The organism is Pseudomonas sp. UTLPPB19802 (assembly GCF_059730225.1).
The window spans coordinates 7,305,001-7,359,674 of record NZ_AP048545.1 but is presented as its reverse complement, the minus strand read 5'-3'; the positions used below and the strand labels follow the sequence as shown (position 1 = coordinate 7,359,674).

Genomic DNA, 54,674 nt, shown 5'->3' with positions numbered 1-54,674 from the left:
TGGGGTCTTCTGGCTCGCTCATATCCTGGCTACTGGTTAGACGAACGGCGGAGGGTGGGTGGTGGCTCCATGCTATCACTTCTGCGCCCCGATAGACGCGCCGTGCGTCAACTTCTCGGATTCATTTGGTGACCATTGGGTCAGCCTTTCTCGTGACGGAGATGGTCAATTGTGCGGCGCTTGCATGAAGCGTCCTACGGCTGCTTGATTTATAGTGGGGTGATGGATGGCAACGCTGCCGTGCCTTGATCGATGAACCCGGGTCCTGATTCGAATTCAGGCAGGCAGGGCACGATGGGCCAGGGTTGTGGTCAACCGATGAACTCATGTGATCGAAAGGATAGAGCCATGCTGGACTGGAAAAAACGCGCAGGCAGCGCTCCGGAACGTGCTGCAGAACCTTCGCCGGCACGCCGCGGCTACTTCGCCGGCCTGCTGTTCAGTCGTGCCCTGGCAACCCTGGTGGGGTTGTACCTGGTGGTGACGATTCTGCTCGGCTGGTACTGGAGCCAGGAACCGGCGCTGTTTCCCGTCCAGCAGAATGCGCAGATGGCCGCCGAGAAGCAGGGGCGCAAGATGGTCGTCGGCTACACCACGGTGGAAACCCTCAAGACCGTCGTCGACACCCTGCTGACCAAGCCGGGCGGCTACCTGTCCAACGACCGCTTCCCACCGGGCGTCTGGCTCGACAACATTCCCAGCTGGGAATACGGCGTGCTGGTCCAGGTGCGCGACCTGACCCGCGCCCTGCGCAAGGATTTCGCCCGCTCGCAGTCGCAGTCGGCCGAAGACGCCGACCTGGCCAAGGCCGAGCCGCGCTTCAACTTCGACAACAAGAGCTGGATGCTGCCGTCCAGTGAGGCGGAGTACCAGGAAGGCATCAACTCGCTGGACCGCTATGAGGCCCGGTTGTCCGATCCGAACCAGAACAACGCGCTGTTCTACGCCCGCGCCGACAACCTGAACAACTGGCTGGGTGATGTCGCCACGCGCCTGGGTTCGTTGTCCCAGCGCCTCTCGGCCAGCGTCGGCCGGGTCAAGCTGAACTCAGCCCTGAAAACCGAAAGCGTGGCGCCGGGCCAAGTGCCACAGGTTGACGAGGAAGTGGTCGAGACCCCATGGCTGCAGATCGATAACGTGTTCTACGAAGCTCGTGGCCAGGCCTGGGCGCTGTCGCACCTGTTGCGGGCGATCGAGGTCGACTTCGCCGACGTGCTGGCGAAGAAGAACGCCACGGTCAGCGTGCGGCAGATCATCCGCGAGCTGGAAGCCTCGCAGGAGCCGGTCTGGAGTCCGATGATCCTCAACGGCAGCGGCTTCGGCGTGCTGGCCAACCACTCGCTGGTCATGGCCAACTACATTTCGCGCGCCAACGCCGCGGTGATCGACTTGCGTCAACTGCTCAACCAGGGTTGATCGATGGATGTCTCCCCGAACGAGGCCGCGCACCGCGCCGCCTCCGACGCCGAACTGATCGCCTGGGTCGACGACCAGGATCGCCTGCAGGGTAGCCTCGCCCGTGCCGACCTGCGTGAGCGAGGCCTGGTTGGGCGTGGGACCTACATCCTGCTGTTCAACTCGAAGGGTGAGTTGTGCGTGCATCGGCGGACCTTGAGCAAGGCCATCTACCCCGGTTACTGGGACGTGGCGGCCGGCGGCATGGTCCAGGCCGATGAAAGCTACGCCGAGTCGGCTGCCCGCGAGCTGGAAGAGGAACTGGGTGTCAGTGGCGTGCCATTGACTGCCCATGAGCATTTCTTCTTTGACCAGCCGGGCAACCGGCTCTGGTGTGCGGTGTTCAGTGCGGTCTGGGACGGGCCGTTGCGGCTGCAGCCGGAAGAGGTGCTGGAGGCCCGCTTCATTGCGGTGGAGGCAGCCGTTGCGGAAAGCACCCACAAACCCTACTGCCCGGACTCCCTGGCGGCCTTGAAGCGCTATTTGCAGGGCGTCGCAAAACCTTCATGAAATGGCGCCGATTGACTCTTGGGTCATCGGCCTTTTGCCGTTACACTGCGCGACTTTTCAAGCTCAAGCGGCTTCGCCTGCCTGAGTAGCGCTGCCCCTGCCTGAGTGGGGCTTCGCGGTCGTGGATGCCCAGAGGGGCCTTCGACCAGTCTTTGTCCTCCCAAGAGGATTGCCGGTGGCCAAAAAAGCCGCATCCTTCGCCGCTCTCGGCGGCCTGGTGTTTTCCACCGACGCAGGTCGACATTGTCCGGACTGTAGCCAGCCGGTGGCTGCCTGTACCTGCAAACAAACCCTGATTCCCGAAGGCGACGGCATTGCCCGCGTGCGCCGTGAGAGCAAGGGCCGAGGTGGCAAGACGGTGACGACCATCACCGGCGTGCCCCTGGCCGAAGACGCCCTCAAGGAACTGGCCAGTACCTTGAAGAAACGCTGCGGGACCGGTGGCGCCCTGAAAGACGGCGTCATCGAAATCCAGGGTGACCATGTCGAGCTGTTGCTGGGCGAGCTGGTCAAGCAGGGTTTCAAGGCGAAGAAGTCCGGCGGCTAGCAGCCTCTGTGAAAACCACCGTGAAGTCGACCCGCCAGCCCGGATGAACGCGGCCTGGCAGTCCTGCCCATGGTTTTCACAGAGCCTGTTCCCGCACAGCCTCTAAACTCGAAGCGGCATCCGTGGTCATAGACGGATGCAGGCGAATCGTCATTTTCATTCTTTAGACTGCGCGCAGCCTGGGTCCAGGCGGCGTTACCTGACTTCTTTATAGGGGACTTCGATGTCCGTACGACGCACACGCAAAGACGATGGCAGCCAATGGACAGTTGCGGACAGCCGCAGTGTTTACGGGATTCGCCATTGGGGGGCCGGATATTTCGCGATCAATGAAGCCGGTCGCGTAGAGGTTCGTCCGAACGGCCCGAACAGTTCGCCCATCGATCTCTTCGAGCAGGTCGACGAGCTGCGCAAGAGCGGCCTGTCCCTGCCGCTGCTGGTGCGCTTCCCGGATATCCTGCAGGACCGCGTCCGCCAGCTCACCGGTGCATTCGACGCGAACATCGCGCGCCTGGAATACCAGAGCAAGTACACCGCGCTGTATCCGATCAAGGTCAACCAGCAGGAAGCGGTGATCGAGAACATCATCGCCACCCAGAACGTCTCCATCGGTCTGGAAGCCGGCTCCAAACCGGAGCTGCTGGCCGTGTTGGCACTGGCACCGAAAGGCGGCACCATCGTCTGCAACGGCTACAAGGACCGCGAGTTCATTCGCCTGGCGCTGATGGGCCAGAAACTCGGCCACAATGTGTTCATCGTGATCGAGAAAGAGTCCGAAGTGGAGCTGGTGATCGAGGAGGCGGCTTCGCTCAAGGTCAAGCCCCAGGTCGGCCTGCGGGTGCGCCTGTCGTCCCTGGCATCGAGCAAGTGGGCCGATACTGGCGGCGAGAAATCCAAGTTCGGCCTGTCGGCGGCGCAACTGCTGTCGGTGGTCGAGCGCTTCCGCGCGGCCGGCCTCGACCAGGGCATTCGCCTGCTGCACTTCCACATGGGCTCGCAGATCGCCAACCTGGCGGACTACCAGTACGGCTTCAAGGAAGCGATCCGTTACTACGGCGAGCTACGCAACCTTGGCCTGCCGGTGGATCATATCGACGTCGGTGGCGGCCTGGGTGTCGACTACGACGGTACCCACTCGCGCAACGCCAGTTCGATCAACTACGACATGGATGACTACGCCGGTGTCGTGGTCGGGATGCTCAAGGAATTCTGCGATGCGCAGAACCTGCCGCATCCGCACATCTTCTCCGAAAGCGGCCGTTCGCTGACGGCTCACCACGCGATGTTGGTGGTGCAGGTGACCGATGTCGAGAAACACAACGACGATGTGCCACACATCGAGAACCCGCAGGACCTGCCGGAAACCGTGCAATGGTTGGTGGAACTGCTGGGGCCGACCGACATCGAGATGGTCACCGAGACCTACTGGCGCGCCACCCACTACATGAGTGACGTGGCCACCCAGTACGCCGATGGCAAGCTGACCCTGGCCGAGAAAGCCCTGGCCGAGCAGTGCTACTTCGCCGTCTGCCGGCGCCTGCACAACTCGCTGAAGGCCCGCCAGCGCTCGCATCGCCAGGTGCTCGACGAACTCAATGACAAGCTGGCCGACAAGTACATCTGCAACTTCTCGGTGTTCCAGAGCCTGCCCGACACCTGGGCCATCGGCCAGGTCCTGCCGATCCTGCCGTTGCATCGCCTGAACGAGGAGCCGCTGCGCCGGGCGGTGCTGCAGGACCTGACCTGCGACTCCGACGGCAAGATCAAGCAGTACGTCGACGAGCAGAGCATCGAGACCAGCCTGCCGGTGCACGCGGTCAACGAGGGTGAGGACTACCTGCTGGGGATCTTCCTGGTGGGCGCCTACCAGGAAATCCTCGGTGACATGCACAACCTGTTCGGTGACACCGACTCGGTGAACATCTACCAGAACGCCGACGGCAGTGTGTACCACGCCGGTATCGAGACCCACGACACCATCGAGGACATGTTGCGCTACGTGCACCTGTCGCCAGAGGAACTGATGACTCACTACCGCGACAAGGTTGCCAGTGCCAGCATCAGCGTCAAGGAACGAACCCAGTTCCTCGATGCATTGCGCCTGGGTCTGACCCGTTCTTCCTACTTGTCGTCGTGAGACCTGCTGGATGGTTCCTCGGAAAGAGCCTTTTCAGTGAAGTGTTTTTTCCGTTAAGCATGTAAGTAGCGTCTGATTGTTGAAAAAGCCCACTCCCTGTAGTGGGTTTTTTTATGCAAAAGCAAAGTGGCGGCTTCATCGTTTCTGCGTTTTGCGTAGGTTATTTCTCTAACGCCTGCTCGGCCCTCTACTCGTTCTTGTCTCTCGGCGAAAATCCCGGATCAAAGTCGGGCCCATGTAGAGGAATCCCCATGTTCGATCCAGCCAGCGAGCCGTTTTTCCGCCTGGAGGTTGCCGGCTTGTCCAGTCCCCTGGCGGTCACCTGCTTCAGCGGCCAGGAGGCGGTCAGCCAACTGTTTGCCTTCGAGCTGGACGTGTCCGGCGAGACGATCGGGATCGATCCGGGGGCGCTGATGTACCGCAGCTGTTTTTTGCAACTGGGAGCGGACGGCCAGGGCATCCACGCGCAGATACAAGGGGTCAACCTGCACGGCGGCGACCTGCCACCAGGACATTGCCGGCTGTCCCTGGGGCCGCGTATCGGTGCCCTGGCCCTGCGTTCGCGGCGACGGCTGTTCCAGCAGCGCACGGTCCCCGGCATCATTGCCCAGGTACTCGCGGAGCATGGCCTGCGCAAGGGCGCGTTTCGTTTCGCCCTCAAGGGGCGCCGCACCCTGCGGCCGTATTGCATGCAGTTCGACGAGTCCGACCTGCGCTTCGTCCAGCGACTCTGTGCCGAGGAAGGCATTCACTTTCACTTCGAGCATTCCCGTAACAGTCATTGCCTGGTTTTCGCCAACCGGCTGGGAGCCCTGCGTCGTGGCGGGGAAGCCCGCTTCTGTCCGGACGGTGGGGGTGGGGTGGAAGAATTTTGCGTCAGCCTGTCGGGGCCGGTCGGTCGGCGTGGCGGACGTGGCGCAGAGCTGGCGCATGGCGAAAGCGACCTGCCAGGGCTGCATTGCGCAACCTTTCTCCCACTGGCCGGCCATCCACACGCGCCCTGGAATCGCCTGTGGCTGGTCACGGCGCTCGAGCATCGTGGCGACAGCAGCATGGAGCCGCAGGCAGTGTTCTATCGCAACCTGTTCAGTGCGACGTCCTGGGAAGTCACCTTGCGCCCGCTCCATTATCCGAAACCGCGGTTGCCGGGACTGTTCCGGGCCTGGGTAGCCGCCGGCGAGGGCGGCGCAGCCTGCGACGGGGCCGGCCGGTTGGCGGTGCAACTGCGGGTGTTCTACCAGGGCGAAGGCGCCCGGCAGGGAGCCTGCCGGCTGCCGCTGGACCGTTCGGCGGTGGCTGACGTCGAGGCGTTCATGGCAGGTCTGAAGCCGGGCTCGCCGATATGGGTGCGCTTTGTTGGTGGCGATCCTGACCGGCCGCAGATTGTCGGGCGTGCCGATATCCAGCCAGTGCCAGCGGCGGTTACGGATGGGCCGCGGCCGTCGGTTGTTCCGGCCTTCGAGCTGCTGCGCGCGGGGCATCCACTGGTGCAACTGTGCTTGCCCGCGCCAGTTGGCTGGCCAACCCCCTGCTGCCGGGGGACTGCGGCTGATGGCCAGGGCTGCGTGCCGTGAGCGCGGGGGGGTTATGGCTGTTGCTGGATATCCCGGCGGCTCCCGGACTGGTTGCGGCGTTGCACGAACGCTACGGGCACTACGAGAGTCATCTGCTGTTTGAGGGCACGTCGTTCCATGGGGTGCGCGACTGGGGGCCGCGCCTGCTCCGGTTGGCGAACGATTGCCCATTGGCGAGGGTGAGCCAGAGCCGGCCCACGGCCTGGAGTGGCCTGTTCCTGCGCAGCCGCGCTCCGGCCTCGGTCTTGCTGGCCCACCTGCGGCAGATGCTGGTGGTGCGTTTCGACGGCGAGCGTCAGGGTGCGCTCAGCTACTACAACGCGCAAACCGCCAGCTACTTTTTCGATGGCACCGACAGCCGGGAATTGAGCCGCTGGCTCGGGCCGATCAGCTTGCTCTATTGGTATGGCGGCAGTTGGGCCGACAAGGCTGCCGGCAGCCTCGGCTGGCTGCAACTGATCAACCCGCAGTTGGCCGGCCCGGCGCTCGGCGTTCTTGAAACGCTCAGCGGCGGACAGCAACGACGGTTGCAGGACTGCCTGCTGGAGCGGCATGCCTACCAGTGGAGCCAGGCCAGTGGCCACGATTACGACAAGACCTGGAGCCATCTGCAGGAAGGCGTTGCCCAGGGCTTTCGCGACAGTGGCATGCTCGATGACTGGTTGTGGTTGCGGGCCAGGTACCCGGCGGCGTCACTTCCCGGTGGCCTGCCGGGCGAAACGCCCGCGCAGCGCCTGGAGAATCTACGCCTGGCCTGGATGCGCGCGCATGGTTGAGCCCTGTGGCGCGCTATTGCATCGGGTTGCCGAGCCAGCGATCCTGGCGGTGCAACTTCCAGGCACAGGCGGCCAGGGTCAGGCTGCGCAATGCCATGAACAGCAGGAACGCGATCCACAGTCCATGATTGCCGTAGCCACTCAGGGCCCAGGCGATGGGCAGGGAGACCAGTACGCTTGCCAACATCGCATCGCGCATCTCCCGGGCCCGTGTGGCTCCGATGAACAGGCCGTCGAGCAAGTAGCTCCAGACCGCGACCAGGGGCAGCACCGCCAGGTAGGGCAGATAGCCGAAGGCGGTTTCGCGCACGCTGGGGATGTCGGTCTGCGCAGTGATGAACAGATGGCCGCCGAGCAGGAACAGCCCGGCGAACGCGATGCTGGCCAACAGTGACCAGCCGGTTGCGACCACCAGGGCGCGGCGCAGGGTCTGGCGCTGCCCGGCGCCAATGGCATGCCCGCACAGGGCTTCCACCGCATGGGCCAGGCCATCGAGGGCGTGGGCGGTCAGCAACAGGCCGTTGAGCAACAGGGCGTTGGCGGCGACGGTGGCGTCGCCCAGGCGGGCACCTTGTACCGTGATCAGGAAAAACACCGATTGCAGCGCCATGCTGCGGATGAAGATGTCGCGATTGACCGTCAGCAGCGGTCGCCAGTTCTGCCATAGGGTCAGCGTCGCCCAGGCCAGCTTGCCGGGGTACCGGCGCAGGGCGTTGCCGGTCAGTGCCAGGCCGAGCAGGGCTCCGCTCCATTCGGCGATGACCGACGCGCGTGCTGCGCCGACCACGCCCCAGTCGAGGCCGAGCACGAACCACAGGTTCAGGGCGATGTTGATCAGGTTGGTGCCCAGCAGGATGAGCAGTGGCGCCCGTGCGTTCTGGGTGCCGAGAAACCAGCCGACCAGTGCATAGCTGGCCAGGGCTGCGGGCAGTCCGAACAGGCGCGCGTGGAAAAAATCCAGGGTCAGTTGCTGCAACTCGACCGAGGGCTGCATGGCTTCCAGGGCGAGATGGCTGAACGGCAGCGCGATCGCCCCAAGCAACAGGGCGAGCACCAGGCTCAGCAGCAGCCCCTGCAGCAGGATTTGCCGCAACGCTGTGCCGTCCCCCCGCCCGGCCGCTTGCGCGGCAAAGCCGGTGGAGCCCATCCGCAGGAAGCCCATGGCCGAGGCGAGGAAGATGTACAGGCTCGCGCCCACGGCCACGGCACCCAGTTGATGGGCATGGGGCAGGTGGCCGATCACCGTGCTATCGACCAGGGCCACGAGCGGAACGGAAATATTCGACAGGATCATCGGTGCGGCAAGCGCCCAGACCCGGCGGTGGGTTGGGCGGTCGCGCCAGTCAGCGATCAGGGTGGACATGCAGGCTCCTCGCAAGAGCGCGCATTGTAGCCGTGGGTTGCCTGGCGGTCGTCAGTGAATGATCCAGCTCAGCAGCCAGAGCCCAAGCAGCAGCCAGATGATGCCGATGATGACCGAGGCACGCATGAAGGCGCGGATTGCCGAGTAAAGGAACAGCAGCCCGACGATCAGGGCCAGGATGCTGATCAGTGAAGTGTCCATGCCCAAGGCATGGGCGAGGCCATCGACGAAGTTGCCGCCGGCATGGGTCAGCAGGTTGAACAACCCGCTCAGGCCGTCGACGATGAAACGTATCGCCGATCCCAGTACCTGGCCCAGCCACCCGAAAAAGCTTTCTACCTGCATGTGCCTACCCTGATGAGCAATGTGGCGATGGATTGTAGCCTTTGGCCATGAAACTGGCAGCCAAGTTCCCGAAGGCCAGGAGCTCTGCGAGGGGAAAGCGTCGTGGCCGCAAAGACCCTGAAACGCGGGCAGTGGATGAGAGGCCGACGCCGGTGTTCGCTTACTTGTCTGCGCTCGTTAAAGCAAGTGCCGGGCAAGGATTTTTTGGTCGTAAATTGTATATATATAACTTAGGTTTAACGGCGCCAGCGAATTGCTGTGGGGTTTTGTAAACCTATGACAGATAAGGCTTTTATTGGTTGATGTTAGAAGGCTTTGATTTAATTCGTGTTAGCTGGTTGGTCAATGTCCTCGGGGCTGTAGTTAGTCATTAATACCAAATCGAGTGTTGTCGAACGAGGGGTTCAGGACTGTCATGTCCATGCGGTTGGAAGTATTTCTCAGGCATGCAGCCGAGTCTCTTCCAGACAATAACAGGCAGTTCGCAGGTGCAAGGAATCTCTATCATGAACACTCAACTATGGTGGAAAACAGGTACCGCCTTGATCTTGGCGGTGACAGTAGGGCTCTCGGGATGTAGCAGCGGTGGAGGCGGCAGTCATAGCCAGACCAGCGCCTCGGATGGCAGCTCGGGGTCTGGCGGCAGCGGCGGCGGTTCGGGGGGCGAGGACGGCAGCGGCGGTGGCACGGTCAGCCCCTTCGTCACCAGCAGGGTCGCCAGCGGTACGGGCTCGACTACCGATGTGGTCGGTGGACTGGTCAGTACCTTGGGGATCAACCGCGCTGCGCTGCCGATTCCGGGGGTTACAGCCCTGACCGACGGTGGACTCGACCGGTGACGCGGTGAGCAGTTTGAGTTCCGGGTTGAGCACGGGCCTTGGGCAACTCGGAACCGATGGCAATGCCCTCAGTACGGCCGCGACGAGCGGGCCGTTGGCCAACCTGACCCAGGGTGTCGGCGACCGGCTGGTGCCGGTGATTGCCCTGGCGGAAAGTACCACCGGCAAGGTCGGCAGTGCGACGGGCCTGGGTACGCCGGTCAGTGGCCTGCTCAACGGCGTTGCCACGACACTCGACAATACCGGCGCCAAGGTTGCCGATGCCGGCGGCAATGTGCCCTGGCCAGCACCATAGGCGGGCTGCTCGTCAACGGTGGGAATGTGGTGGGCACAGCGAGCGGTTATCTCGGCAACGGTAACACGGGTGAACATTGGCAAGCTGCAGATCAAGGGTGGGACGATCTATCCATGACAGGCGCTGGCGGCCTACTTCCAACCGTTGATGGGGCGCGAGGCGACCCGCAGTATCACCCGGCGTTACCAGGAGGACGGCTACCTGTTGTCCTACGCGTTCCTGCCCCAGCAGAATTTCGAGCAGGGACTGGTTCGCGTGGTCTTGGTGGAGGGTTACATTCGCGACTACCAACTGCAGGGGGATATCGGCGCGGTTTCCGGCTTGCTGGACGAACTGGTGGCCAGGCTCAAGGCCGAGCGGCCGCTGACCCGCACGACCTTCGAACGCTACACCAGCCTGATGAGCCGCAACCACTTCACTGAACACCGTCGACAGTAGCCGCGACAGCCTGCAGGCACTGCTTGGTTGGCGCCAACAGCAATGCCTGGACCTCCATGGGCGAGCAATTGAGCGTGAGCGGCCTGTTCCCGCCCGGCAAGGACAAGGAGCGTTACTACCGGATCGACTACAGCCAGTTCCTGAATGCCGAAGGCACCCAGTTGAGTCTGTCGGGGTCACGCTATCGCAGTGACCCCGACAGCAACCTGAGGCTGGCCAACAACCTGGAGCTGCAGCCCCATCGCGAGAACGATCGTTTTTCCGTGGGGGTCAGCCATCCATTGATCGCGGCTTCCGACCAGTGGCTGAGCCTGGGCGGGCGCTTGTATGGGGTGAACGACAAGACCCGCTACCAGGTCGTCGGGCAGCCGCTGAAAATCGAGGAAAAGACTGACCTGCGTGCCTTGGCCTTCGAGGGCGAGTGGCGCAAGTCGGATGCCCAGCGCCTGCGCATTCTCAGTGCCGGTGTCTATCAGGGTATCGACGGCATGGGCGCCAGCACCAGCAACACGCTGTATGACCTGGATTTCTTCCGGCTACGGTTATCGGGCGTGCAGAGCGACAGGTTTTTCGAGCATTGGCAGGGCGTGGTTTCCGCAGCGCTGTACTGGAGCCGGGACAATCTGCCGGACAGCGAGCGGGCGGTATTCGGCGGGCAGAACTTCGGTCGAGGTTATCCGAATGACCAAGGCAATGGCGACAAGGGCTGGGGCCTGGCCTATGAGCTGAACTACAGCTTCAGCCGTGACGGGGACTGGGTGAAAGTACTGCAGCCCTACGTGGTGCTGGACCGGGCGCGGGCCTGGTTCAACGACGCCCCTATCAAGACCTCGGACATGTCCTCGGCGGCCGTGGGTTTTCGCTTCGGTGACGGGCGCTACTACAACATCGCTCTGGAGGCGGCCAAGCCGATGTCCGACAGGGCCCTGGACACCTTCAACCGGCGGCCGCGCTATACCCTCAGCTTCAGTTACCAGCTGTAGGCCGTCAGGCTTGGCCACTTCGGTGTTATAGCCAGCAGGAAATCGATGAGGACTCAAGAACCCACGATGTGGATCCGTGGCTGCGGGAACAGGTTGTTGAGGGTTTCCAGCAGGCGTACGTGATAGATGGGTTTGCGGAACAGGTCCAGTACCTGCAGGCGCAGCATGTCGCTGACGTCATCCATGTCGGCATGGCCGGACGTCACGATCACCGGCAGGTGCTGGCGTGCGGTGTGTTCGCGCAGGCGCTTGATCAGCGACATGCCGCTTTCCTCCGGCATGCGCAGGTCGGTGATGACCAGGGCGATGTCGGGGTGCTTGGTCAGGTGGAACAGGGCCTGCTTGACCGAGGTCGCCGTGAAGCAGGAAAAACCTTCTCCCTCCAGCAGCTCGGCCAATTCCAGAAGTGCATCCTCCTCGTCATCCACTAGAAGGAGCTGTTGGCGTGGGGGAAGAGAGGAAGTCATGGGGGATTCCTGTTACTGGGTTCGTATTCCAGTTTAGCGCCTCTTTGAAGGGGAAGGGAGTGGTGTCAGGTCCCCAGGCCATCTTTGATACCTTTGAACAGATTACTTATCTTCGAGGAAATATCGGTGCTGAAGCCAAGGATAATCACTGCAACCATGGCCGCCACAATCGCGTACTCGATACCGGAAGCACCCTCTTTGCGTTGCATGAAAAGCTGAACCTGCACATACAGCCTGGTAATGAAATCAAGGATCATCTGACAACTCCTTACGCTTTTAAACGCTCTATCAGCCGCCTTGCGACATGGTTTCCCTATGCCATCACAGCATCGTCAACAAAATGCTGGGCAACAACTGTAAGAAAGGATTAATCACAAAGTATTAATCCAAAGGTTGACGCCAATGAATGTCGGTTTTCTTTTTCATTTCTCCGGATATTTTCCCTTGGGTAATGGCATTTCGTCCTAGCTGGACTACCTTCAAATAGCGAAAAAGTTGATGTTCATAGCTGCCTGAATGCAATGGTTTCACGGTTGCGCAGCAGGAAAGGGAGAGCCGTCATGAACAGTCGTGTCACCATGGGGCTGGCGGTCATCCTGTTGATCGCGGCCCTTATTGCCGGTTACTGGGGGTTGATGCTCAGTCGCCAGCCGGTACCCGTCGCCCCGGTCGAAGCCCCTGCCGACCAGCCTGCGGACGCTACGGCCGTATCCAGCGCCGACGATCAGACGCGCCAGCCCGTGGTGGTGCTGGCTCACGATGTTCCCCCGTTCGTTCCCCTGACAGCCGCCGACCTGGTGATCGAGCGTCTGCGCAATGCACCGCCCGGCAGCTTCAGCTCGTTGCCGGAGGCGGTGGAGCGCATCCCATGGCGGCCCCTGAAGGCCGGGACCTGGCTCAGTGAGGACAGTTTCGCGGCCGGCGGCCCGTTGGCGCGCATGATCCATTCCGACGAGCGCGCGCTGGCGGTGGCGGTGGATGAAGTGATCGGTGTCGGTGGGCAATTGGCCCCCGGTGACTATGTCGATGTGCTGCTGTACCTGCGCCAGGACGCCAGCAACCTGCAGCAGTCGGCCCAGGTGGTGATTCCGGCGATGCGCCTGCTCGGTGTTGGCGAGCAACTGGGCCTGACCAGTGACGGCAAGCCCGCTACGCCGGGGCAAAGTGCCGATGAGCGGGCCAGGCAGGAACTGCGTCGCGCCGCCCGGACCGTAGTGCTGGCAGTCCCCGAACAGCTGTTGAGCCGGCTGATGCTGGCGACCCAGGTCGGCACCTTGCGCCTGGCCGTGCGCAGCGCCGACGAGCAACTGCTGCCGCGCTACTGGGCCGGGGAGAAAGTCGGTGCGGCCAATCTCGATACGGCCAGCCACCAGTTGTTCCAGTTCACCCAACTGGCCTTGGGCGGGGCGCCCAAGGTGCAGGCCCCGGCGGCCACGGGAGGAGAACGTGGCCACGGTATCGAGGTGATTCGTGGCAACCAAGTCAGTCAACAAACGCCCTGATCTGCAAGGAAGTTCTGGATGAGTGGAACTCTGTCGAGTGTCAAACGCGTGGTCTGGGCCTTGTTCCTCGCAAGCCTGTCGGTGCCGATAGCCCACGCGGCTCCGGCCGCCTGTAGCGGCCTTGGGCAACTGCCTCCGGTAATCGAGGTAGGGGAAGGGCTGCAACAGGTGTTGCAGTCGCCGGTGGAAATCACCCGGCTGGCAGTGGGTGATCCGAAAATTGCCGATGTGCACCCCAATGGCAACAAGGCGTTCCTGCTCACCGGCATGGCCCCCGGAGCCACCAGCCTGATGGTCTGGACCGCCTGTGCCAGCGCGCCGCGCCAGAGCATGGTGTTCGTCCAGGGCAAGGCCACGGCGGGGTTGACCACTGCCTCGGTGCTACCCTCGGCGGACCCGTCGCTGCCCAGCCAGGTGCAGACCGATATCCGCTTCGTCGAGGTCAGCCGCACCAAGCTCAAGGAGGCCGGTACGGCGATCTTCGGCCAGGGTGGCAATTTTCTGTTCGGCGCCCCGGGCACATTGGTGACCAACGCCTCGACGGGCGTCGTCACCAATACGTTGCCCTACGATAACGGCAGCTTCAACATTGGCTTCGGTGGTGGCCGCGTGAGGGCGTTGATCAATGCCCTTGAAGGCAGTGGCTTCGCCTACACCCTCGCCCGTCCCAGCCTGGTGGCCTTGAGCGGGCAGAGCGCGAGTTTCCTCGCCGGTGGCGAGATTCCGATCCCGGTGCCCAGCAGCGGCAGCGACACGGTCACCATCGAATACAAGGAGTTCGGTATTCGCCTGACGCTGACGCCGACGGTGGTCGCCAGGAATCGCATCACCCTCAAGGTGGCACCCGAAGTCAGCGAGTTGGACTACAGCAACGCGGTGACCATCTCCGGCACTCCAGTGCCGGCGCTGACGATCCGTCGCACCGACACCAGCATCTCCCTGGCCGACGGCGAGAGCTTCGTCATCAGTGGCCTGATCAGCACGCGCAACAGTTCCCAGGTCAACAAGCTGCCCGGCCTTGGCGAGATCCCGGTGCTGGGTGCGTTCTTTCGCAACTCGAACCTGCAGCGCGAAGAGCGCGAACTGCTGATGATCGTCACTCCGCACCTGGTCCAGCCGCTGGCGGCGGATGCCCAGCTCCCCGGCCTGCCCGGCGAGAAGCTGCGGCAGTACGACCCGAACTGGTTCCGGCTGTTCTTCCTCGACAACGGCAACTATGACCGCCGTACTGGACTATCGAAATGAGCCAGAGTCTGAGCCAGACCTTCCTGGCAATCACCCGCAACGAAACCGACCTGGAATGGCTGCAGGGCGCCCTGGCGCCGCTGGGTCAGGTGGTCAGCGCCGGCGGCAGCCTCGACGAGTTGCTGTCGCTGGTGGATGTCACCTTTGCCGGGCTGATCTTCGTTGGCCTCGACCGGGAAAACCTGGTGGCCCAGAGCGCCCTGATCGAGGGTTTGCTGGAGGCCAAGCCGATGCTGGCGATCGTTGCCCTTGGCGATGGCATGGACAACCAGTTGGTGCTCAACGCGATGCGTGCAGGCGCCCGTGACTTCGTCGCCTATGGCTCGCGTTCCAGCGAAGTGGCCGGGCTGGTCCGGCGTCTGAGCAAGCGCCTGCCAACGGTGGCTCCGAGTGCGCAATTGGGCGGTTTCACCGTGCTCTATGGCGTCCAGGGCAATGCCGACGGAGCGCTGCTGGCCAGCCATCTCGCGCTGGTGGTGCAGAAGAGCGGGCAGCAGACCCTGCTGCTCGACCTCGGCCTGCCCAGGGGCGACAGTCTGGCGCTGCTCGGCCTGGAAAGCTCGTTCCACTTTGGCGATGCCCTGCGTCACCTGCGCCGCCTGGACGCGACGATGATCGACAGTGCCTTCACCCGTGCCGAAGCGGGCCTGCGCATCCTCGCCTACGCCAGCGCCGATGAGCCGCTCAAGCGCACCAGTGCCGCCGAGCTGTACATGCTGCTCAGCGCCTTGCGCCAGCATTTCCAGCACATCATCGTCAACCTCACCGGGCAGTCCGACAGCGAAGCGCTGCGCACTTTCGTCAGTCATTGCGACAAGCTGCTCTGGTACACCGACCAGAGTGTGCTCGATTGCCGGCGCAACCTGGCGATACTCAATCTGTGGCGCGAAAAAGGCATGAAACTCGACCATGCGCGCCTGCTGGTCGACCGTTATCTCAAGGGGGTTTCACCGGATTCCGAAACCCTCGGCAAGACCTTCGGCTTCCCGGTGGTGTCGGTCCTGCCCCTCAGTGCCGAGCTACGGATGAATGCGAAGAACCAGGGCCAGACGCTGTTCGAACTGGCCTCGCGCGAAGCCCTGACCCAAGGCCTCAAGGCCTTGGGCGACCGCCTGGCCAAGCGCTCCGAAGGGCGGGCGAAGGCCACCGAGGGCTGGCTCAACCGGATCTGGGGAACCAAGTGATGGCGGAGAAACTGTTCGGCGGCCAGAACCGTGCCTCAGCCAGCAACACCGATCACGAAGGGCTCAAGCTGGTCTTGCATCGCTACATCATCGATGCGATCGAGGAGTCGGGGAAAAACCTGCTGGAAGGCTCGCGCCAGTCCCTGGCCCAGTTCGTCATCGACAAGGTCGGCGAGTATGTCTCAAGGTTGCACCTGGCGATCTCCCGCTACGAGATGGAGCGCCTGTCGGAGGAGATCGTCGATGAGCTGACCGGCTTCGGACCGCTGGAGGTGCTGCTGCGCGATACCGCAGTCACGGAAATCCTGGTCAACGGGCCGCACCGGGTGTTCATCGAGCGCGATGGCCTGCTGCATCAGAGTGACCTGCGTTTCATCGACGATCACCACGTCGAACGGGTCATCCAACGGATCCTCGCGCCGCTTGGCCGGCGGCTGGACGAGTCATCGCCGATGGTCGACGCACGGATGCCCGATGGCAGTCGGGTCAATGCGATCATTCCGCCGATTGCCCTGGACGGTCCTTGCCTGTCGATCCGGAAGTTTCGCAAGGACATGCTCAAGAGCAACGACCTGGTGGCGATGCAGACCATCGACCAGGCGATTTTCGAGTTCTTCCAGGACGCCGTGGGCAAACGCTGCAATATCCTCATCAGCGGTGGTACCGGGACCGGCAAGACCACGCTGCTCAACATCCTCAGTCAACTGATCAACCGCCACCAGCGGCTGGTCACCATCGAGGACGTTGCCGAACTGCAGCTCAACCACCCCCATGTGGTGCGCCTGGAAACCCGCCCGCCGAATGCCGAGGGGCATGGCGAGGTGAAGTCCAGCGACCTGATCCGCAACGCCCTGCGGATGCGTCCGGACCGGATCATCCTCGGCGAGATTCGCGGTGTGGAGGTACTGGACGTGCTGACGGCGATGAACACCGGTCACGACGGTTCGATGAGCACGGTGCACGCCAACAACGCCCAGGATGCGCTGCTGCGACTGGAGACCCTGGTGGGCCTGACCGGTCGCCAGATTGCGGAAAGAACCCTGCGCCAGATGATCTGCGCGGCGCTGGACGTGGTGATCCAGCTGAGCCGCCTGCCCGATGGCCGGCGTTGCGTCAGCGAAGTGGTGGAGGTGGTCGGCGTGCGTGATGACATCTATGTCACCAATACCCTGTTCCGTCTCGATCGCCGCAGCGGCCTCTTCCAGCGCGAAGCCGTCAACCCGGCGGGCGACAAGTTGCGGCGCGAGTCGCACCTGGCCTTCGACGATTGAGGAGAACTGGCCATGCTTGCTGCGTTGTTGCTCGGTCTCATGTGCCTGCTGCTGCTTGGCTTCTCGTTGCGGCTGTTCTACCTGGGCATGCGCAAGACCGGCAACGAGCGGGTGCTCAGCCGCCTGACCGAGGGACAGCCGGAATTGGTGGGGGCCACCACGGTCAGCAGCCCCGCGAGAAACCATCTGGATCGCCTGTTCCTGCGCGCCGGCCTGGACCGTCCGGGAGAGCGGTTGATGTTGTGGCTGATCGTCTGGGCGCTGCTGGTATTCATGGGAGGGGTGGTGGCCGGGTTGGTCGGCCTGCTGGCCATGTGGCTGCTGCCGCCGCTCGGCCTGCGGATATTCCTCGGCTGGCGCTACCAGCGCCGGGTGCGGCGAATGGTCGAGCAATTGCCGCAACTGCTCGACTATGCGGTGCGTAGCCTGAAATCCGGCAAGACCCTGGCCGACGCGATCCTCGGCGGTATCGAGACCTCGGCCGACCCATTGCGCGAGGCCATGGCGCGCATACGGCGCAACGTCGACCTCGGCGTCAGCCTGCCGGAGGCGACCAATGATTTCGCGGAGTTCTACGAACGCGAGGAATTTCGCTTCCTGGCCCTCGGCCTGAAGGTCAATCATCGTTATGGCGGCAACGCCAGCGAGCTGCTGGAAAACCTGATGAAGCTGATTCGCGAGCGCGAGCAGGGGGCACGGCAACTGCGGGCGATGACCGGCGAGACGCGCATGACGGCGGTGGTCCTGGCGCTTCTGCCGGTCAGTGTGGCGGGGTATTTCATGCTGACCAATCCGGGTTATCTGTTGAACATGTGGCGGGACCCGAGCGGGCAGCAGATGTTGCTGTTGGCCTTTGGCCTGCAGGTCTTCGGTTGCCTGGCGCTGTGGCGCATGTTGCGGAGCGTGTGACATGGTCCTGTTGATGAGTGCCCTGCTGTTTCTCGCTGCCCTGGTGCTGATCGTCGGCGACTTGTTGCAGGCGCGTCAGCGTGAACGGGCGGTGACGCAGCGCCTGCAGGGGCACATGGTGCGTGAACAGGGCCGTCTGGGCGACTGGGTGCGCGCGCTGGGCGAGACGCGCTTTGGCCAGCGTTCGGTGAGTATCGACAATGAAACCCAGGTGCTGCTCAACCGTATCGGTTGGCGCAAGGCCAGCGAGCGCTCGCTGTTTGCCGCCTGCCAGGTCAGTTTGCCCGTGCTGATGCTGGCGGTCGTCCTGCTGCTGCAGACGGTGTTCTTCTCCGGCCTGGCTTCGCCCTGGATTGCGCCATTCCTGGCACTGTCCACCGGCTACCTGCTACCCAAGCGCCTGCTGGCGATGGCGGCCGGTCGGCGCCAGCAGCAGGTCGTATCGGAGATTTCGACCTTCATTCCCTTGCTGCGCATTCTCTTCGAGTCGGGCATGGCCGTGGAGCAGGCATTGCGAGTGCTGGCCAGTGAATCCCGGCAACTGTTGCCAGTTTTGAGCGCGGAGCTGCAACTGGTCCTGGCACGGGTCGACTCCGGGCTGCAATTGGGTGAGGAACTGAACAAGATGGCCCGGCTGCTGGCGGTCGACGAACTGGACGACACCTGCGTCATTCTCCAGCAACTGCTCCAGCAGGGTGGCGGGGCGATGAAATCGCTGCTGACGCTCAAGCAGTTGCTCGATGATCGCCGCCTGACCCGCCTGCAGGAGTACATCTCGAAGATGTCGGCAAAGATGTCGGTGGTGATGATGGTGTTTCTGTTTCCAGCCTTGCTGATCGTTCTCGCCGGGCCGGGCTTTACTGCGCTGAGCAGGGCCTTCGGCACGTCCTAGGGGGGACTGGGTCCGTTTGATATCGAGTGCGGCGTAAACACCAGGGAGTGAAGGGATGAAAGCAGTGATTGCAGGGCTGGTCCTCTTGGCGCTGGGCGGCTGTGCCAGTGATGGTCGTGCGCCGTGGGCGGCGCTGGCGGGGGGCAGTTGCGGCAAGCCGGGTAACGACGATGAGTTGGCGCTGAACCTGGCGGACGACATGGCCAATGAAGGCAAGCTGCACGCCAGCTTGGCCAACCTGCAGAAACTGCCGGACAGCCTCGACCAGGTGCGCCTGCGCAAGGCGCGGGTCTATCGGCAGTTGGGCCGTGCCGAGGCCGAGCCGTTGTACCGCAGCCTGCTCGGCACCTGCCTGGCGGCCGAGGGCGAGCATGGGCTCGGCCAGTTGGCGGCGGCTCGCAAGGATTACGGCCAGGCCATGGCCCACCTGCTGCGTGCGGCCCGGCTGGCTCCGACGGACGAACGGGTGCGTAACGACCTGGGGGTGGTCTACCTCAATCAACTGCGGCTTGAGGATGCACGTTTCGAGTTCCTCACGGCCATCGAACTCAAGCCGGCCGATCAACTGGCGGCGGTGAACCTGGTCACGCTGTTGCTCTACCAGGATAACTGGAGCCAGGCGGCGGAACTGGTGACCCGCCTGGGCCTGAGTCCCGAGCAGGTCAGCGATGCCCAGGCCCGCGCCCAGCAACTCAGGGGCCCGGACAAGCCCGCCGTGGATCGGATGGCGGCGGTCGACGGCAGCAGCGAGTCTGCCGTCAAGTGAGTGGTGCAAGGGAGATCAATATGAAATACCGAGCAGGTTTTGCCCTGGGGTGTCTGTGCCTGTCGGCGGTGGTCCAGGCCATCGAGCCGGGACCGTCGTCACGTTACCAGGCGCAGACGGAAACCTGGCTGCAACTGCAGCCCCAGGGACAGCAGCGTACGCCCACGCCCCAAGCAGCCAGCCCGAGCGAGCGCGAACTGGCCCTGCAACGCTGGCTGGACGCCTACAAACACCCGATTCCGGATTTCTACAAGCAGGATGAGGGCGGTTCGCTGAAAGGCAAGTGAGCGGTAACCCGTCTCAGTGAGCCGTCACATCCCGCTGCCGCGATCCGCCGGGCGAGAGTGCCAGGGCCAGTTGCGTGCGATTGTGCATGTGGGTCAGCCGCAACACCTGTGACACATAGAGCTTCACGGTATTTTCGGTGATGCCCAGCTCACAGGCGATCTGGTAGTTGGTCTGGCCCTTGCCGACCAGGCGCGCCACGTCGATCTGCCGGGGCGACAGTTGACTGAATATCTGCGCGCTCTCGCGACTGTCCGCGTCGTCCGACGCTTCGCCAGTCGCGACTTCGCGGCGTGCCATCGGTGGTGGCCGGACACTGTCGAGATCGTGATAGAGGTCGTCGATAGAGTCGGCGAGAAACTGCAGTTTCCGATTCAGGTGCCCGAGGCTTTCGTTCTGCCGGCGTTCGGCGATGACCGCTTCCTGGCGCTGGATGCCTTCGAGCAGTTCAGCCAGGTCGACCGGTTTCTGGTAGTAGTCGGCGATGCCGGCGCGCAAGGCCTTGATCACATCCTGCTTGTCGGCGCGGCCGGTCAGCATGATCGATTCGAAGATTCGGCGTTTGCCGGCGAAGTATTGCAGCTCGCGCACCAGCTCGACCCCATCCAGATCGGGTAGATGCAGGTCGCACAGGACCAGGGCGATGCCGGAGTCCTCCTTGAAGCATTCAATGGCCTGCTGGCTGGATAGGGCGGGCACACAGCGATAGCCGCTTCTTTCAAGAAACTCGCAGAGTTCTTCCACGATCAGTGGTTCGTCATCGACCACCAGCACCGTCACCTCAGAAACAAGCTTGTTCACGCGCTACTCCATGCTTTGCCAGCCAATGACCACGAGTTCCCTGCCCACGCGCGCAGCTTGGGGCCTTGAAAATAAAAGTAGACGCACTTTCCCCAGCTGTACACCTGTGCAGCTCGCGGTCGCGACTAATGGATGCTGGCGGTCGCGCAGAGCAGGCCGGCCCATAGGAACGGTGCGAATGGCTGTTTGTCCGTGGCCCCCGGCTCGAGGTTGTGCAGCACCTGCCGGGGGCGTTTGCCCAACCTGGGCCAGAGCCTGGGCCCCAGCCACAGCCAGAGCAGGCTGGCCACGCCGGCGCCGATGACTGTCCCCAGCAGGTAGCGGCTGTCGCTGGCCAGGGCCAGGGCGATCAGCAGCTTGACGTCGGCGGCGCCCAGTCGTGCGGTAACGTAGCCTGGCAGGGTCAGCAACAGGGCCAGGAGGAAGGCCCAGCCGCCCTGTTCGGCCGTAGCTCCCAACCAGGTGTTGCCACTCCAGAGCAGATAGAACAGGGCCAGTGCCGAGCCACCAAGAGTCAGGCTGTTGGCGATTTCCCGCTGGCGCAGGTCTTGCGCCGCGCAGAGTGTGAACCAGACAAGCAGGATGAGGCTGTGCATCGGCTAAAAAACGTCCTTTTCCGATGAATGATTCTATGCTGATAGCAATGTGCAGTTGTCAGGGTAGACGCAGTCATGCTCCCAGGCCTCCCCAAGCAGCAAAAAGGCGCCGCCGCCATCGAGTTCGCGTTGGTCTTCGTGATCTTCTTCGCGGTGCTCTACGGTTTGATCAGCTACAGCCTGCCGATGCTCATGGTGCAGTCGTTCAATGCGGCGACCGCCGAGGGCGTGAGGCAGGGCGCGCAGGTGGACCCGCTGGCCAGCGGTACCGGCTATAGTCTTCTGCTGCGGAACACGGCGGTGGCCGCAGCGGCCAAGCGCTTGCAGTGGATTCCACCGGCGTTGAATTTCAACGCGGCCAGCGATATCACCGCCACCTACACGGGGGGACTGTTGACGGTCAGCATCCAGTACCCGACTTCGCGCTTGCGCAATGTGTTGCCTTTCCTGGTGCTGCCCGGAGTTGGCACGGTGCCCAACCTGCCGACCAATCTCAGTGCCAGCGCGAGTATGCAGTTTTGAGTTCCGGGGAAAAGCTGTTCGGCCGTCTGCTGGGCCGGGGAGCCGAGCTGCCGTCAACCCCGCTGCCCGAGCCGTCCGTGTCGGCTGCCGAGTTGCGCATTCGCCTCGACGGCGAAGGTCGAGTGCTGGAGGTTGCCGGGCCGCTACGGCATGGGTTGGCGGCTTTGCCGCCGCAGGGCTCCTATCCCTTGCGCGACCTGCTGGCATTGTCCAGCCACTTGTCGGTGGAGGGCGCGCCAGCGGACTGGCTCGGACACATCCTCGATTTGGATTTCAATGGCCTGGCCGGGCAGGTCGTGCACACCCGCGGTTGGCTCCAGCTCTTTCAAGGTGGCTGGCTGTTGCAGGCGCTGGATATCGGCGACCTGCTCAAGGACAACCAGGTGGCGGAGAGTCGTGAGTACCTGCAGCACTTCGCCGCCCGGATGAGTGAGCAATTGCGCCTGTGCAGCCTGGCGCGGCTGCCCCAGGTGCTGGCCGAGCAACTGCAGGCGCTGGCCCAGCGCTGGCATGTTCCCTGTCTGGCCCTGGCGCTGCTGGATGAGCCTGGGCAGCAGTGGCAGGTGCACAGCCACTATCGCGCCCACGATGCGCCACCGCTGTGGCACGAAGGCCAGGCCCTGGGGACCGGCCTGGACAGCCTGAACGGTACCGCGCCGTTGCGCCTGGACGTGCGCGACGGCCTCAGCGAGTACCCGCGCCTGCTGGGTGTGATGGGCAATGCCGATGGCCTGCTCGTGCCCTTTCATGACGAGCACGGCGTAGCGGCCTGGCTGCTGTGCGGTTTCTATCCGGTCCGGCAACGAGCCCCGCAGCTCAGCGACCAGGATTGGCTGCAGTTGGTGGCGGCCCTGGCCGGGCCGCTGCTGGGCCGGCGCCGCCAGCAGTTGCACTTCCAGCAGCAGGAGCGCCTGGAGATCCTGCAGGAGTTGCTCGGTACCGGCTGGTGGGAATGGTCGCCGGCCAGGGATGAACTGCAACTGGCCGCGCCCCTGGCCCAGACGCTGGGGCTGGGCCAGTCGACATCGCTGCTGTCGATGGCTGACTGGCTGGCAGTGATCCATCCTGCCGACCGCGAGGAGCTGAACAGTTGCTTGCGTGACCTGCGCCAAGGCAAGTCGATGCTGCTCTGCGTGCGCCTGCACCAGGACGATAGCGCAGACAATCCGCGCTGGTACCGGCTCCAGGGGCAGGCGCTGGGCCTGGGCGAGATGCAGCGGGTGGTCGGTTTCATGCTCGACATCAGCGACGTCAAGAACCAGGAGCAGGCCGCCGCCGCCGCCCATGCGCGGCTGGACAACCTGATTGCCAGTTCGCCGGCGGTGATCTATGTCCAGCGCTACGACGAGGGCGCGCTGGTCCCGGTGTTCTTCAGCGACAGCCTGCTGCCGCTACTGGGCCGGACCCTGGCCGACTGTACCCGGGACGGCCTGGCGCAATGGATTCACCCCGAGGACCGCGACCGTTATTTCGAGCGGACCCGTCAGTTGCTGCGCGAAGGGCATGTCAGCTGTCGCTATCGACTCCAGGACCAGCGCGGCGACTACCACTGGCTGCTCGACGAGGCGAGGTTGTTGCGCGATGACCTCGGCTTGCCGGTGGAGGCGGTGGGGCTGTGGATGGACGTCACCGAGGCGACCCTGGCCGCCGAACGCATCGAGAGAAGCGAAGAGCGCTACCGGATCCTGGTGGAGGATTCACCGGCGATGATCTGCCGCTACCGGCCGGACCTGACCCTGGTCTTCGGCAACAAGCCGTTGGCCAAGTACCTTGAGTGCACGCCCGAAAAACTGCCGGGGGTGAACCTCGCCAGCTGGATGTCGCCGGAGCAGCATGCGGCGTTCGTTCGACGCCTGGAGCAGCTGACCCCCGAACTGCCGGTCAGCACGGCCGAGATCAGCCTGCAACTGCCTGGCCGCAAACATGCCTGGTGGGTCTGGTCGGACCGTGGCGTGTTCGATGCGCAGGGCAAGTTGCAGGAAATCCAGGCGGTGGGCCGCGACAACACCGAAGTGCGCCGCTCCCAGCAGCAACTGACCCAGAGCGCGAAAATGGCCACGCTGGGCGAGATGGCCACCGGCCTGGCCCACGAGATCAACCAGCCGCTGAACGTGATGCGCATGGCCATCGTCAATGTGCTCAAGCGTCTGGGCAACGGCGATGTGCAGATCGACTACCTGCAGGACAAACTCAACCGCATCGACGCCCAGGTCCAGCGCGCGGCACGGGTGGTCGACCACATGCGGGTGTTCGGCCGCCGTTCGGAAATCGAGGCCGCGCCGTTCAACCCGGCCCAGGCGGTGGAGGGCACCCTGTCGCTGCTCAGCGAAGGCATGAAGGGCAAAGGCGTGCAATTGCGCGTGCCGCCGATCGAGTTCGAGGTGCAGGTGCGCGGGTTTGTCGACCAGTTGGAGCAGGTGTTGATCAACCTCATGGTCAACGCCCGCGACGCATTGCTCAGCAAACGCGAGAAGAACCGCGATTTCGAACCGTGGATCTCGGTGACTGCCGAGCATGACGAGCGTGCGGTGCGGCTGATCGTCGAGGACAACGGCGGCGGTATCGATCCGCGCCTGCTGGAGCGGATCTTCGAGCCGTTCTTCACCACCAAGCCGGTGGGCATCGGCACCGGCCTTGGCCTGTCGGTGAGCTACGGCATCGTCGAGAACATGGGCGGCCGGATGAGTGTACGCAATGGCGACGACGGTGCGCGGTTCTGTGTCGAGTTGCCGCTGGTGCTAGATCACTAGGTAGGCCTTGCCGGTCTGGCCGCAGGTGAGGTTGGCGCCGACGCTCACGTTGTTGATGTCGATGCCCAGGTTGAGCAACAGGTTGTTCAGCAAAGGGGTGATCAGGCTGCTCAGTAGGCCAGTAATGGCAGTCGTCAGTGTGGTCAGGGTCTGAGACAGCACCGATAAAAGTGTGTTTAGGAGCACCCCGAGCAGCCCGCCACCGAGGGTGGGTGAATGAACAATAAGAGTCGGGTTGTTCAGTGAGTTCGTCAGAATGCCCTGAGCGGTTGGTCTTGGGACCGATTGGATCAGCGTCTGTCCACTGTTCACATTGGGCGGATTGTTGAACAGCATGTTCTGAACGGTCACCTGATCCAGTGGGATGTTGACGATCAATTCGCTCCCTCCTCCCGCGAAGGGTGTACGGGGGCCGCAGTTGGTTCCCTGGCAGACCTTGCTACCGATATCGACCAAGGTTAACGGACTGACACTTTCAGCTGACGAGCCGGAGAACCAGATCGTCTTGTTTATACGGCCTATTTTCAGTGATCCCGCAGCCGTGGTGGTACTCGCCGAAAGGCTTTTGCTGCCAACACCATTCGCAGGGCAGCTGTAGTCTGTGACGCGGCTGGCTCCAGTCCCGATCTCCAGGCCGATGTCCAGGCTCAGGTTGGGCAGCACTTGCAAATCGGTCTGTGTGCATGTCCCACCGAAGAGGCAGCCTGGAGTCAGAAGTGTATTGATCGATTCAACGACAGACTTTAATGCCGTGTTGACCTGTTGCAGGGTTGCATTGATCAGTGAGAGGTCAACGGATATCAGGGCCCTGATCTGGCCTGTTTGTACGTATATCTGGTTTGCTCCGGTAGGGTTTAGTTTTGCCAACCTGGGGTCGCCTATCGCTGAAAATTGAGGTGGCTGAATGACACCTAATGTGGTCGTGACCCCTGCGATACCGAGAATGCCTACCGGTAGCGTTGCCGCTGCGGCCCCATTTTTGTTCGCCAGTTGTACGAACGCCTGGATGAGTTGAAAAAGCTGAACGTCGGCATTCAACCCGTTCGATAGGGTACCCGTTTGGAGTTTCAGCAGATCGCCCAGCTTTATCGGATTCGCTCCAGTCGCGGCTAACTGAAGAGTGCCAAGTGCAGTCGTCACGGCAGCTGTCCCACCGTTGACATTCAGGACGTCCGCAGCTGCCTTTATGAATGTCGTCACGCTGGCCTGGGTATTGAGCAAGGCGGTGTAATCACCTGCGGTCACTCCCAACGAGATAGCCAGTTGGTTCATGTAGCTGAGCAGATTGACATTGGTCTTGACCAGGCCATCCCAGCCGGCGGTGCTGATATTGACGCTTCCCCCCAGCAGTCCGGAAAAGAGCTGGTTCAGTGTGTTGGACCTTGTCGTGTCGACACTCAGCAGGGTGCTGCGAATATTCAACTGTGCGAGATAGGGCAATGGTGCTGCTGCCACGGCTGTGGCTGTCAGTTGGGTTTTCAGATTGGTTGGGCCGCTGGAAAACAGGGAGCCGATTCCGGCAGCAATGCTGGTCGTCACCGAACTGTTGGCAATGACCCGGATGGCATCGGACTTACTCGCATCGACGCTGAAGGTACGCAGATTGTTGGTCCCGGTAACCAGCGTGCCGCAAGTAGTCGTCAGTGTGTTGCCCGTACCGACTACGAAGGCATTCCTGTTGGCACTTTGGGTCGCGTAAGTAGCCGCACTCAGCCCCGCCTGGCAGTTGCCACCCCGGCTGGCAGCCTCCAACGCTGCTGTATCGGCGACCCGTTGCAAGGTCCGTTTCGCCAGGTACAGCCGCCCGGTATCGACCACCACCACCATGCACAGCAGTGCCATCCCCAGGGTCACGGCGGCCATCAGGCCAATAGCGCCGCGTTGCCGCGACGGACCGTGAAATACCAGGGCACGGCGAGGAAAAGACATCGAGCACTCCTTTGCCGGCACCTGGCCGAGCGCTTACTTTCCTGCATTGAATGCCAGTGTAGTCAAGGCTGGGCGGGGCGTGCGCAAGGGGCCTGGCGGTCAGGCGGAACTGCGTCGGGCATCCGGGCTTTCGTGGCGAGCGGGCTTGCCCGCGCTGGGGTGCGCAGCAGCCCTGAAATCGGACACGCGGTGTGTCCGGTCGATCGGGGATGGCCGGTTTGCGACTGCTTTGCAGTCGAGCGCGGGCAAGCCCGCTCGCCACAACGGGTCTGTTCATTACCGCCAATCAACCATGGACCCACGGACTACCACGGCCCTGCCGACCATGAGAAGCCTGGCTCCAGGGCCCATGCCCAGCGGCAACGGTGTATGGCGAGTACTTACCTTGGCGGGTAGTTCGCCATCACCTGCGCCACGGTCTTGTTGATCGCGGCGCTGCGTTCGGCGGGTGTCGGCAGGTTGTTCACCTCCTGCTCGGCGCTGCCGCGCCAGACCAGCTTGCCGTCCTTGCCGTCGAACAGGTCGACCTGGATCGTCGCGACCTGGTAGTCGATGTTGCGGGTTTCGGTATAGCCCGGCCCCGCCCACAGGCCGCCGCCACGCCATGGGCCACCCCAGCCGCCACCGTAGTTGGTGCTGACCTGTTGCTGGCGGTTGTCGACGATCAGGTAGGCCTGCACCTTCACGTCGGCCTTGCCACCGGCCGGGGCCGGGCGTAAGCCGCGCTGGTCCAGCTGCTCGCTGACCGCCTGGCGGATCCGCTGTTCGGTCAGGTCGCTCTTGATCCGGGGATCATCCGGTCGATATTGCAGCGCGGGTTCCTTCCAGCTCCAACTGCGGTAGCCGGCGAAATCGCGGCTGGCGTCGAAGTCGTGGGTGACCTGGGCGGTTTGGCAGGCGCTGAGCAGTACGGCAAAGGCCATTAAGGCAAGACGGCGGAACATGATTTTTCTCCGGTAGCCTGGCAAGTTGATTAGCTGGGTGGATAGGCAGCCAGGGCTTTGTGCACCGCTTCGCGCAGAGCATCCGCGCGTTCGAGCTGATTGCCCTGGTTGGCCGTTTCGGCGCTGGCACTCCAGACCGGCTGGCCGGTCGCCGCGTCGAACAGACTGACACGCGCCACCAGCACCTGGACTTCATAGGTGCGTACGATCGGGACGCTGTTGTACACGCCGTAGCGGTTGCCATACGGCCCCCCGCCATAAGCCCCGGCGTAGCCATAGTCCTCCTGGACCTGGCGCAGGCGTTTCTCCAGGTGCACATCGGCGCTCACCCGCAGGTCTGCCGGCGCGCCATCGCGTCGTGGCCGCAGCCCCTGCTCGTCGAGGGCATTGCCGACCATCTCGGCCAGTTGCGCCGAATCGGCCCAGGTGGTGCCGGCCGGCAGGCGATCGTTGAGCCAGGCCCAGGTCCGATAGCGACCGTAGTCGCGGGCCGGTGCCGGGTAGGCGCTCAGGTCCAGGGTGCCGGCGGCCTGGGCTGGCGCGGGCGGGATCGGCATCGAACTGGCGGTGTACGGGTTCGGGCTCGAACAGGCAGCAAGCCCCAGGCACAGCATTGACAGCACGAAACGGCGATTCATGGCTTCCTCCGTATTACACCGGACGGCAGATCCAGTGCAGGTAACGCCCAAGCCCGGCAAAGCCTGGATGACGACGATGGGCCAGTTCCATTTCCAGCAGGTCGACCAGCTCGGTACGGGCCTGGAACTCGACCGGCATGTAGTCGTGGAACACCCGCACGCCGCTCTGGGTTTCGACGCGCCACAGGCCTTCAAGTTGCGCCGCCAGCTCGCGCGGATCAAGCGGTTGTTGCGGCGTCAGGCTCTGCTTTTCACCGGCCATGTCGTTCTTGCGCATCTTGCGGAAATGGCCCTTGAGCAGGTTGCGGTAGATCAGCGCATCGCGGTTGTAGAAGGCCAGCGACAACCAGCCATCCGGCCGCGTCAACTGGTGCAGCACCGGCAGGATCGCATGAGGCTCGGCCAGCCATTCCAGCACCGCGTGGCACAGCACCAGGTCGTAGGGTTCGGTGAGCTGGCCGAGCAGGTCCTGCCACGGCGCCTGGATGAAGATTGCCGGCTGCCCGGCTTCGGCGAAACGCTGGCGGGCGCCTTCGAGCATCGGCTCGGCGGGTTCGGCCAGGGTCACGTGGTGGCCGCGCTGGGCCAGCCACAAGGACATGTGGCCGAGCCCGGCGCCAATGTCCAGCACCCGCAGCGGCCGGTCCGGCAGGGTTTCGGCAAGGTCGGCCTGCAGCACCGCAAGGCGGATCGCGCCCTTGGCGCCGCCGTAGATCTTCTCGGCGAAGCGGGTGGCCAGCTGGTCGAAATGACGGTCGCTCATTGGGTGAACCGCCGTTCACTGTCGGCCAGCTTGGCGCGGACCACTTCGTTCATGTCCAGTCCCAGTTCGCTGCATAAAAGCAGGAGATAGAGCACGATGTCTCCGACTTCCTGTCCGGCATGGGCGAGTTTTTCCAGGGGCAGCTGGCGCGACTGATCCTCCGTCAGCCACTGGAAAATCTCCACCAGTTCGGCCATCTCGACGCTGGCGGCCATCGCCAGGTTCTTTGGGCTGTGGAATTGTTTCCAGTCGTTGCGATCACGGATGCCGTGCAGGCGTTGGGTCAGTTCGTCGAGGTTCATGCGTGGTGTTCTCCTTCCAGGCCACTAGCTTCCGGTGGATGGCAACGGGAAGCAAGGGCCTCGCCATGGGGAGAACGCTCCAGGCAGATGAAATATTCATCGGCCTCAGCCAATTGTCAGCTTGCCGGGCGTACCTCAGGCAATCGGCTGCCAATGCCCGGTCATATGCTCCAGTTCCCCGGCACCCGTCAGGCGCAAGTCACCGCTGGAACCGGGGACACTGGCATGCAGCACCAGCTCATTGGGCAGGTGGACCGGTTTCCTGAACGTCACCTCGATCTCGATGTTCGCCGCCGGCAGATGGTTGCCCAGGGCTGCCAGGGTCCGTGCCTTGCTCCACAAGCCATGGGCGATGGCTTTGGGAAAGCCGAACAGGCGGGCACTGAGGGCGCTCAGGTGGATCGGGTTGTAGTCGCCGGAGACCTTGGCATATTGGCGGCCGATATCCGTCGGGCATGGCCAACGGGTCAGTTCCAGCATCGGTGCCGGTTCGGACTGCAAAGGGACGGCGGGTTCGCCTGGCAACTCGACGCCACGGCAGAGCATGCGGCTTTCGGCTTCCCACAGCGGCCCGAGGGCGTCGTCGATCTGGGTCACCAGGTCGAAGGTTGCGCCTTTGGGATGGGGTTGCAGGTTCTGCACCTGTACGCCGACCCGCAGGCTGGTGACGCCGCCCAGCGGGCGCAAGATGCGGATGCGATTGCTCAGGTGCACCAGGCCCAGCAGCGGAAAGGGAAAGTTTTTCCCGGTCAGCAACTGCAATTGCAGGGGAAAGGCCAGTACATGGGGATAGGTGGCCGGCATCAGCCCGGTATCGGCGAACCCGCAGATCCGTCGGTAGGCCGCCAGGCGCTTGGTATCGACAGTGACCCAGCAGCGCAGGCCTTCGCTGGGCAGTTGCGTGCCGGTGATCTTGCGCCGCCGGGCGGCCCGGACATACAGGCCGGGCAGCCCGGGTGCAGTGGTCAGGTACTGCCAATTCACGAGCATGCTCAGGCCCCCAGTACGCTTTGTCCACAGACCCGCAGGGCCTGCCCGCTGATCGCTCCGGAGCCCGGTTGGGCGAGCCATGCGACGGCTTCGGCGACATCCTGGGGCAGGCCGCCCTGGCCCAGGGAACTCATGCGCCGCCCGGCTTCGCGCAGGGCGAAGGGGATGTGCGCGGTCATCTGCGTCTCGATGAAGCCGGGCGCCACGGCATTGATGCTGATGTCACGCTCATGCAGCAGTGGCGCCCAGGACTGGGCCAGGCCAATCAGCCCGGCCTTGCTCGCGGCGTAGTTGGTCTGGCCGCGATTGCCGGCGATGCCGCTGATCGAGGCGAGCAGGATCACCCGGCCATGGTCATGCAGGGTGCCGCTGTCGAGCAGGGCCTTGGTCAGCACCTGGGGCGCATTGAGGTTGACCGCCAGCACTGCGTCCCAGAACTCGGGAGTCATGTTCGCCAGGGTCTTGTCGCGGGTGATGCCGGCGTTATGCACTAGGATGTCGAGGCCATCCGGCAGTTGCGCCACCAGTTGTGCAGCGGCGTCTTCGGCGCAGATGTCGAGGGCGATGCTGCGCGCGCCCAGGCGGGCGGCAAGGGCTTCGAGATCGCTGCGGGCCTGGGGCACGTCGAGCAGGATGATGTCGCTGCCGTCGCGGGCCAGGGTTTCGGCAATGGCCGCGCCGATGCCACGCGCTGCGCCGGTGACCAGCGCCTTGCGGCCGGCCAGCGGTCGGCTCCAATCCAGCACCCGGCTGCTGCAGGCGCCGAGGTGGAGCACTTGGCCACTGACGTAGGCGCTTTTCGGCGACAGGAAGAAGCGCAGCGCACCTTCGAGCTGGTCCTGGGCATCATCATCGACGTACAGCAACTGCAGGGTGCCGCCGTTGCGCAGTTCCTTGGCCAGCGAGCGGCTGAAACCTTCCAGGGCCCGTTGCGCGCTGGCGGCGAACGGATCGCGCAGGGTGTGGGGCGCGCGTCCGAGAATCACCAGGTGTGGGCTCGATTCGAGGTTCCTCAGCAGCGGCTGGAAGAACTCACGCAGTTGCTTGAGCTGCTCGACCTGGACGATGGCGCCGGCATCGAACACCAGCGCCTTGAGCTTGGGCCTGTGGCCAGGAATCCAGGTGCTGCAGCCCGGCACTTCGCTGCCATAGCTGTAGACAGCATCGGTCAGGCGCTGGGCGAAGCCGCCGATCTGCGCCGCCAAGGGGCCACCGCCCAGCAACAGGGCGCCTTCGACCGGGCGCAGGCGTCCGGCCTGCCAGCGCTCCAGACGCGTCGGTGCCGGCAGGCCAAGCGCGCCGACCAGGCGTTGGCCGATCGTCGAGTTGGCGAAGTCGATATAACGGTCAGACATGGAACGCTCTCCGGCGACAGGGGTTCAAAAGGTGGACCGCAAAGGCCTGGCGGTGGTTCGTTTTCTAAGAAAGGTCCTACTCTTTTAGCGGCAGTGTCATTCGAATAATAGGGAGTTTTTTATGAGTACGTTGCGCCGTGTTGCCATTATCGGGGGCAACCGCATCCCGTTTGCCCGCTCCAACGGTCCCTATGCCAACGCGAGCAACCAGGCGATGCTGACAGCGGCGCTGGAGGGGCTGATCGAGCGTTTCAACCTGCATGGCCTGCGCCTGGGGGAAGTGGCGGCGGGTGCGGTGCTCAAGCATTCGCGGGATTTCAACCTGACCCGCGAGTGCGTCCTGGGCTCGCGGCTGTCGCCGCAAACCCCGGCCTATGACATCCAGCAGGCCTGCGGCACCGGGCTGGAGGCGGCGCTGCTGGTGGCGAACAAGATTGCCCTGGGGCAGATCGAGTGCGGCATTGCCGGCGGCGTCGATACCACGTCCGATGCGCCGATCGGGGTCAATGAGGGGCTTCGACAGATTCTGTTGCAAATCAATCGAAGCAAAAGCCTTGGAGACAAGCTCAAGACGCTGTTGCAACTGCGTCCGCATCACCTGAAACCGGAGCTGCCGCGTAACGGCGAACCCCGCACCGGCTTGTCCATGGGCCAGCATTGCGAGTTGATGGCCCAGGCCTGGAGCATTCCCCGTGACGAGCAGGACCAGTTGGCACTGGACAGTCACCGGAAGATGGCTGCCGCCTATGCCGAAGGCTGGCATGACGACCTGCTCACGCCGTTTCTCGGCCTGACCCGCGACAACAACCTGCGCCCCGATCTCAGCCTGGAAAATCTCGCGGTACTCAAGCCGGTGTTCGAGCGCAGCGCCAAGGGAACGCTGACGGCCGGTAACTCCACGCCGCTGACCGATGGCGCTTCGCTGGTGCTGCTGGGCAGCGAGGATTGGGCTCGGGAGCGTGGGCTGCCGGTACTGGCCTACCTGCGCGATGGCGAGGCAGCGGCGGTGGATTTCGTCAAGGGCACGGAAGGCTTGTTGATGGCGCCGGTCTACGCGGTGCCGCGGCTGTTGGCGCGCAATGGCCTGACGCTGCAGGATTTCGACTACTACGAGATCCACGAGGCGTTCGCCGCCCAGGTACTGTGCACGCTCAAGGCCTGGGAGGATCCCGAGTACTGCAAGACCCGCCTGGGACTCGATGCACCCCTGGGGTCGATCGACCGAAACCGGCTCAACGTCAAGGGCAGTTCCCTGGCGGCCGGGCATCCGTTTGCGGCCACCGGCGGCAGGATCGTTGCCAACCTGGCGAAACTGCTCGACCGGGCGGGACAGGGACGCGGGTTGATCTCGATCTGTGCGGCCGGTGGGCAGGGCGTGACGGCGATTATCGAGCGCTGACACGGAGGGTTGACGGAGCGGCCATTGTCTTATGCCTGGCTCTGGCCTAAGGTCGCATCCGCCAGCCATCAGGCGATATAAGGTTGAACCATGTCGAACAACGGACAACGCGGGCCCGAGCGGCAGATTCCGGCGCTGTCGGCCCTGCCACGCCCGCTGTATGCCCGCGCCGAAAGCCTGAACGCCGGCTCCTGGACCTCGCGGCACAGCCACGACTGGGTACAGTTTTCCTACGCCATCAGCGGCGTGCTGGGGGTGCATACCTCCGAGGGCAGCTTCTTTGCGCCACCGCAGTGGGGCGTATGGATTCCGGCGGGGCTGGAGCACGAGGTCGTGACCTCGATGCAGGCGGAAATGCGCAGCCTGTATGTGCGCAGACAAGACTGCCCCTGGGCGGCGGAACGTTGCCGGGTGCTGGAGGTGACGCCGCTGGCGCGAGAGCTGATCAAGAGCTTCTGCCTGCTGCCGGTGGATTACCCCCAGGAAGGCAGCGCCGAATCACGCCTGGTGCAGGTGTTGCTGGATCAGTTGGCGAGTCTGCCGGAGGTGGGTTTCTCCCTGCCACTGCCACGCCATCCGCGCTTGCTCGGGTTGTGCAATGAACTGATCGAAAGTCCGGAGCAGGGCGCGAGCCTGGGACAGTGGGCGCAACGCCTGGGCATGTCGGAAAAGACCCTGATGCGGCTGTTCCAGCGCGAGACCGGGCTGAGCTTTCGCGGCTGGCGCCAGCGCATGCGGCTGCTGTCGTCGTTCAGTGCGTTGGAGGAGGGCGACAGCGTGACGCGGGCGGCGTTGTCCTGTGGTTACGACTCGACTTCGGCGTATATCGCGGCGTTCAAGGGCTTGTTCGGTTATACGCCGGGTGAGTTGTTTCGCCACTGAAACGCGGGTTGGAAGCAATCTTGAGGGCTTCCCCGCGAAGGGGCCCCCAAGCCTTGCCTATAACCCTGACTGTACGCCTTGATCAGGTCCGGAAGCGCTTGACCAGGCCGTCCAGTTCGTTGGACAACCCTGCCAGGCTCTGGGAGTCCAGTCGTGCCGAGTTCGCCAGCTCCGCCACCAACTGCGCATCGCCATGGATCTGGCTGATATGCCGGTTGATGTCCTCAGCCACCTGATGCTGTTCTTCTGCCGCCGTGGCGATCTGGGTGTTCATGTCGCGGATCACGTCCACCGACTCGCGGATCTGCCCGAAGCTGCTGCGGGCCAGGCCGATACGGGTTACCGACTGCTGCGACACTTCGAGGCTGGCGTGCATCTGTTGCGCTACCTGGCTGGTGCGCTTGGCCAGGTTGCCCAGCAGCCCGTCGATTTCCGCGGTGGAGTCGGCAGTGCGCTTGGCCAGTGCCCGAACCTCGTCCGCCACCACGGCAAAACCACGGCCCTGCTCGCCGGCCCGGGCCGCTTCAATCGCGGCGTTCAGCGCCAGCAGGTTGGTCTGTTCGGCGATGGAGCGGATGGTGCCGAGAATCGACTGGATGTTATTGCTGTCGTTTTCCAGCTGTTGCATCGACTGGGCCGACTGCTCGATTTCCTGGCTCAACTGGTCGACGCTGTGCACCGCCGCATCGATCTGCTGCTGGCCTTCGCGGGCCTGGCGCTGGCCGCTGTCGGCGGACTCCGCGGCCTGGCTGCAGGAACGCGCGACCTCGTTGGCGGTGGCGACCATTTCGTGGAACGCGGTAGACACCATGTCCACGGCCTCGCGCTGGCGCCCGGCGGCGTCGGCCATGTCGTTGGAGACGCGGGTCGAGTTGTGCGACGAATCGAGAATCTTGTTCGCCGATTGGCCGATATGCTGGATCAGCCCGCGAATCGCCCCGAGGAACTGGTTGAACCAGCCGGCCAGTTGCGCGGTTTCGTCACGGCCACGAACGGTCAGGTTCTGGGTCAGGTCGCCGTTGCCCTGGGCAATGCCTTCCAGGCCGCTGGATACGCCGCGGATCGGCCGCACGATCAGGCTGGCGAAGCTGGCGCCGACTATGGCGAAGACCACCACCAGCACCACGGCGATGATCGCGATCAGCCAGGTCAGTTGGTTGGCGCTTTTCATCACTTCGCTCTGCTTGACCATGCCGATGAAGGTCCAGCCCAGTTGTTCCGATGGCCAGACATTGGCCATGTAGTTCTCGCCGTTGATCTCGACTTCCACCAGGCCCTTGCCGGCCTTGGCCAGTTCGGCATAACCGCCGCCCAGGCTGTCGAGATTCTTGAAGTTGTGCTCAGGCTGCTTGGGGTCGACCAGCAGGTTGCCGCTGTTTTCCATCAGCATCAGGTAGCCGCTGTCGCCCAGCTTGATCTGCTTGACGATTTCGGTGAGCTGCTTGAGGGTCACGTCGACGCTGACCACGCCGCCCTGGGCGCCGAGCTTGTTGTCCACGGTACGCACGGTCGCGACCATCACCGCATCGTCGGGCGCCCAGTAGTAGGCGGCGGTGCGCAGGGTTTTGCCGGGGTTGGCCTGTGCGGTCTTGTACCAGGGGCGTACACGCGGATCGTAGTTGGCGAACTTCTGGTCAGCTGGCCAGCTGACGTAGCCGCCGCTACCGACGCCATAGGAAACGTAGGAGTAGGCCGGATGGGTCTTGGCCAGGCCATCGAACAGTTCGTATATCTGCTTGTCCTGTTCACCTGCGGGAACCTGCGAAGGATCGGCGCTCATGTAGCTCTTGAGGCTGCCATCGGCATTTTTCACCAGCGGATGATTGGCCAGGAATTCGATGTTCTGGCTGACGCCTTCAAAGAACACCTGTATCGCGTTGTTGACCTGGCGAATCTCCCGACCGCTGCCGTCGACAAAATTGCTACGCGCTTCACTGCGCAGGTTCAGTACCACCAGGGTGGCGACCAGCACCACCGGCAAACAGGCGACGATTGCGAACGCCCAGGTCAACTTCTGCTTGATATTCATCCGCGCTCCAGATTTTTCTTGTTGGCCCGCAGGTGTCGGGGACACGCGGAACAGGGCTGCTGTGAAGGTCGAGCGGTAATGAAGATCCGTTTCGCAGGCGACGTGCCGATTGTCCGACAAAATCACCACTCTCTCTGAGCGATTCGGCCCAGGTAGAAAAAAATTTAGACCATCTGGCGAATATTCGCGTTTTTGCCGAGTATTTGTATGCCGGGCGGTGTCGCAGATGACAGGGCGCCGGGTGAGTAGTGGCCTGGCGGGTGTCGGCTATTATTCTTGGGCCCATGGATTTACTGCAGTAATCTGGCACATTGAGTGCATTGGAGGGCATTCGGGGTCGGCATCTCCTACTCGCTGTGAGAGGATGGGGCCGCAACGAATGATGGTCGCGTACTTGGCAATAAAGGACCCAGAATAAAAGCTGATGAAGACTCCAAAACGCATTGAACCGCTGATCGAGGACGGTCTGGTCGACGAGGTGCTGCGCCCACTGATGAGTGGCAAAGAGGCAGCTGTCTACGTGGTGCGCTGTGGCAAGGAACTGCGCTGCGCCAAGGTTTACAAGGAGGCGAACAAACGAAGTTTTCGTCAGGCGGCCGAGTATCAGGAAGGCCGCAAGGTACGTAACAGCCGTCAGGCCCGGGCCATGGCCAAGGGCTCCAAGTTCGGGCGCAAGGAAGCCGAGGACGCCTGGCAGAACGCCGAGGTGGCGGCCCTGTTCCGCCTGGCCAGTGCCGGGGTGCGGGTGCCCAAGCCGTTCGACTTCCTCGATGGCGTGTTGCTGATGGAACTGGTGGCCGACGAGTATGGCGATGCCGCACCGCGCCTCAACGACGTGGTGCTGGAGCCGGACCAGGCGCGCGAGTATCACGCGCTGCTGATCTCGCAGATCGTGCTGATGCTGTGTGCCGGTCTGGTGCACGGTGACCTGTCGGAGTTCAATGTGCTGCTGGCGCCGGATGGCCCGGTGATTATCGACCTGCCCCAGGCCGTGGATGCGGCGGGAAACAACCACGCGTTCAGCATGTTGGAGCGGGATGTCGACAACATGGCGTCCTACTTTGGCCAGTTTGCCCCGGAACTCAAGCAGACCCGCTATGCCAGGGAAATGTGGGCCCTGTACAAGGCTGGCACCCTGCATCCGGGCAGCGTCCTGACCGGCGAGTTCGCCGAGGATCAGGTGCAGGCGGACGTGCGTGGCGTGCTGCGCGAAATCGAGGCGGCGCGCTTCGATGAGGAGCGTCGGCAGGCGATTCGTTCGGCTGACGATGCCCCGCGCGGTCGCCAGGCCGAGGAGCCGACGCCACCCTGGATGCAGCACTGACGCGGCTGGCGCCCCCGTGTCGAGGGGGCGCGGCCTTCAGTTCTTCGTACAGCAACTGCCCGAGGCCAGGTCCCTGAGGATCGGGCAATCCGGGCGGTGATCGCCGTGGCAATGTTCCACCAGCTCCTGCAGGGTATCGCGCAGGCCGGCCAGCTCGTCGATCTTGCGGTTCAACTCGTCGATATGTTGGCGCGCCAAGGCCTTCACATCGGCGCTGGCACGCTGTCGATCCTGCCAGAGCGTCAGCAGCTTGCCGACTTCCTCCAGGGAAAAACCCAGGTCCCGCGAGCGCTTGATGAACGCCAGGGTGTGCAGTTCATCCGCACCGTACAGGCGGTAGCCACTGTCGGTGCGGGTGGCCGCCTTGAGCAAACCGATGGACTCGTAGTAACGAATCATCTTCGCGCTCAGGCCACTCTGGCGGGCTGCTTGGCCGATATTCATGCCGTCTTCCTTCAGTCGAGGTCTTCGGGTTTCCAGGTCTTGAGCAGCAGCGCGTTGCTCACCACGCTGACGCTCGACAGGGCCATCGCCGCGCCAGCCAGTACCGGGTTGAGCAGGCCGAAGGCGGCCAGCGGGATGCCGATCAGGTTATAGACGAACGCCCAGAACAGATTCTGCCGGATCTTGGCGTAGGTCTTGCGGCTGATTTCCAGTGCCGCCGGCACCAGTCGCGGATCGCCGCGCATCAGGGTGATGCCGGCGGCATGCATGGCGACATCGGTGCCGCCACCCATGGCGATGCCGATATCCGCGGCAGCCAGGGCCGGCGCATCGTTGATGCCGTCGCCGACCATCGCCACCACGCCGCTCTTTTTCAGCACGCCGACGGTGGCGGCCTTGTCGGCCGGCAGCACTTCGGCGTGCACGTCGTCGATGCCCAGCGCCTCGGCCACCACCTTGGCGCTGCCGCGATTGTCGCCGGTCAGCAGGTGGCTGCTGATTTGCCGTGCAGTGAGTTGCGCGATGGCTTGCGCTGCACCGGTCTTGAGGGTATCGCCGAAGGCAAACAGGGCCAGGACTCGTGGCTGCGGGCCTTGTTCGATCAACCAGGACAGGGTGCGGCCTTCGTTTTCCCAGGCATTCGCCAGTTGTTCCAGGGTTCCCGGCTGCAGCCCGCTTTCGTCGAGCAGACGGCGGTTGCCCAGGGCCAGCGCGCGACCATCCAGCTCGCCGGCGATGCCGCGACCGGTCAGCGAGCGGCTGGCGCGGATATCCGCGACTTCCAGGCCGCGTTCGGCGCAGGCATCCAGCACCGCCTTGGCCAGCGGGTGTTCGCTGCCGCGCTGCAGGGCCCCGGCCCATTGCAGGGCCAGTGCTTCGTCTCCATCCACCGCCGACAGGTGGGCGATACGCGGGGCACCGGAGGTCAGGGTACCGGTCTTGTCGAATACCACGCTGCTGACCTCATGGGCGCGCTCCAGGGCCTCGGCGTCCTTGATCAGGATGCCGTGGCGCGCGGCGACACCAGTGCCGGCCATGATCGCGGTGGGTGTGGCCAGGCCGAGGGCGCAAGGACAGGCGATTACCAGCACCGCCACCGCGTTGATCAGTGCCGTTTCCAGCGGGGCACCGTACAACCACCAGCCAAGCAGGGTCGCCAGGGCCAGCAGCAATACACTGGGGACGAACACCTGGCTGACCTTGTCCACCAGCTTCTGGATCGGTGCCTTGCCGGCCTGGGCATCTTCCACCAGGCGTATGATTCGTGCGAGGACTGTTTCGGCGCCCAGGGCCTGGGTCTTGACCAGCAGGCGGCCTTCGCCATTGATGGCGCCGCCGGTGACCTTGTCTCCCGGCTGTTTCGGCACCGGCAGGCTCTCGCCGCTGATCAGTGCCTCGTCGGCGTGGCTCTGGCCTTCAATCACCTCGCCGTCCACCGGGAAGCGCTCGCCGGGCTTGACCAGCACCAGGTCGTCCAGCCGCAGGGCGCTGATGGCGACGTCCTGCTCGCGGCCGTCGATCACCTGGATCGCCCGTTCCGGGCGCAATGCTTCCAGGGCGCGGATGGCACTGGCGGTCTGGCGCTTGGCGCGGCTCTCCAGGTACTTGCCCAGCAGCACCAGGGCGATCACCACCGCCGAGGCTTCGAAATACAGGTGGGGCATGTGGCCCGGATGGGCGTTGATCCACTGGTAGAGGCTCAGGCCGTAGCCGGCGCTGGTACCGAGGGCCACCAGCAGGTCCATGTTGCCGGCGCCGGCCTTGACCGCTTTCCAGGCCGCGACATAGAAGCGTGCTCCCAGGATGAACTGGACTGGTGTCGCCAGGGCGAACTGCAGCCAGGCCGGCAGCATCCAGTCATGGCCGAAGGGCTGGGCGAGCATGGGCAGCACCAATGGCAGCGCCAGGGCGAGGGCCAGCAGCAGTTGCCAGCGCTCACGCACCAGGCGTTGCTCCTGGGACTGGACGACGCTGCTTTCGTTGTCATGCAGGCTTGCCGAGTACCCGGCGGCTTCGACGGCGCTGATCAGCACGCTGGGTTCGAGCTGTCCCAGCAACTGGATGTGCGCCCGTTCGCTGGCCAGGTTGACGCTGGCACCGCGTACGCCGGCGACCTTGTTCAGCGCCCGTTCGACCCGCCCGGCGCAGGAAGCGCAGGTCATGCCGCCGATATCCAGCTCCAGCTCCTGGCTGGGTACCTGGTAACCGGCCTGTTCAACGGCCTGCAACAGCGCCGGCAGACTGTCGGTCGGGGCCTGGACGCGGGCCTGTTCGGTGGCGAGGTTGACACTGACCGCACTGGCGCCTGCCACTTTGCGCAGGGCCCGCTCGACCCGGCCGGCGCAACTGGCGCAGGTCATGCCGGCGATCGGCAGGTCAAAGGCGATGGATTCCGGCATGGGCGATACTCCTGGAGAAGTTGCCCACAGGATCAACCTTGCCACATGGGCAAGGTCAAGCCTCTATTTCATACGGCGCAGGTTTATTGATAGCCCAGCCGTACCTGCTTGAGGCGCAGGCCGCTCGGGCTGGCGACAATGGCGAACTTGCGCACGTCGCCGCCATTGAGCTTGATCACCTGCTCGGGTGCCGCCAGCAGGCTGGCGTTGCAGCCAGGTGCCTGGCTCGGCAGGGATTTCAGGCGAACCGAAACATCGCCCGGCGGCAGGTTGAAGGAGGTGGCTTGTTCCTGGAACAGCCGTGCCGACAACTGGTCCTGCAGGTAGACGCCGATTTCGCAGGGCGTCGAGACCTCCAGGCGTTCACGGGAGATGATCAGCACCCCGTAGTTTTCTCCGGCGGCGCTGGCAAAGGGGGATGCCCCGAACAGGCTGAGAAGGCCAAACAGGCCGAAAGCTGACCAGCGCATGGCTGAATCTCCTACGGTTGAATCGTTGATGACGAAGCTTGGCGCAGGGGCGAGCGAAATGCCAGCCCGGCAGATCATCGAGGAACTTGACCTTGCCATCGTGGCAAGCTTGAAACTGCCTGCAACCTCAATACAGGAGAAGCGTCATGCAAGTCTTCAATGTTCAAGGTATGTCCTGCGGTCACTGCGTCAAGGCGATCACTTCTGCGCTCCAGGCCAAGGATCCGGCGGCCAGCGTCCAGGTCGACCTGGGGTCGAAGGAAGTCGGCGTGCAGAGCCGCTTGTCGGCGGAAGAAGTCATCAACGCCATTGTCGAGGAAGGCTACGAGGCGAAGCTGGCGGGTTGAAGTCTTAGCACTGCGAGCCTGCTGCCCGGCTGACCGAGTACGTTGGTCGGGTATTTATTTAGTTAGCGACCTATCGGAATGTTCAAGGTAATCGTCCACGGTTAAACTATCCGGCTTTGCGCACTGCTGTTTACCGGATGCCTGATGAACCTACGAACGATCCTGATCCTGGGGGCCCTGAGTGCCTTCGCGCCCCTGGCCATCGACTTCTACCTGCCGGGCTTTCCGGCGATGGCCGTCGCCTTCGGCACCGATGAAAAACATATCCAGCTGACGCTGGCAGTGTACTTTTTCGGCTTGTCCATCGGCCAACTGGCCTACGGGCCGCTGGCCGATCGCTTCGGTCGGCGCGGGCCATTGCTCGTCGGCGTCGCCCTGTTCACCGTGGCATCGCTGGCCTGTGCCTTTGCGCCGAACCTGGAGTGGCTGATCGCCGCGCGGTTCCTGCAGGCCTTGGGCGGTTGCGCCGGGTCGGTGATTTCCCGGGCGGTGGTCAGCGACAAGTGTGACGCCGTGGGCTCGGCCAAGGTCTTCTCGCAACTGATGCTGGTCACCGGCCTGGCGCCGATCCTCGCGCCGATGCTCGGCGGGGTGCTGGTCAACCTCTATGGCTGGCAGTCGATTTTCCTCGTGCTGACGCTGTTCAGTGCCTTGTCCGCCTTTGCCGTGGCCCTTGGCCTGCCGGAGAGCCTGCCCGCCAGCCAGCCGCGCCAACCGTTGTCGGGTGCACTGCGCCAGTACGGCCGCCTGCTTTCCGACGGGGTGTTCTTCGGCCATGCACTGACCGGCGGCATCGCCATCGCCGGGATGTTTGCCTATATCGCCGGCTCGCCGTTCGTCTTCATCAAGTTGTATGGCGTTCCCGCCGAGCATTACGGCTGGCTGTTCGGCAGCAACGCCGCTGGCTTCATCCTGGTGGCCCAGGTCAATGCGCGCCTGCTGGGGAAGCTGGGGCCAGCGCGGCTGCTGGCTCGGGCGGTCTGGGTCTATGTTGCGGCGGGGCTGGCCCTGCTGGGCATCAGCACCTTGCACACCACGCAGCTCTGGCCGTTGCTGGTTCCGTTGTTCATCTGCATCGCCAGCCTGGGTTGCATCGTCCCCAATGCCGCTGCCTGTGCCATGCGCGGCCAGGGCGCACGGGCCGGCAGCGCCTCGGCGATGTTCGGTTGCCTGCAGTTCAGCGTCGCCGCCGGCGCAGCCTCGCTGGTCGGCTTGCTACACGATGGCAGCGCGATGCCGATGGCGCTGGTGATCGCGCTGTGCGGGGTGCTGGCGGTGACGGTCGCCATTTTCACCCGACGCCTGGAGAAGGCGCGGGTGGTCGCGGGCTGATTCAGCCTACGGCGCGTTGCTGTTCGGGGAAAATATGGGGAGCCTGCAGGCGGGCTTGCAGGGTTTGGACAAAGGCACGGGCTTCGGCTTCGGTGCGGAATGTCACCGCATGCTGGTCGAGCCGGACCTGCCAGTGGCTGCCGTGGGATTTTGCTAACTCTTTGACAAGGATCTTCATGGCTGACTTCCTCTGGTTGGCAAAGGCGGCCATTGTAAACCCGAATCCATGGATGGATATGACGGGGATCAAGGATCTGACTGACGGTATTTCTGCTTGTCTTGTGAGAGGCAGATGACGGTCCTACGCTGAGCCCGCGCTCTTTCTCCCGCACGCGACAGGTCTGCGGGACGGCACCAGTCGCCGCCCCGCAGCCATGGCTCAAAATCCTTCCAGAACGATCTTGCCCCTGGCCTTGCCGCTTTCCAGCAAGGCATGGGCCCGGCGCAGGTTGGCCGCGTTGATCTGGCCGAAGTGTTCGCCGACCGTGGTTTTCAGCACGCCCGAATCGATCAGGTCGGCGACCCGGTTGAGCAGGTGGTGCTGTTCGATCATGTCCTCGGTCTCGAACATCGAGCGGGTGTACATGAACTCCCAGTGCAGCGACAGGCTCTTGCGCTTGAGCTGGCTGACGTCGAGGTGTTTCGGGTCATCGATCAGCGCCAGCTTGCCCTGGGGCTTGAGGGCCGCGACCAGTTGCTCCAGGTGGGTGTCGGTCTGGGTCAGGCTGGCGACATGGGTGACATGCGCCAGGCCGTGGGCCTTGAGTTCTTCGCTCAGTGGCTGGCTGTGGTCGATCACCAGATCGGCGCCGAGCGCTTGTACCCACTCGCGGGTCTCGGGCCGCGAGGCGGTGCCGATGACTTTCAGTCCGGTCAGTTGGCTGGCCAACTGCGTCAGGATCGAACCCACGCCGCCTGCCGCGCCGACGATCAGCAGGCTCTGGCCCTGGTCGGTCTTGCCTTCGGCCACTTGCAGGCGTTCGAACAGCAGCTCCCAGGCAGTGATCGCAGTCAGCGGCAGGGCGGCAGCCTCGGCAAAACCCAGGCTTTGCGGCATGTGCCCGACAATGCGCTCGTCGACCACGTGCAGTTCGCTGTTGGCACCGGGGCGGATCAGGGAACCGGCGTAGAACACCTTGTCGCCGACTTTGAACAGGCTGACGTCGCTGCCGACTGCCTTGACCACGCCGGCCACGTCCCAACCCAGCACCTTGGCCTCGCCAGCTGGCGGCGGCATGTGCTGGCGGACCTTGGTGTCCACCGGGTTGACCGAGATGGCCTTGACCTCGACCAGCAGGTCGCATGGACCGGCGACCGGTGCGGGCAGTTCGATGTCTTGCAGCGACAGGGGATCGTTGATGGGCAAGGCGGTGTAGAAGGCGATGGCTTTCATGGTGAGGCTCCGTAGAGGGGGCTGGAATGGGTAAGGCCTTTCGATGGGTCAATGATTGGCTATTTCCCCGGGCGATAAAACCGGCTAAAACGGCAGGCTCTTTCAATATTTTTTTGATAATTCCGGGTGCGGGATGTTGCGCTTCGATGATTTGCAATTGTTTGTCCGGGCCGCCGATCTGGGCAGCCTGTCTGCTGCGGCGCGGGTCATGGACCTGTCGCCGGCGGTGGCCAGCGCTTCGCTCAAGCGCATCGAACAGCAGCTCGGCGCGCGCCTGCTCGCCCGCTCGACCCGCAGCCTGCGGCTGACGGCCGAAGGCGAGGGCTTCCTGGAGTACGCGCGGGCGGCCTTGAGCAATCTTGACGAGGGCCGGCGTCTGCTGGCCAGCGGGCAGGACCAGGTCAGCGGCGTGCTGCAGTTGTCCGCGCCTTCGGATTTTGGTCGCAACCTGCTGCTGCCCTGGCTCGATGAGTTCCAGCGGGAACACCCGCGCCTGACGGTACGGCTGCTGCTGGGTGACCGGATTGCCGACCTGTTCCGCCAGCCGGTGGACATTGCCCTGCGTTATGGTGAGCCGGAGGATTCCAGCCTGGTCGCCTTGCCGATCGCCCCGGACAACCGTCGGGTGCTGTGCGCCGCGCCCGAATACCTGGCGCGTCACGGCGAGCCGGCGACCCTGGAGCAACTGGCCCAGCACAACTGCCTGCTGTTCATGCTCGGCAGCCGTGTCCATGATCATTGGAGTTTTCACGATGGCCGGCGCGAGATCGGCCTGACGGTCAGCGGTGATCGCTTCAGCGACGATGCCGATGTGGTGCGCCTGTGGGCGCTGGCTGGTGCGGGAATCGCCTACAAGTCCTGGCTGGATGTCGGCACCGATGTGTTGGCCGGGCGCCTGAAGGTGCTCTTGCCGGAGCTGTCGTGCGAGCGGGCGCCGCTGAATCTGCTGTGCGCCCATCGCGCTCAATTGAGTAAGCCGGTGAACCTGTTGCGCGAGATGCTCGGCCGGCGATGTGCCGAGCTGTCGCGCCAGGCTCCGGCTCGCCTGGTGCGTAGCGGCGGCTAGTCATGCGTTTCCTGTTACAAGCCGTTCAGCAATAAAAGTCTGCGGCTGTTCCATTGTGGTTTAGGCTTGATTCATTGGATCCAATGCCTGAGAGGCAGCACGCTGTGCGTGAGGTCCGCCGGAGCCGAGGGATTAGGGAAAATTCCCGGCTTTTGGCAGTTTTGCGTCTTGGTTTGAATTCAGGAACTTCTCAGTATGGTGTTGTGCAGTCGATCAGTGTTTCAACAGGGAGTGAAAACATGGAATACGCACCTTGCATCAGCCAGATAGCCACGTTGCTCGCCGACCCCAAGCGCAGCGCCATGATGTGGGCGTTGCTCGATGGCAGCGCACGCTGTGCCGATGAGCTGGCCCTGCTGGCCGGTTTGTCCCTTTCATCCGCCAGTGCCCATCTGGCCCGCCTGAGTGCCGGCGGCCTGCTGCGCCAGGAGGCCCGGGGTCGCAAGCGTTTCTTCCGCCTGTCTGCCCCGGAGATCGCGACCGCCGTGGAAGCGCTGGCCAGCGCTTCACTGGCCAGCGCGCCGTTGGTGGTGAATCACTCGATCAAGCTACAGACCCCGGATGCCGAGGCGCTCAAGCGGGCCCGGCAGTGCCACGATCACCTCGGCGGAGAACTGGCCTGCGAGTTGTACCAGCGCCTGCTGGCGGCCGGCTGGATCGAACAGCAGGAGCAGCGTATCCGCGTGACCAGCGTCGGCGCCCAGCGTTTTGCCGAGCGTGGGCTGTATATCCAGGCACTGGCCCATGGGCGCCATGAGATGGTCTGTGTCTGCCATGACGTGCGTGAACGCCGTCCGCACTTGGGCGGGGTACTCGGCGCGGGGCTGTTGCAACTGTTCCTGCAGTCGGGTTGGCTCGGCCTGATGGAGGACTCCCGGGCGCTACGGGTTTCCCCCATCGGCGAGCGGCAGATCGACAGGTTCGCCGCCATGGTCGAGCTGGAGCTGGCCGGCTGAACCGCTTCGCTGCCCGTGGCACGGACGCCACGGGGGTCGCTCATGGATGCGGGCAGGTCGTCCTCAGGAGTAACGCCAGTCGGTGATATCGCACACTCGATCGAGCATTCGAATCGAGGGATATCCCATGGAAACTCAAGGCTACAGCGCAGCGGAACGTCTGGAACGGCTGCCGATCAGCGGTTATCACCGGCTGATCTTCATTGTCATTGCCCTGGCATTTTTCTTCGACTCGATGGACCTGGCGATGATGACGTTCCTGCTCGGCTCGATCAAAGCCGAGTTCGCCCTGAGCAGCGCCCAGGCGGGGTTGCTGGCCAGTTCGAGTTTCTTCGGGATGGTGCTGGGGGCCTCGCTGTCGGGCATGCTCGCCGACCGCTTCGGGCGCAAGCCGGTGTTCCAGTGGAGCATCGTGCTGTGGGGGCTGGCCAGCTACCTGTGTTCCACGGCGCAGACCGTCGAGATGCTGACGCTGTTCCGGGTGCTGCTGGGGATCGGCATGGGCATGGAGTTTCCGATTGCCCAGTCGATGCTCTCGGAACTGATTCCGACCAGGCGACGCGGACGCTATATCGCCCTGATGGATGGGTTCTGGCCACTCGGGTTCGTCGCGGCCGGGCTGTTGTCGTATTTCCTCCTGCCGCTGGTGGGTTGGCGCGACATCTTCCTGGTGCTGGCGGTGCCGGCGGTTTTCGTCCTGGCGGTCCGTTTCTTCATTCCCGAGTCGCCACGCTGGCTGGAGCAGGCAGGCCGCGAGGGTGCTGCGGACCAGGTGCTGCGGGGTATCGAGGAGCGGGTGCGTGCCTCGCTCAAGCTGGCTGCATTGCCGACGCCGGAGCGCCTGCCGCGGGGTGTCGGGCGTGAACCGAGTTTCTTTGCGGCGTTCCGGCAACTGTGGTCGCCGTTGTACCGCCAGCGCACCCTGATGATCTGGAGCGTCTGGTTTTTCGCCTTGCTGGGCTTCTACGGTCTGACCTCATGGCTCAGCGCGTTGCTGCAGCAGTCGGGTTTTGCCGTGACCCAGTCGGTGTACTACACCGTACTGATTTCCCTCGGCGGGATTCCCGGTTTCCTGGTGGCTGCGTGGCTGATCGAACTGTGGGGGCGCAAGCCGGTGTGCATCGTCACGTTGCTCGGCGGTGGGGTGATGGCGTTTCTCTACGGGCAGAGTGCGGTGTTCGGCGGCGAGGTGAGCCTGCTGATCGGCTCGGGCCTGCTGATGCAGTTCTTCCTGTTCGGGATGTGGGCGGTGCTCTATACCTACACGCCGGAGTTGTATCCGACTTCGGCACGGGCCACCGGCTCGGGGTTTGCTTCGGCCATCGGCCGCGTGGGTTCGTTGCTCGGACCGTTGGTGACCGGGTTGGTGTTTCCAGTGATGGGGCAGAGTGGGGTGTTCGCGCTTGGGGCGCTGTGCTTTGCGATCGCGGCGCTGGTGGTCGGCTGCTTCGGCGTGGAAACCCGCGGGCGGTCGCTGGAGGAATTGAGTGAGGCCGAGGTCCGATAGCGCCCCGATTTCCTGTAGGCGCGTGGCCTGCCCGCGAAGCTTTTAGCGGCCTCAATGGCCTCTTCGCGGGCAAGCCCGGCTCCTAAAGGTACCGCCGATATCGGTCAGGGCTTGACCAGCCGGGCATCCAGGCTGTTCTGCGCCAGGCGCCGGGCCTGGTCCTGGGTCATGCCCAGGTGGGTGTGCAGGGCATGGAAGTTTTCGGTGACATAACCACCGAAGTACGCCGGGTCATCCGAGTTCACCGTGACCTTCACGCCACGCTCGAGCATGTCGAGAATGTTGTGCTGGGACATGTGGTCGAACACGCACAGCTTGGTGTTGGACAGCGGGCAGACCGTCAGCGGAATCTGCTCGTCGATGATGCGCTGCATCAGGCGCTCGTCCTCGATGGCGCGCACGCCGTGGTCGATTCGCTGGATTTTCAGCAGGTCGATGGCTTCCCAGATGTACTCCGGTGGACCTTCCTCGCCCGCATGCGCCACGGTGAGGAAACCCTCGGCGCGTGCCCGGTCGAAGACCCGCTGGAACTTGCTGGGCGGATGGCCCATCTCCGAGCTGTCCAGGCCGACTGCGACGAAGGCATCGCGAAACGGCAGGGCCTGGTCGAGGGTCTTCTGTGCTTCTTCTTCACTCAGGTGACGCAGGAAGCTGAGGATCAGGCCGCTGCTGATGCCCAGTTGCTGCTCGCCATCCTTGAGCGCCGCGGCGATGCCGTTGAGCACCACTTCGAAGGGGATGCCCCGGTCGGTGTGGGTCTGCGGGTCGAAGAACGGTTCGGTGTGGATGACGTTCTGTTCCTTGCAGCGCAGCAGGTAGGCCCAGGTCAGGTCGTAGAAGTCCTGGGAGGTGCGCAGCACGTCGGCGCCCTGGTAGTACAGGTCGAGGAATTCCTGCAGGTTGTTGAAGGCGTAGGCCTGGCGCAGGGTGTCGACGTCCTGCCAGGGCAGGGCGATCTTGTTGCGCTCGGCCAGGGCGAACAACAGCTCGGGCTCGAGCGAGCCTTCGAGGTGCAGGTGCAGTTCGGCCTTGGGTAGGGCGTTGAGCCAGTCGTACATGTTCGGTTCTCATCAGGTGCAGATCGCGAACATTCTACAGATGTGAAACAAAATATTTGCTAAAACCTGACCAGGCGTTCAGCGTGCGCCCTGTCGTCCACAAGGAAGAAACGCTGCCGGTTCGCCGCAGTCTGTAAGTCATCACCCTCGAGACCCTCTCATGCTCACTCTGTTACGAGAAGAAAAATACCTGCTGCTGGCCCTGATCATGGCGGCCCTGACATACCCGTTGGAACACGCGCTGCTGGGCAATGGCCACGGCGTTGCGCTGATGGCCGGCCTGGTGCTGATCGGTGCCATTGTCTGCGCCTCGATGCGTGTGGCCCACCATGCCGAACTGCTGGCGGAAAAGGTCGGCGATCCCTACGGCACGATGATCCTGACCCTGTCGGCGGTGCTGGTGGAAGTGGTGATCCTGGCGATCATGATGAGCAACGAGGCATCACCGACTCTGGTGCGCGACACCATCTATTCGGCGGTGATGCTCGATATCAACGGCATCCTCGGCCTGGCCGCGCTGATGGGCGGCATCAAGCATGGCGAGCAGCCCTACAATGATGATTCGGCGCGTACCTACAGCGTGATGATCCTCACCGCGATGGGGGTGTCCATGGTGGTGCCGGAGTTCATTCCCGAGTCGGACTGGAAGGTCTACTCGGCGTTCACCATCGGTGCGATGGTGCTGTTGTATACGTTGTTCCTGCGCATGCAGGTCGGTTCCCACAGCTATTTCTTCAGCTACAGCTACCCGGAGAAAAAGCGTCGCGAGCCTGGTCATGAAGAGCATCCGCAAGGCAACCTGACCCAGTCCATCGTCATCCTGGTGCTGGGTATCGTGGTGATCGGCGCGCTGGCCGAAGTGATGTCCAAGGCCCTCGACCTGGGGCTGGAGAATACCGGCGCGCCGCCGGTGATCACGGCCATCCTGGTGGCGGCGATTTCCGCTGCGCCGGAAATTCTCACGGCCTTGCGCGCGGCGTTGGCCAACCGCATGCAGTCGGTGGTCAACATCGCACTCGGCGCGTCGTTGTCGACGGTGATCCTGACGGTGCCGGTGATGGAGGCCATGGCGCTCTACACCGGCCAGCCGTTCCAGATGGCGATGACCCCGGTGCAGACGGTGATGGTGTTCATCACCCTGATCGTCAGTGCGATCAACCTCAACGATGGCGAGACTAACGCCATCGAGGGCATGACTCACTTTGTGCTGTTTGCCACGTTCATCATGCTCTCGTTGCTGGGGCTCTGATGGCTTACCAGGGAATGGTTTCGCCCTTGTAGTTGATGAAGTGATGGCCGCCGCGGCCGGCGAAGGCGTTCACCTGGTCGACCAGGCCGCGGGTACTGGTGGCCACGTCGATCTGTGCGTCTTCGCCGCCCATGTCGGTCTTCACCCAGCCCGGGTGCATCGATAGCACGGTGAAGGTCGGCGCCTCGATTTCGCTCAGGAAGCTGTTGGTCATCGAGTTCAGTGCGGCCTTGCTGGCCTTGTAGAACGCCAGTTCCGGTGCATCGGGGACGGTCACGCTGCCCAGGCCCGAACTCATGAAGGCAATCACGCCGTAGCCTGGACGGATCTGCCCGACAAAACGCTGGGCCAGGGCGACCGGGGCGATGGCGTTGGTCAGGAACAACTGGCCGATATCCGCCAGCGAAGCGTTGGCCGGCTTCTGGTCGGCCGGGCCCTTGACCCCGGCGTTGACGAACAGCAGGTCGAACACCTGGCCTTGCAGGCGCTCGGCGAGGGCGCCGACGGCGGCCTGGTTGTCCATGTCCAGTGTCTCGATCTGCACCGGGCCGGCGGCTTTCAGTGCGTCGGCCTTGCCGGCATCACGCACGGTGGCGGTGACGTTCCAGCCATCGGCCAGCAGTTGCTGCACCAGCCCCAGGCCAAGGCCGCGGGAGGCGCCAATGATCAATGCGTTCTTACTGCTCATGGGATAAGTCCTTGTGTCATGAAATCTGGGTTCTCAGGGGACAGCTCTGTTGCAGGCGATGCTGCAACTCCTGGCGCAGTTCGCCGAGTTCGGCGATGCGCGTTTCGATCAGGTTGAGTTTGTCCTGTAGCAACTGCGCGACCGCGCTGTCCGGATCGGGGGCGTTCCACAGCGCGGCGACGCTGTTGCCGATCTCGCCGAGGCTGAAGCCCAGGCGCTGGGCGGTCTTGATGTAGAGCACCAGTTGCAGCATCTCCGGAGCGTAGTCGCGATAACCGTTGGCGCTGCGGCGGGCGACGATCAGCCCGCGCTGCTCGTAGAACCGCAGGGTGTCGCGGCTGACGGCGCTGGCCTGGGCCAGTTCTCCGATGCGCATGGTTGCTCTCTTTGCAGGGCTTGACCTTGGAGCATACTCCAGGCCTTAGGCTCTGTGTTCCTTAATGAGTCTGGAGTTGCACCATGTGGAGTACGGAACACTATCGTCGCCTGGTTCGGGCCAGTGGCTGGTACGACCTGATCGTCACCGCCGCGTTTGTCACGCCGTGGAGCTTCATGGCACTGCACGGGCTGTTGCAGGGGTGGCACCAGGCGATGGGGTTGCCGGGGACGCTGCCAGCGTTCGAGCCGACGCATATGCTGATGGCCAACCTGATGGGTTCGATCGTTTGTGTCTGGGCGGTGCTGCGCATCCGTGATCCACAGCCAGTGTTTGGGCGTTATGACGCCGTTGGCCGGATGCTGTTCGCCATCTGGCAGGCCTATGCACTAAGCCAGGGGGCGAGTGCGCTGATCGGGGTGATCCTGTTTTTCGAGATCGCCTGGGGAATCGCACAACTGCTGCCGATCAGGGACGTGCGGGTGTCCGCAGGGCTTGCGTACAGTGAACGGTAGACTGTTCAATAAATGATCAATTGTTCGCCGGCCATGTCGGATCGGTCACCGGGCGACCCTTGCACGGGTTATCCACAGCTTGCTCCACAGTATTTGTGAGCAAGCAGCGGCATCGGGCATAAGCGCTGCGCAGTAATCTTCGAAATGCGATAAATGCGCCTAAGCCGTTGTTTCGAGAAAGTTTCGACAGCTTTGGCAAACAGCTGTATGAAAATTGACCAGCGCCCGCAAAGCCACGTTACAGAAGGGTTACAGGCGGCTGTGCTCAGGTTATCCACAGTCGGGCCCACAGCGATTGTGGGCAAAAGCCCGGCTCCTTCCACGAGCACTGCCGGTGGCTGTGGACAACTAGCGCTGCAGGAGGATGCGCCCGCGGCTGAGGTCGGCCAGTTGCCGCTGAAGGGTGTCGATCAGGCTGTCGCCGACCGCCAGTTGCAGTTCCACGCCGTTGGCGGTGAACTGTTCCTCGACCACCAGCCCGCCAGCCTCGGCCACGCGCAGCTTGACCAGTGCCAGCTCGCTGAAGCTGCAGGCGCAGCGCAGCGGCACCCGGCTGATCAGTTCGATGCGCTCGGCGTTCTGCAGGCATTTGTTGGCGCCGCCGCCATAGGCGCGAGCCAGCCCGCCGGTACCCAGTTGAATGCCGCCGTACCAGCGGATCACCAGCACCGCGACCTGGTCGCAGTCCTGCGCCTCGATCGCCGCCAGGATCGGTCGCCCGGCGGTGCCGCCGGGTTCGCCGTCATCGCTGCTGCGGTACTGGTCGGCAAGCTTCCAGGCCCAGCAGTTGTGGGTGGCATCCAGATCACTGTGCTGCTCGATGAAGGCCTGGGCCTCGGCAACGCTGATGATCGGTGCCGCGAGGGTGATGAAGCGGCTTTTGCGGATTTCCTCTCGGTATTCACAAGCGCCGGCAAGGGTAAAGGGCATACGAAATCGGCTTTGAATGAAGGGTCAGAGCGGCGGCGTCAGCCCGCAGCCTTTGAGAATGATACGGATCAGGTTGTTGCCAGCCGCTTCCATGTCCTGCTTGGTCAGGCGCGAACGACCGGTGACGCGGCAGATCTGCGTGGCAAAGTCGGCGTAGTGCTGGGTGCTGCCCCAGAGCAGGAAGATCAAGTGGATCGGATCGACCGGGTCCATCTTGCCAGCGTCGATCCAAGCCTGGAATACGTTGGCCCGGCCCTGGAACCAGGCGCGGTAGTCCTGGCTGAAATATTCGCTCAGGCATTCGCCGCCGCTGATGATCTCCATGGCGAAGATCCGCGAGGCCTGCGGCTGGCGCCGGGAGAACTCCATCTTGGCGCGGATGTAGCGACTCAGGGCCTCGGCCGGATCGTCCTCGGCGTTCAGGTGGTTGAAGGTGCTGTCCCACAATTCGAGGATGTTGCTCAGCACCGCGACGTACAGGCCCAGCTTGTTGGTGAAGTAGTAATGCAGGTTGGCCTTGGGCAGCCCGGCGTTCTGCGCGATGGTGTTCATGCTGGTGCCCTTGAAACCATGACGGGCGAATTCGTCTTCGGCAGCCCTGATGATCGCTTCTTCGTTTTTCTGGCGAATGCGGCTGGCGGGTTTTCCGGCGTGGGCAGGGACTTCAACGGTCATAGGCAGTTCCGAGAGGGTCTGTGGGTGCAACCTGTGCACAGATAACTTACCCGGTGGGTTCAGACAAGTCCCGCCATCATATAAAGCCTGAATGTGTCCGGATTCGGGGCTTGGAGCCTGTGGCTTGACGTCAATTCGTTGAATCAACGGGTCGCCGCCAGGCTTTCCAGGAAACTCTCCAGCACCAGGTGCGGGCGCCGGCCCTTGCGCGTTACCGAGGCCAGGCTCAGGTCGTAGAAACGGCTGCTGGCCTTCAGCGCCCGCAGTCGACCTTGCTGCACCCACAGGCTGGCGTAGTGGTCCGGCAGGTAGCCGATGTAGCGCCCGGTAAGAATGAGGAACGCCATGCCTTCGCGGTCGGAAGCACTGGCCGTGCAGTTGAGTGCCTGGTAATGCGCCTGGATCTCGGCCGGCAGGCGGAAGGTCGGGGCGATCGCATCCTGGGCGTTGAGGCGCTCGTCATCCAGCTGCCGGTCATCAACGTAGAACAGTGGGTGGCCCACTGCGCAGTAGAGCAGCGAACGCTCACTGTACAGCGGCTGGTACTCCAGGCCCGACAAGACGCTGGCCTGGGGTACCACGCCGACATGCAGTCGGCCGTCGAGTACGCCTTGTTCCACTTCGTTGGGCGCAATCATGCGGATCTGGATCTGCACGTCCGGCCCGCGCTCTTTCAACTGGGCCAGGGCGTGAGTGATGCGCATGTGGGGCAGGGTGACCAGGTTGTCGGTCAGGCCGATGGTCAACTCGCCACGCAGGTGTTGGTGCAGGCCGTTGACCTCGGTGCGGAAGCTCTCCAGTGCGCTCAGCAGTTGCAAGGCCGACTGATAGACCTCGCGACCTTCCTCGGTCAAGGAAAAGCCCGCGCGTCCTCGCTGGCACAGGCGCAGGCCGAGGCGCTGCTCCAGATCGCTCATCTGCTGGCTGATCGCCGAACGGCCGATGCCGAGCACGGTTTCCGCTGCTGAAAAGCCACCGCATTCCACCACGCTGCGAAAGATCCGCAGCAGGCGGATATCGAAGTCGCTGACTTGCGCCAGGGGATCGGGGCGGCGGCTGCTCATGGTTTAGTCGGCTCTTGACTGAAGGTTAGAAAAGTTGCATTTCACCGACTTTATCGTCGTGGCAACTTACCCGCAACAACGCTTTCAACGTCCACGCCGCTTAAATGCCTTGCGAGGTTTCGCCGATGAACATGCCTGAAAACGCTCCGTCTTCCCTGGCCAGCCAGCTCAAGCTCGATGCCCACTGGATGCCTTATACCGCCAACCGCAACTTCCAGCGCGACCCGCGCCTGATCGTCGGCGCCGAAGGCAGCTGGTTGATCGATGACAAGGGGCGCAAGGTCTATGACTCGCTGTCGGGCTTGTGGACCTGCGGTGCCGGGCATACCCGCAAGGAAATCCAGGAAGCGGTGGCCAAGCAACTGGGCACCCTCGACTACTCGCCGGGCTTCCAGTACGGCCATCCGCTGTCGTTCCAGTTGGCGGAGAAAATCACCGCGCTGACGCCGGGCAACCTGAACCACGTGTTCTTCACCGATTCCGGTTCCGAGTGTGCCGACACCGCGGTGAAGATGGTCCGTGCCTACTGGCGCCTGAAGGGCCAGCCGACCAAGACCAAGATGATCGGCCGTGCCCGTGGTTATCACGGGGTGAACATCGCCGGTACCAGCCTTGGTGGCGTTAACGGCAACCGCAAGCTGTTCGGCCAGGCCATGCAGGACGTTGACCACCTGCCACACACCCTGCTGGCCAGCAACGCCTTCTCCCGTGGCATGCCGGAGCAGGGCGGTATTGCCCTGGCTGACGAGTTGCTCAAGCTGATCGAACTGCATGACGCCTCGAACATCGCCGCAGTGTTCGTCGAGCCGATGGCCGGTTCTGCCGGCGTGCTGGTGCCGCCCCAGGGCTACCTCAAGCGCCTGCGCGAAATCTGCGACCAGCACAGCATCCTGCTGGTGTTCGACGAAGTGATCACCGGCTTCGGTCGTACCGGTGCGATGTTCGGTGCCGACAGCTTCGGCGTGACCCCGGACCTGATGTGCATCGCCAAGCAAGTCACCAACGGTGCCATTCCGATGGGAGCGGTGATTGCCAGCAGCGAGATCTATCAGACCTTCATGAACCAGCCGACTCCCGAGTACGCAGTGGAATTCCCCCACGGCTACACCTACTCGGCGCACCCGGTGGCCTGCGCGGCCGGCCTGGCGGCACTCGACCTGCTGCAGAAGGAAAACCTGGTGCAGAGCGTGGCCGAGGT

At 63.5% G+C, this 54,674-nt stretch carries 54 protein-coding genes and 3 pseudogenes (2 of these 57 only partly in view); 30 read left to right on the top strand and 27 right to left on the bottom strand.

What is annotated here, in order from left to right:
* Nucleotides 1-22: the 5' portion of a diguanylate cyclase gene (locus AC6I6U_RS32625; RefSeq protein ID WP_497880027.1), read on the bottom strand. The gene continues 1,640 nt to the left of window position 1, outside the view; only the first 22 of its 1,662 coding nucleotides appear in the window; it begins with the start codon at nt 20-22; the stop codon falls past the left edge of the window.
* 326 nt (nt 23-348) lie between these two features.
* On the opposite strand from AC6I6U_RS32625, the gene AC6I6U_RS32620 reads away from it, so the two are divergent.
* The 6 genes from AC6I6U_RS32620 (at nt 349) to AC6I6U_RS32595 (ending at nt 6,999) form a co-directional block, all read left to right on the top strand.
* A complete protein-coding gene (locus AC6I6U_RS32620; RefSeq protein WP_497880026.1) occupies nt 349-1,416 on the top strand; it encodes a DUF2333 family protein in 1,068 nt (355 codons plus the stop codon).
* 3 nt (nt 1,417-1,419) lie between these two features.
* Nucleotides 1,420-1,965 carry an NUDIX hydrolase gene (locus AC6I6U_RS32615; RefSeq protein WP_497880025.1) on the top strand — a complete coding sequence of 182 codons (546 nt, stop codon included), beginning with the start codon at nt 1,420-1,422 and terminating at the stop codon, nt 1,963-1,965.
* A gap of 175 nt (nt 1,966-2,140) precedes the next feature.
* On the top strand, nt 2,141-2,512 hold the full coding sequence (locus AC6I6U_RS32610) for a translation initiation factor Sui1 (protein ID WP_497880024.1): 372 nt from the start codon (nt 2,141-2,143) through the stop codon (nt 2,510-2,512).
* Nucleotides 2,513-2,735: 223 nt separating this feature from the next.
* A complete protein-coding gene (gene speA / locus AC6I6U_RS32605) occupies nt 2,736-4,649 on the top strand; it encodes an arginine decarboxylase (protein ID WP_497880023.1) in 1,914 nt (637 codons plus the stop codon).
* A 251-nt stretch (nt 4,650-4,900) separates the two neighbouring features.
* Nucleotides 4,901-6,223 (top strand): contractile injection system protein, VgrG/Pvc8 family, encoded by a 1,323-nt coding sequence (locus AC6I6U_RS32600; protein ID WP_497880022.1) that lies wholly within the window; start codon nt 4,901-4,903, stop codon nt 6,221-6,223.
* Nucleotides 6,220-6,999, top strand: a complete 780-nt coding sequence (locus tag AC6I6U_RS32595) for a DUF4123 domain-containing protein (protein ID WP_497880021.1) — start codon at nt 6,220-6,222, stop codon at nt 6,997-6,999. The genes AC6I6U_RS32600 and AC6I6U_RS32595 overlap by 4 nt, the downstream gene beginning before the upstream one ends.
* A gap of 13 nt (nt 7,000-7,012) precedes the next feature.
* On the opposite strand, the gene AC6I6U_RS32590 is transcribed toward AC6I6U_RS32595, so the two are convergent.
* Nucleotides 7,013-8,362: an MATE family efflux transporter gene (locus AC6I6U_RS32590; protein ID WP_497880020.1), complete on the bottom strand. Its 1,350-nt coding sequence runs from the start codon at nt 8,360-8,362 to the stop codon at nt 7,013-7,015.
* Nucleotides 8,363-8,413: 51 nt separating this feature from the next.
* Nucleotides 8,414-8,707 carry a hypothetical protein gene (locus AC6I6U_RS32585; RefSeq protein WP_497880019.1) on the bottom strand — a complete coding sequence of 98 codons (294 nt, stop codon included), beginning with the start codon at nt 8,705-8,707 and terminating at the stop codon, nt 8,414-8,416.
* A 506-nt stretch (nt 8,708-9,213) separates the two neighbouring features.
* Here AC6I6U_RS32585 and AC6I6U_RS32580 point away from each other — a divergent pair.
* From AC6I6U_RS32580 to AC6I6U_RS32570, 3 genes and pseudogenes are all read left to right on the top strand, one after another.
* Entirely contained in the window at nt 9,214-9,546 is a 333-nt protein-coding gene (locus tag AC6I6U_RS32580; RefSeq protein WP_497880018.1) for a hypothetical protein, read from the top strand.
* 4 nt (nt 9,547-9,550) lie between these two features.
* Nucleotides 9,551-9,841 (top strand): collagen-like triple helix repeat-containing protein, encoded by a 291-nt coding sequence (locus AC6I6U_RS32575; RefSeq protein WP_497880017.1) that lies wholly within the window; start codon nt 9,551-9,553, stop codon nt 9,839-9,841.
* A gap of 63 nt (nt 9,842-9,904) precedes the next feature.
* Nucleotides 9,905-11,262 (top strand): annotated as a pseudogene (locus AC6I6U_RS32570) (ShlB/FhaC/HecB family hemolysin secretion/activation protein); the annotation flags it as partial.
* 53 nt (nt 11,263-11,315) lie between these two features.
* Here the strand turns inward: AC6I6U_RS32570 and AC6I6U_RS32565 are convergent.
* Together AC6I6U_RS32565 and AC6I6U_RS32560 are read right to left on the bottom strand one after the other, a co-directional pair.
* On the bottom strand, nt 11,316-11,729 hold the full coding sequence (locus tag AC6I6U_RS32565; protein ID WP_497880016.1) for a response regulator: 414 nt from the start codon (nt 11,727-11,729) through the stop codon (nt 11,316-11,318).
* Nucleotides 11,730-11,794: 65 nt separating this feature from the next.
* Nucleotides 11,795-11,986, bottom strand: a complete 192-nt coding sequence (locus AC6I6U_RS32560; RefSeq protein ID WP_497880015.1) for a Flp family type IVb pilin — start codon at nt 11,984-11,986, stop codon at nt 11,795-11,797.
* 303 nt (nt 11,987-12,289) lie between these two features.
* On the opposite strand from AC6I6U_RS32560, the gene cpaB reads away from it, so the two are divergent.
* From cpaB to AC6I6U_RS32520, 8 genes are read left to right on the top strand one after another with little or no spacing between them, the layout of a single operon-like run.
* A complete protein-coding gene (gene cpaB / locus AC6I6U_RS32555; protein WP_497880014.1) occupies nt 12,290-13,231 on the top strand; it encodes a Flp pilus assembly protein CpaB in 942 nt (313 codons plus the stop codon).
* An 18-nt stretch (nt 13,232-13,249) separates the two neighbouring features.
* Nucleotides 13,250-14,476: a type II and III secretion system protein family protein gene (locus AC6I6U_RS32550; RefSeq protein ID WP_497880013.1), complete on the top strand. Its 1,227-nt coding sequence runs from the start codon at nt 13,250-13,252 to the stop codon at nt 14,474-14,476.
* Nucleotides 14,473-15,660 (top strand): CpaE/TadZ family protein, encoded by a 1,188-nt coding sequence (locus AC6I6U_RS32545; protein WP_497880012.1) that lies wholly within the window; start codon nt 14,473-14,475, stop codon nt 15,658-15,660. Before AC6I6U_RS32550 ends, AC6I6U_RS32545 begins: the two co-directional genes overlap by 4 nt.
* Entirely contained in the window at nt 15,660-16,931 is a 1,272-nt protein-coding gene (locus tag AC6I6U_RS32540) for a TadA family conjugal transfer-associated ATPase (protein ID WP_497880011.1), read from the top strand. The genes AC6I6U_RS32545 and AC6I6U_RS32540 overlap by 1 nt, the downstream gene beginning before the upstream one ends.
* Nucleotides 16,932-16,943: 12 nt before the next feature.
* Nucleotides 16,944-17,840, top strand: coding sequence for a type II secretion system F family protein (locus AC6I6U_RS32535; RefSeq protein ID WP_497880010.1), 897 nt, complete (start codon nt 16,944-16,946; stop codon nt 17,838-17,840).
* Between the two features lies 1 nt (nt 17,841).
* Nucleotides 17,842-18,732 (top strand): type II secretion system F family protein, encoded by an 891-nt coding sequence (locus tag AC6I6U_RS32530; protein WP_497880009.1) that lies wholly within the window; start codon nt 17,842-17,844, stop codon nt 18,730-18,732.
* A gap of 55 nt (nt 18,733-18,787) precedes the next feature.
* A complete protein-coding gene (locus AC6I6U_RS32525; protein ID WP_497880008.1) occupies nt 18,788-19,498 on the top strand; it encodes a hypothetical protein in 711 nt (236 codons plus the stop codon).
* Nucleotides 19,499-19,518: 20 nt separating this feature from the next.
* Nucleotides 19,519-19,785 (top strand): DUF3613 domain-containing protein, encoded by a 267-nt coding sequence (locus AC6I6U_RS32520; protein ID WP_497880007.1) that lies wholly within the window; start codon nt 19,519-19,521, stop codon nt 19,783-19,785.
* Between the two features lie 13 nt (nt 19,786-19,798).
* Here AC6I6U_RS32520 and AC6I6U_RS32515 read toward each other — a convergent pair whose 3' ends face one another.
* Together AC6I6U_RS32515 and AC6I6U_RS32510 are read right to left on the bottom strand one after the other, a co-directional pair.
* The gene (locus AC6I6U_RS32515) at nt 19,799-20,584 is read right to left on the bottom strand and encodes a response regulator (RefSeq protein ID WP_497880006.1); all 786 of its coding nucleotides are present in this window, start codon (nt 20,582-20,584) and stop codon (nt 19,799-19,801) included.
* Nucleotides 20,585-20,709: 125 nt separating this feature from the next.
* Nucleotides 20,710-21,180, bottom strand: a complete 471-nt coding sequence (locus AC6I6U_RS32510) for an A24 family peptidase (RefSeq protein WP_497880005.1) — start codon at nt 21,178-21,180, stop codon at nt 20,710-20,712.
* 75 nt (nt 21,181-21,255) lie between these two features.
* Between AC6I6U_RS32510 and AC6I6U_RS32505 the strand changes: the two genes are divergently transcribed.
* Complete coding sequence (locus tag AC6I6U_RS32505) at nt 21,256-21,702, top strand: TadE/TadG family type IV pilus assembly protein (protein WP_497880004.1); 447 nt, start codon at nt 21,256-21,258, stop codon at nt 21,700-21,702.
* Nucleotides 21,699-24,452: an ATP-binding protein gene (locus AC6I6U_RS32500; RefSeq protein ID WP_497880003.1), complete on the top strand. Its 2,754-nt coding sequence runs from the start codon at nt 21,699-21,701 to the stop codon at nt 24,450-24,452. Before AC6I6U_RS32505 ends, AC6I6U_RS32500 begins: the two co-directional genes overlap by 4 nt.
* Here the strand turns inward: AC6I6U_RS32500 and AC6I6U_RS32495 are convergent.
* The 7 genes from AC6I6U_RS32495 to AC6I6U_RS32465 form a co-directional block, all read right to left on the bottom strand.
* The gene (locus AC6I6U_RS32495; RefSeq protein WP_497880002.1) at nt 24,441-26,381 is read right to left on the bottom strand and encodes a pilus assembly protein TadG-related protein; all 1,941 of its coding nucleotides are present in this window, start codon (nt 26,379-26,381) and stop codon (nt 24,441-24,443) included. The two genes, AC6I6U_RS32500 and AC6I6U_RS32495, sit on opposite strands and share 12 nt — an antisense overlap.
* 380 nt (nt 26,382-26,761) lie before the next feature.
* On the bottom strand, nt 26,762-27,325 hold the full coding sequence (locus AC6I6U_RS32490; RefSeq protein WP_497880001.1) for a DUF4136 domain-containing protein: 564 nt from the start codon (nt 27,323-27,325) through the stop codon (nt 26,762-26,764).
* 29 nt (nt 27,326-27,354) lie between these two features.
* Complete coding sequence (locus AC6I6U_RS32485) at nt 27,355-27,963, bottom strand: DUF4136 domain-containing protein (protein WP_497880000.1); 609 nt, start codon at nt 27,961-27,963, stop codon at nt 27,355-27,357.
* Nucleotides 27,964-27,976: 13 nt separating this feature from the next.
* Nucleotides 27,977-28,726 (bottom strand): methyltransferase domain-containing protein, encoded by a 750-nt coding sequence (locus AC6I6U_RS32480; RefSeq protein WP_497879999.1) that lies wholly within the window; start codon nt 28,724-28,726, stop codon nt 27,977-27,979.
* A complete protein-coding gene (locus tag AC6I6U_RS32475) occupies nt 28,723-29,028 on the bottom strand; it encodes a MazG-like family protein (RefSeq protein ID WP_497879998.1) in 306 nt (101 codons plus the stop codon). Before AC6I6U_RS32475 ends, AC6I6U_RS32480 begins: the two co-directional genes overlap by 4 nt.
* A gap of 135 nt (nt 29,029-29,163) precedes the next feature.
* Nucleotides 29,164-30,018, bottom strand: a complete 855-nt coding sequence (locus tag AC6I6U_RS32470) for a MaoC family dehydratase (RefSeq protein ID WP_497879997.1) — start codon at nt 30,016-30,018, stop codon at nt 29,164-29,166.
* Nucleotides 30,019-30,020: 2 nt separating this feature from the next.
* Nucleotides 30,021-31,373, bottom strand: coding sequence for a 3-oxoacyl-ACP reductase (locus AC6I6U_RS32465; protein WP_497879996.1), 1,353 nt, complete (start codon nt 31,371-31,373; stop codon nt 30,021-30,023).
* A 121-nt stretch (nt 31,374-31,494) separates the two neighbouring features.
* On the opposite strand from AC6I6U_RS32465, the gene AC6I6U_RS32460 reads away from it, so the two are divergent.
* On the top strand, nt 31,495-32,772 hold the full coding sequence (locus AC6I6U_RS32460) for an acetyl-CoA C-acetyltransferase (RefSeq protein WP_497879995.1): 1,278 nt from the start codon (nt 31,495-31,497) through the stop codon (nt 32,770-32,772).
* Between the two features lie 90 nt (nt 32,773-32,862).
* The gene (locus tag AC6I6U_RS32455; protein WP_497879994.1) at nt 32,863-33,654 is read left to right on the top strand and encodes an AraC family transcriptional regulator; all 792 of its coding nucleotides are present in this window, start codon (nt 32,863-32,865) and stop codon (nt 33,652-33,654) included.
* An 82-nt stretch (nt 33,655-33,736) separates the two neighbouring features.
* On the opposite strand, the pseudogene AC6I6U_RS32450 reads toward AC6I6U_RS32455, so the two are convergent.
* Both AC6I6U_RS32450 and AC6I6U_RS32445 read right to left on the bottom strand, forming a co-directional pair.
* Nucleotides 33,737-34,333 (bottom strand): annotated as a pseudogene (locus AC6I6U_RS32450) (methyl-accepting chemotaxis protein); the annotation flags it as partial.
* Between the two features lie 261 nt (nt 34,334-34,594).
* Nucleotides 34,595-35,683: pseudogene (locus AC6I6U_RS32445) on the bottom strand (cache domain-containing protein); the annotation flags it as partial.
* Between the two features lie 424 nt (nt 35,684-36,107).
* Between AC6I6U_RS32445 and AC6I6U_RS32440 the strand changes: the two are divergent.
* Nucleotides 36,108-37,007: a PA4780 family RIO1-like protein kinase gene (locus AC6I6U_RS32440; RefSeq protein WP_497879993.1), complete on the top strand. Its 900-nt coding sequence runs from the start codon at nt 36,108-36,110 to the stop codon at nt 37,005-37,007.
* Between the two features lie 36 nt (nt 37,008-37,043).
* Here AC6I6U_RS32440 and cueR read toward each other — a convergent pair whose 3' ends face one another.
* From cueR to AC6I6U_RS32425, 3 genes are all read right to left on the bottom strand, one after another.
* Nucleotides 37,044-37,451, bottom strand: a complete 408-nt coding sequence (gene cueR, locus AC6I6U_RS32435) for a Cu(I)-responsive transcriptional regulator (RefSeq protein ID WP_497879992.1) — start codon at nt 37,449-37,451, stop codon at nt 37,044-37,046.
* An 11-nt stretch (nt 37,452-37,462) separates the two neighbouring features.
* Entirely contained in the window at nt 37,463-39,850 is a 2,388-nt protein-coding gene (locus AC6I6U_RS32430) for a heavy metal translocating P-type ATPase (RefSeq protein ID WP_497879991.1), read from the bottom strand.
* 83 nt (nt 39,851-39,933) lie between these two features.
* Nucleotides 39,934-40,320, bottom strand: coding sequence for a hypothetical protein (locus AC6I6U_RS32425; protein WP_497879990.1), 387 nt, complete (start codon nt 40,318-40,320; stop codon nt 39,934-39,936).
* Nucleotides 40,321-40,466: 146 nt separating this feature from the next.
* Here AC6I6U_RS32425 and AC6I6U_RS32420 point away from each other — a divergent pair, with 146 nt between their 5' ends.
* Complete coding sequence (locus AC6I6U_RS32420) at nt 40,467-40,667, top strand: heavy-metal-associated domain-containing protein (protein WP_497879989.1); 201 nt, start codon at nt 40,467-40,469, stop codon at nt 40,665-40,667.
* 144 nt (nt 40,668-40,811) lie between these two features.
* Nucleotides 40,812-41,999: a multidrug effflux MFS transporter gene (locus AC6I6U_RS32415; RefSeq protein ID WP_497879988.1), complete on the top strand. Its 1,188-nt coding sequence runs from the start codon at nt 40,812-40,814 to the stop codon at nt 41,997-41,999.
* A gap of 1 nt (nt 42,000) precedes the next feature.
* Here AC6I6U_RS32415 and AC6I6U_RS32410 read toward each other — a convergent pair whose 3' ends face one another.
* Entirely contained in the window at nt 42,001-42,177 is a 177-nt protein-coding gene (locus tag AC6I6U_RS32410; RefSeq protein WP_497879987.1) for a hypothetical protein, read from the bottom strand.
* 201 nt (nt 42,178-42,378) lie between these two features.
* The gene (locus tag AC6I6U_RS32405; RefSeq protein WP_497879986.1) at nt 42,379-43,392 is read right to left on the bottom strand and encodes a zinc-binding alcohol dehydrogenase family protein; all 1,014 of its coding nucleotides are present in this window, start codon (nt 43,390-43,392) and stop codon (nt 42,379-42,381) included.
* Between the two features lie 133 nt (nt 43,393-43,525).
* Here AC6I6U_RS32405 and vimR point away from each other — a divergent pair, with 133 nt between their 5' ends.
* The 3 genes from vimR (at nt 43,526) to AC6I6U_RS32390 (ending at nt 46,921) form a co-directional block, all read left to right on the top strand.
* On the top strand, nt 43,526-44,458 hold the full coding sequence (gene vimR, locus AC6I6U_RS32400) for a transcription regulator VimR (protein ID WP_497879985.1): 933 nt from the start codon (nt 43,526-43,528) through the stop codon (nt 44,456-44,458).
* A 239-nt stretch (nt 44,459-44,697) separates the two neighbouring features.
* A complete protein-coding gene (locus AC6I6U_RS32395) occupies nt 44,698-45,414 on the top strand; it encodes an ArsR/SmtB family transcription factor (protein ID WP_497879984.1) in 717 nt (238 codons plus the stop codon).
* Between the two features lie 127 nt (nt 45,415-45,541).
* The gene (locus AC6I6U_RS32390) at nt 45,542-46,921 is read left to right on the top strand and encodes an MFS transporter (protein ID WP_497879983.1); all 1,380 of its coding nucleotides are present in this window, start codon (nt 45,542-45,544) and stop codon (nt 46,919-46,921) included.
* 104 nt (nt 46,922-47,025) lie between these two features.
* On the opposite strand, the gene AC6I6U_RS32385 is transcribed toward AC6I6U_RS32390, so the two are convergent.
* A complete protein-coding gene (locus AC6I6U_RS32385) occupies nt 47,026-47,979 on the bottom strand; it encodes an adenosine deaminase (RefSeq protein WP_497879982.1) in 954 nt (317 codons plus the stop codon).
* A 160-nt stretch (nt 47,980-48,139) separates the two neighbouring features.
* On the opposite strand from AC6I6U_RS32385, the gene AC6I6U_RS32380 reads away from it, so the two are divergent.
* The gene (locus AC6I6U_RS32380) at nt 48,140-49,228 is read left to right on the top strand and encodes a calcium:cation antiporter (RefSeq protein WP_497879981.1); all 1,089 of its coding nucleotides are present in this window, start codon (nt 48,140-48,142) and stop codon (nt 49,226-49,228) included.
* Between the two features lie 4 nt (nt 49,229-49,232).
* On the opposite strand, the gene AC6I6U_RS32375 is transcribed toward AC6I6U_RS32380, so the two are convergent.
* Complete coding sequence (locus tag AC6I6U_RS32375) at nt 49,233-49,916, bottom strand: SDR family oxidoreductase (RefSeq protein WP_497879980.1); 684 nt, start codon at nt 49,914-49,916, stop codon at nt 49,233-49,235.
* A 16-nt stretch (nt 49,917-49,932) separates the two neighbouring features.
* The gene (locus AC6I6U_RS32370; protein ID WP_497879979.1) at nt 49,933-50,292 is read right to left on the bottom strand and encodes a MerR family transcriptional regulator; all 360 of its coding nucleotides are present in this window, start codon (nt 50,290-50,292) and stop codon (nt 49,933-49,935) included.
* Between the two features lie 83 nt (nt 50,293-50,375).
* Between AC6I6U_RS32370 and AC6I6U_RS32365 the strand changes: the two genes are divergently transcribed.
* Entirely contained in the window at nt 50,376-50,807 is a 432-nt protein-coding gene (locus tag AC6I6U_RS32365; protein ID WP_497879978.1) for a hypothetical protein, read from the top strand.
* Nucleotides 50,808-51,155: 348 nt separating this feature from the next.
* On the opposite strand, the gene AC6I6U_RS32360 is transcribed toward AC6I6U_RS32365, so the two are convergent.
* The 3 genes from AC6I6U_RS32360 to AC6I6U_RS32350 form a co-directional block, all read right to left on the bottom strand.
* Entirely contained in the window at nt 51,156-51,737 is a 582-nt protein-coding gene (locus AC6I6U_RS32360; RefSeq protein WP_497879977.1) for an IMPACT family protein, read from the bottom strand.
* 24 nt (nt 51,738-51,761) lie between these two features.
* Nucleotides 51,762-52,412: a TetR/AcrR family transcriptional regulator gene (locus AC6I6U_RS32355; protein WP_497879976.1), complete on the bottom strand. Its 651-nt coding sequence runs from the start codon at nt 52,410-52,412 to the stop codon at nt 51,762-51,764.
* A gap of 143 nt (nt 52,413-52,555) precedes the next feature.
* Nucleotides 52,556-53,476 carry a LysR family transcriptional regulator gene (locus tag AC6I6U_RS32350; protein WP_497879975.1) on the bottom strand — a complete coding sequence of 307 codons (921 nt, stop codon included), beginning with the start codon at nt 53,474-53,476 and terminating at the stop codon, nt 52,556-52,558.
* 125 nt (nt 53,477-53,601) lie between these two features.
* On the opposite strand from AC6I6U_RS32350, the gene aptA reads away from it, so the two are divergent.
* Nucleotides 53,602-54,674 carry the 5' portion of an omega-aminotransferase AptA gene (gene aptA / locus AC6I6U_RS32345; RefSeq protein ID WP_497879974.1) on the top strand. Its footprint extends 277 nt past the window's final position, so the window shows 1,073 of its 1,350 coding nt (coding positions 1-1,073); it begins with the start codon at nt 53,602-53,604; its stop codon lies off the right edge, out of view.

Bases quoted from the DNA above. Each gene is read 5' to 3' on its own strand.
- AC6I6U_RS32620 (WP_497880026.1), top strand. From the start codon at position 349: ATGCTGGACTGGAAAAAACGCGCAGGCAGCGCTCCGGAACGTGCTGCA.
- AC6I6U_RS32615 (WP_497880025.1), top strand. From the start codon at position 1,420: ATGGATGTCTCCCCGAACGAGGCCGCGCACCGCGCCGCCTCCGACGCC.
- speA (WP_497880023.1), top strand. From the start codon at position 2,736: ATGTCCGTACGACGCACACGCAAAGACGATGGCAGCCAATGGACAGTT.
- AC6I6U_RS32600 (WP_497880022.1), top strand. From the start codon at position 4,901: ATGTTCGATCCAGCCAGCGAGCCGTTTTTCCGCCTGGAGGTTGCCGGC.
- AC6I6U_RS32590 (WP_497880020.1), bottom strand. From the start codon at position 8,362: ATGTCCACCCTGATCGCTGACTGGCGCGACCGCCCAACCCACCGCCGG.
- AC6I6U_RS32585 (WP_497880019.1), bottom strand. From the start codon at position 8,707: ATGCAGGTAGAAAGCTTTTTCGGGTGGCTGGGCCAGGTACTGGGATCG.
- AC6I6U_RS32580 (WP_497880018.1), top strand. From the start codon at position 9,214: ATGAACACTCAACTATGGTGGAAAACAGGTACCGCCTTGATCTTGGCG.
- AC6I6U_RS32565 (WP_497880016.1), bottom strand. From the start codon at position 11,729: ATGACTTCCTCTCTTCCCCCACGCCAACAGCTCCTTCTAGTGGATGAC.
- AC6I6U_RS32560 (WP_497880015.1), bottom strand. From the start codon at position 11,986: ATGATCCTTGATTTCATTACCAGGCTGTATGTGCAGGTTCAGCTTTTC.
- cpaB (WP_497880014.1), top strand. From the start codon at position 12,290: ATGAACAGTCGTGTCACCATGGGGCTGGCGGTCATCCTGTTGATCGCG.
- AC6I6U_RS32550 (WP_497880013.1), top strand. From the start codon at position 13,250: ATGAGTGGAACTCTGTCGAGTGTCAAACGCGTGGTCTGGGCCTTGTTC.
- AC6I6U_RS32545 (WP_497880012.1), top strand. From the start codon at position 14,473: ATGAGCCAGAGTCTGAGCCAGACCTTCCTGGCAATCACCCGCAACGAA.
- AC6I6U_RS32540 (WP_497880011.1), top strand. From the start codon at position 15,660: ATGGCGGAGAAACTGTTCGGCGGCCAGAACCGTGCCTCAGCCAGCAAC.
- AC6I6U_RS32535 (WP_497880010.1), top strand. From the start codon at position 16,944: ATGCTTGCTGCGTTGTTGCTCGGTCTCATGTGCCTGCTGCTGCTTGGC.
- AC6I6U_RS32530 (WP_497880009.1), top strand. From the start codon at position 17,842: ATGGTCCTGTTGATGAGTGCCCTGCTGTTTCTCGCTGCCCTGGTGCTG.
- AC6I6U_RS32525 (WP_497880008.1), top strand. From the start codon at position 18,788: ATGAAAGCAGTGATTGCAGGGCTGGTCCTCTTGGCGCTGGGCGGCTGT.
- AC6I6U_RS32520 (WP_497880007.1), top strand. From the start codon at position 19,519: ATGAAATACCGAGCAGGTTTTGCCCTGGGGTGTCTGTGCCTGTCGGCG.
- AC6I6U_RS32510 (WP_497880005.1), bottom strand. From the start codon at position 21,180: ATGCACAGCCTCATCCTGCTTGTCTGGTTCACACTCTGCGCGGCGCAA.
- AC6I6U_RS32505 (WP_497880004.1), top strand. From the start codon at position 21,256: ATGCTCCCAGGCCTCCCCAAGCAGCAAAAAGGCGCCGCCGCCATCGAG.
- AC6I6U_RS32495 (WP_497880002.1), bottom strand. From the start codon at position 26,381: ATGTCTTTTCCTCGCCGTGCCCTGGTATTTCACGGTCCGTCGCGGCAA.
- AC6I6U_RS32490 (WP_497880001.1), bottom strand. From the start codon at position 27,325: ATGTTCCGCCGTCTTGCCTTAATGGCCTTTGCCGTACTGCTCAGCGCC.
- AC6I6U_RS32485 (WP_497880000.1), bottom strand. From the start codon at position 27,963: ATGAATCGCCGTTTCGTGCTGTCAATGCTGTGCCTGGGGCTTGCTGCC.
- AC6I6U_RS32480 (WP_497879999.1), bottom strand. From the start codon at position 28,726: ATGAGCGACCGTCATTTCGACCAGCTGGCCACCCGCTTCGCCGAGAAG.
- AC6I6U_RS32475 (WP_497879998.1), bottom strand. From the start codon at position 29,028: ATGAACCTCGACGAACTGACCCAACGCCTGCACGGCATCCGTGATCGC.
- AC6I6U_RS32470 (WP_497879997.1), bottom strand. From the start codon at position 30,018: ATGCTCGTGAATTGGCAGTACCTGACCACTGCACCCGGGCTGCCCGGC.
- AC6I6U_RS32465 (WP_497879996.1), bottom strand. From the start codon at position 31,373: ATGTCTGACCGTTATATCGACTTCGCCAACTCGACGATCGGCCAACGC.
- AC6I6U_RS32460 (WP_497879995.1), top strand. From the start codon at position 31,495: ATGAGTACGTTGCGCCGTGTTGCCATTATCGGGGGCAACCGCATCCCG.
- AC6I6U_RS32455 (WP_497879994.1), top strand. From the start codon at position 32,863: ATGTCGAACAACGGACAACGCGGGCCCGAGCGGCAGATTCCGGCGCTG.
- AC6I6U_RS32440 (WP_497879993.1), top strand. From the start codon at position 36,108: ATGAAGACTCCAAAACGCATTGAACCGCTGATCGAGGACGGTCTGGTC.
- cueR (WP_497879992.1), bottom strand. From the start codon at position 37,451: ATGAATATCGGCCAAGCAGCCCGCCAGAGTGGCCTGAGCGCGAAGATG.
- AC6I6U_RS32430 (WP_497879991.1), bottom strand. From the start codon at position 39,850: ATGCCGGAATCCATCGCCTTTGACCTGCCGATCGCCGGCATGACCTGC.
- AC6I6U_RS32425 (WP_497879990.1), bottom strand. From the start codon at position 40,320: ATGCGCTGGTCAGCTTTCGGCCTGTTTGGCCTTCTCAGCCTGTTCGGG.
- AC6I6U_RS32420 (WP_497879989.1), top strand. From the start codon at position 40,467: ATGCAAGTCTTCAATGTTCAAGGTATGTCCTGCGGTCACTGCGTCAAG.
- AC6I6U_RS32415 (WP_497879988.1), top strand. From the start codon at position 40,812: ATGAACCTACGAACGATCCTGATCCTGGGGGCCCTGAGTGCCTTCGCG.
- AC6I6U_RS32410 (WP_497879987.1), bottom strand. From the start codon at position 42,177: ATGAAGATCCTTGTCAAAGAGTTAGCAAAATCCCACGGCAGCCACTGG.
- AC6I6U_RS32405 (WP_497879986.1), bottom strand. From the start codon at position 43,392: ATGAAAGCCATCGCCTTCTACACCGCCTTGCCCATCAACGATCCCCTG.
- vimR (WP_497879985.1), top strand. From the start codon at position 43,526: ATGTTGCGCTTCGATGATTTGCAATTGTTTGTCCGGGCCGCCGATCTG.
- AC6I6U_RS32395 (WP_497879984.1), top strand. From the start codon at position 44,698: ATGGAATACGCACCTTGCATCAGCCAGATAGCCACGTTGCTCGCCGAC.
- AC6I6U_RS32390 (WP_497879983.1), top strand. From the start codon at position 45,542: ATGGAAACTCAAGGCTACAGCGCAGCGGAACGTCTGGAACGGCTGCCG.
- AC6I6U_RS32385 (WP_497879982.1), bottom strand. From the start codon at position 47,979: ATGTACGACTGGCTCAACGCCCTACCCAAGGCCGAACTGCACCTGCAC.
- AC6I6U_RS32380 (WP_497879981.1), top strand. From the start codon at position 48,140: ATGCTCACTCTGTTACGAGAAGAAAAATACCTGCTGCTGGCCCTGATC.
- AC6I6U_RS32375 (WP_497879980.1), bottom strand. From the start codon at position 49,916: ATGAGCAGTAAGAACGCATTGATCATTGGCGCCTCCCGCGGCCTTGGC.
- AC6I6U_RS32370 (WP_497879979.1), bottom strand. From the start codon at position 50,292: ATGCGCATCGGAGAACTGGCCCAGGCCAGCGCCGTCAGCCGCGACACC.
- AC6I6U_RS32365 (WP_497879978.1), top strand. From the start codon at position 50,376: ATGTGGAGTACGGAACACTATCGTCGCCTGGTTCGGGCCAGTGGCTGG.
- AC6I6U_RS32360 (WP_497879977.1), bottom strand. From the start codon at position 51,737: ATGCCCTTTACCCTTGCCGGCGCTTGTGAATACCGAGAGGAAATCCGC.
- AC6I6U_RS32355 (WP_497879976.1), bottom strand. From the start codon at position 52,412: ATGACCGTTGAAGTCCCTGCCCACGCCGGAAAACCCGCCAGCCGCATT.
- AC6I6U_RS32350 (WP_497879975.1), bottom strand. From the start codon at position 53,476: ATGAGCAGCCGCCGCCCCGATCCCCTGGCGCAAGTCAGCGACTTCGAT.